Below are 57,671 nucleotides of genomic sequence, written 5' to 3' on the forward strand. Positions count from 1 at the left end.
GCCCCCGGAGCCCTCGCCGTCACCGATCCCGCCCGGCCCGGAGCCGGTACCGAGCCCGGAACCGGGGCCACCGCTCACGTGAACGTGGGTGCGGCCAAATCCCGGCAGGCCCGGGCGCGGTCACCCGACACCCGCGCCACCGGGCCGCCCGGGGGCATCCACCGCCACCGGGCCGCCCGGGGGCATCCACCGCCACCGGGCCGCCCGAGGGCATCCACCGCCCCCGGGCGAACAGCGGCGACTAGGCCGTGACCTCCGAGCGGTCCCCGCCCCACAGCGTGTGGAAGGACCCGTCCCGGTCCACACGCCGGTAGGTGTGCGCACCGAAGAAGTCCCGCTGGCCCTGGGTGAGCGCCGCGGGCAGCCGCTCGGCACGCAGGGCGTCGTAGTAGGCGAGCGCCGCGGCGAAGCCGGGCGTCGGCACGCCCTGCCGGGTCGCCGCGATCAGCACCTCGCGCCAGTCGTCCTGCGCCGCCGCGATCTCCTGCGCGAACGTCTCGTCGGACAGCAGGCTCGGCAGGTCCGCGCGGGCGTCGTACGCGGCGCGGATGCGGTCCAGGAAGGCCGCGCGGATGATGCAGCCGCCGCGCCAGATGGCGGAGACCGCGCCGAGGTCGATGTTCCAGTCGTACTCGTCGCTGCCGGCGGCGATCTCGTGGAAGCCCTGCGTGTAGGACACGATCTTCGAGGCGTACAGCGCCTGCTCCACGCGGTCGGCGAAGGCGGCCGCCTCCGACTCGCTCAGCGGGGCGGGCTTCGGCCCGGCCAGGCCCCGCGAGGCCTCGCGCAGCGCCGCGTGGCCGGACAGGGAGCGGGCGAACACCGCCTCCGCGATGCCCGACACCGGGACGCCGAGGTCGAGGGCGATCTGGACGGTCCAGCGGCCGGTGCCCTTCTGCTCGGCCTGGTCCACCACCACGTCCACGAACGGCTTGCCCGTGGCCGCGTCCACGTGCGACAGCACCTCGGCGGTGATCTCGATCAGGTAGGAGTCGAGCCGGCCCGTGTTCCAGGTGCGGAAGATGTCCGCGATCTGCGCGGGGGAGTACCCGGCCACATCGCGCAGCAGCTGGTACGCCTCGCCGATCAGCTGCATGTCGGCGTACTCGATGCCGTTGTGCACCATCTTCACGAAGTGACCGGCGCCGTCCGGGCCGACGTGCGTGACACACGGGGCGCCGTCCGCGGCCTTGGCGGAGATCTTCTCCAGCATCGGGCCGAGCGAGTCGTAGGACTCCTTCGGGCCGCCGGGCATGATGCTCGGCCCGTGCAGGGCGCCCTCCTCGCCGCCGGAGACGCCCATGCCGACGAAGTGGATGCCCTGCTCGCGCAGCGCCTTCTCCCGGCGGCGGGTGTCCGCGAAGTGCGCGTTGCCACCGTCGATGATCATGTCGCCGGGCTCCAGGAGCGGGGCGAACTCCTCGATCACGGCGTCGGTCGGACCGCCCGCCTTGACCATGATGACGAGCCGGCGCGGCCGCTCCAGCGCCGCCACGAACTCCTTGGCGGTCTCGGCCGCGATGAAGTCGCCCTCGTTCCCGAACTCCTCCACCAGCGCGTGCGTCCGCGACGACGTCCGGTTGTGCACCGCGACCGTGTAGCCGTTGCGGGCGAAATTCCGGGCGAGGTTACGGCCCATGACCGCGAGACCCGTGACGCCGATCTGCGCTGAAGTGCTCATACCGCCTGCTCCTCAGGGATCCCAGCGGATCCCGTAGATCCTGCACAGTAGATGCTGCGAAAAGGTGGTGCCGGTAGTGCTGAGTATTGCCGTACTGCCGCTGCGACCATCCTGACGTGCCGGTACGGCGAGCGCACATCCGACCCGCCAGGCTTGATTACGCACGGAAGACCCCCCACGCCTCAGCTGCTTCGGGTGATCCGGCCAACGAGGGCCGATTCCTGGCCACTTGTGGTATCCGGGCGACCGATTGCCGTCTTGTCATGGCCTGTTCGCAGCGCTTACTTTTGCCCCTCCTGACGCATGTCGAGGGGGCTTTCCATGGCCGCAAGCGGCCGGCACCGCCGGTACCAGCCGAACAGGATCAACCGCGCCTCGCTCACCGTCACGGCGGGCGGCGCCGGCATCGCGATCCCGCTGGTCGCCGCCGGGACCGCCGACGCGGCCGACGCGGCCACCTGGAACAAGGTCGCCGCCTGCGAGTCGAGCGGCAACTGGAGCATCAACACCGGCAACGGCTATTACGGCGGACTCCAGTTCACCCAGTCCACCTGGGAGGCCTACGGCGGCACCAGGTACGCCCCGCGCGCGGACCTGGCCACCCGGGACCAGCAGATCGCCGTCGCCGAGAAGGTGCTCGACGGGCAGGGACCCGGTGCCTGGCCGGTGTGTTCGGTGCGCGCCGGGCTCACCGCGGGCGGCGACACCCCCGGCCTGCACACGGAGAGCACCGCCACGCGCCCCGCCACGCACACGGCCGCGCGTCCGGCCAAGAGCTCCGTACGGGACGTACAGCCGCAGAACACGCCGCAGTCGCGGGCGGGCCGGGCGGAGATGTACACGGTCGTGCACGGCGACACGCTCTCCGGCATCGCCCGGGACGAGCACGTCCAGGGCGGCTGGCAGCGGCTGTACGCCGGCAATCGCACGACGGTCGGGCCGGACCCCGACCTGATCCTGCCGGGGCAGCGGCTGAACCTGCGGGGCGGGGCCGCCCCGGCGGCCGACACGCACGCCCCGGCCGCGCCCTCGAAGTCCGCGAAGTCCTCGAAGTCCTCTACGACGAAGCCGAGGAAGACCCACAAGCCCTCGCCCGGGACCCACACGACCTCCACGCACCACACCCACGCGCCGTCGACGAGCGGCCACTCCATGGTCGCTCCGGTGCACGCCGCCCTGGGCACCCCGTACCGGGTGGCGGGGTCGCACTGGTCGAAGGGCTACCACACCGGGGTCGACTTCCCGGTGCCCACCGGCACCTCCGTCAAGGCCGTCGCGGCCGGCCACGTGGTCGCCGCCGGCTGGGGCGGCTCCTTCGGCTACCAGGTGGTCATCCGGCACGCCGACGGCCGCTACACCCAGTACGCCCACCTGTCGGCCATCTCCGTGCGGGCCGGGCAGAGCGTCACGGCGGGGCAGCGCCTCGGCCGCTCGGGGTCGACCGGAAACGCCACGGGCCCGCATCTGCACTTCGAGGTGCGGACGGGGCCCGGTTTCGGCACGGACATCGACCCGGTGGCGTACCTCCGGGCCGGCGGCGTCAGGATTTGACCCGCGAACGGCGCCGGTCCAGGACGGGGAGCGGCACGTACAGCCCGGTGTAGAAGGCGTTGTAGGGGGCCTGGAGGCCGTAGACGTACGCCGGGTCGGGAACCTCCTCGCGGGCCGTGTCCGGCTCCGAGGCGACCCGCTGGTGGGGCAGGGTGACGAGCGCCTCCCCGACCGGCTCCCCGGCCCGTACGGGGACCGCGACGGTGGTCGCGGGCTCGGCGAGGGCGAGCTCCTGCGGGATGGTGGTCCCGGCGATCCCGGTCCCGGCCTCGGGCAGCGCCTGCGTCCCGGTCGTCTCCGGGGCGCTCTGCAGCCGCTCCGTGGTCAGCAGGATCAGACCGCCCGCCGCCACCACACCGCAGCTCAGCGCGAGCGCGGTGCCCGTGGAGCCGTAGCGGAAGGTCTCGCCGAACATGGTGATGCCGACCGCGGCGGCCAGCACCGGGTTCACCACCGTCAGCGTGGCGAGCGGCGCGGCCAGGCCGCCGCCCCGGTAGGAGGCCTGCGACAGCAGCACGCCGGCGACCGCGAACACGCCGATCACGGCCAGGGACGGCACCTCGGTGAGCGAGACGCCGCCGGTCCAGTCGACCGCGACGGTCTTGGTGAACACCGAGGACATGCCGAAGGCTATGCCGGACGCGGTGGCGAGCAGGACGCTGCGCACCGCCGGGTGCCGGTGCGCGGCCCGGCCTGCGAGCATCAGGGCCACGACCGCGCCGCCGGTGACCAGTGCCACGGCCACGCGCTGCGCCGGATCGAGGGAGTGCCCGTCGGCGGTGCCGACCAAGGACAGCAGGCCGGCCAGGCCGACCGTCGCCATGATCGCGCCCCGCCAGGCGGTCGCCCCGGCCTTGCGGCCGACGAAGAGGGCCGCCATGGGCAGCGCGAACACGATCGTCAGGGCACCCAGCGGCTGCACCAGGCTGAGCGGGCCGTAGGCCAGCGCCACCACGTGCAGGAGTCCGCCGAGCCCGTTCAGCGCCACCGCCGCCCACCAGCTCGGCCTGCGCAGCGGCGCGTACTGCCCGTCGGGGGAGGACACCGCGACCTGCTCCTGCACGATCGCTCCGCCCGCGTACGCGACGGCGGAGACGAACGACAGCACCACGGACAACGCGAGGGCACTCATGCTCTGCTCCTCTGCGTGAGGCCGGGGCCCTGGGCCCGGCGCGGCGAACGGTCGGCTTCCATGGTGAACACTCTGCCCGGTCCTGCTCTTCCCGTCGTCGTACCTGAGCAGGCATTGGGTCCTACTGCCGATGGAGTATCCCCGTGCCTCGCTCATCCCCAGGGTGGGCGACGTCGGGTTGAGACCCACTAAAGAGGGCCTTGTGCGGAGCTGGTACTACTCGACCTCGTGGACCTCGACCCCGATCTCGCCGCCCTCCGCGCTCTCGGCGGATTCTTCGTCCTACGGACGGCAGAAGACAGCGCCCGCGGCCGGATTCCGACCCTGGCGGAAAGCTATGGACAAGCCAAGTCGGATGTTTACGGGAGTCCGCTGACTTTCCGTGTCGAGGTGGTCGGACAGCGTCTGCGCACCCGGGAGCCACGGGTCGCCGCGTCCATCGCCCACCAAGGGCTCGCGGCCCGGCTGTGGTCGGTGGCCCTCGGCTGCGCCGCCCTCCACGGCCGGCTGCCCGACCTCGAACCGGCCCTGCTGCGCTGGGACGCGGCAGCCGCCGCCCCCGACGACCTGTGGCTGACCGAGGTGCGCCCGCTGCCCGGCGACGCGGCCGGCCTCACGGCCGCCGTGCTCGACGGTCACCTGCGGCCCCTGGGGGAGGCGTTGCGGGGCCGCTACGGCGTCGCCACGGGGCTGCTGTGGGGCAACGCGGGCTCGGCGCTGGCCGGAGCGGCTCGCGAACTCGACCGGTGGGCACGGGCCGCCGGCCGCACCGACGTGGCCGACCGCGCCCGTACCCTCACCGCCGAGCTGTTCGAACACCCCTTGCTGAGCGCGACCGGCACCCTCACCGGCACCCCCTTCCGGCGCCGCAGCTGCTGCCTCTACTACCGCGTGCCCGGCGGCGGCCTGTGCGGCGACTGTTGCTTCACACGGCCGCCGCGCTCTTCCCCGGGCGCCGCATCTGGGTGACCATGAGAGAACCGGCCGCTGAGACCAGGGGGTTACGGGTGCGAGTGGGACTGCTGAGCCGGGAGTACCCCCCGGACGTGTACGGCGGCGCGGGCGTCCATGTCGAGTTCCTGGCACGGGAGTTGGTGTCGCTGGTCGACCTGGAGGTGCACTGCTGGGGCGAGGGCCGCGGCGTCGGCGTCGTACGCCACCGTCCCTGGTCCGCCCTCGACACCGCCAACGACGCGCTGCGCACCTTCTCCGTGGACCTCGCCATCGCCGCCGCGCTCGAAGGCCGCGAACTCGTCCACTCCCACACCTGGTACGCCAACCTCGCCGGTCATGTCGCCAAGCTCCTGTACGGCGTCCCGCACGTCATGACCGCCCACTCCCTGGAACCGCTGCGCCCCTGGAAGGCCGAGCAACTGGGCGGCGGATACGCCCTGTCCGGCTGGGCCGAGCGCACCGCGATCGAGGCCGCCGACGCGGTGATCGCCGTCTCGGGCGCCATGCGCGAGGACATCCTCGGCTGCTACCCGGCCCTGGACCCGGCCCGCGTGCACGTCGTCCACAACGGCATCGACACCACGCTCTACCGGCCGGACCGCAGAACCGACGTCCTCGGCCGTGTCGGCCTCGACCCGTCCCGTCCCTACGTCCTGTTCGTCGGCCGTATCACCCGGCAGAAGGGCGTGCCCCATCTGCTGCGCGCGGTACGGGACATCGACCCGGCCGCGCAGGTCGTGCTGTGCGCGGGCGCGCCCGACACCCCCGAGATCGACCAGGAGTTCCGCGATCTGTTCCGGGAGCTGAGCCGGGTCCGCGAGGGCGTGCACTGGATCCCGCAGATGCTCCCGCGCGCGGACGTCATCCAACTCCTCACGCACGCGGCCGTGTTCGTCTGCCCCTCGGTGTACGAGCCGCTCGGCATCGTGAACCTGGAGGCGATGGCCTGCGGAACGCCCGTCGTGGCCTCCCGGGTCGGCGGGATCCCGGAGGTCGTCGAGGACGGCAAGACAGGTCTCCTGGTGACGGTGGACGAGGACGACGACGTCTTCGAGGCGGACCTAGCACGGGCCTTGGACACCGTCCTCGGGGACCGGGAGACGGCCCGGCGGATGGGCGAGGCCGGACGGGAGCGCGCGAGGGGCGAGTTCGGCTGGGACACGGTGGCGCGGCGCACGGTGCGGCTGTACGAGGAGATCCTCAAGCAGGCTTAGTCCGCGGCGGTCCCGGGCAGTGTTGGGGCAACCAGGGTGAGGGGAGCGACCATGCGTCGTGGTGGACCTTCAGTTCTCGGAATCGTGCTGGCGGGCGGGGAGGGCAAGCGGCTGATGCCGCTGACCGCGGACCGGGCCAAACCGGCGGTCACCTTCGGCGGCACCTATCGTCTCGTCGACTTCGTCCTGTCCAACCTCGTCAACGCCGACGTGCTGCGCATCTGTGTGCTGACCCAGTACAAGTCGCACTCGCTGGACCGGCACATCACCACTACGTGGCGGATGTCCAGTCTGCTCGGCAACTACATCACTCCGGTACCGGCGCAGCAGCGGCTCGGACCGCGCTGGTATCTGGGCAGCGCCGACGCGATCCTGCAGTCCCTCAATCTCGTCCACGACGAACAGCCCGACTACGTCGCGGTGTTCGGCGCCGACCACGTGTACCGCATGGACCCCCGGCAGATGCTCAGGCAGCACATCGACGGCGGCGCGGGCGTGACGGTGGCCGGCATCCGGGTGCCGCGCTCGGAGTCCTCGGCCTTCGGGGTGATCACCGCCGGCTCCGACGGGCAGACCGTCGAGCGCTTCCTTGAGAAGCCCGCCGACCCGCCCGGGCTGCCGGACGCGCCCGACTGCGTCTTCGCCTCCATGGGCAACTACATCTTCACCACCAAGGCCCTGATCGAGGCGCTGCACCGGGACGCCGAGGACGAGTCCTCCGTGCACGACATGGGCGGCTCGATCCTGCCCCAACTCACCGGCCGGGGGGAGGCGCAGCTCTACGACTTCGGCGACAACCACGTTCCCGGTGAGACCGCCCGCGACCAGGGCTACTGGCGGGACGTGGGCACGCTCGACGCCTACTACGACGCCCACATGGACCTGATCGCCGAGCGCCCCGCCTTCAACCTCTTCAACCGCAGCTGGCCCATCTACACCCACCAGGGCCAGCTCTCACCGGCCCGCTTCAACGCCGGCGGCATCGCGAGCGAGTCCATCATCAGCGCGGGCTGCCTGATCCGCGGCCAGGTCACCCGCTCGGTACTGTCCCCCGGCGTGGTCGTCGACCCGGGCGCCGTCGTCCAGGGCTCGGTCCTCCACGACAACGTCCACATCGGCCGCGGCGCGGTCGTCCGGGGCGCGGTCCTCGACAAGAACGTCGACGTACCGCCCGGCGCGACCATCGGCGTCAACCCGGTGCGGGACACGGAGCTGTACACGGTCTCGAAGGGCGGCGTGATCGCGCTCGGGAAGGGGCAGCGGGTTTCTTAGGTGGCGCGGGGAGGGGGGCGGTGTGTCTCCTGGGCGCTGAGGGGAGGGAGGGGCGGTGCCCTCCTGGGCCTCGAAGGGAAGAGGCGGCGCATTCCCCGGGCGTTGACGGGGGAGAGGCGGCGCATCTCCCGGGTGCAGACGGGGAGGGCGGCCGACGAGGCGGCGATGCGGTCTGGCCGAGGACGCCGCCCCGGCCCATGTGCCTCCCCGGGCCTGTGTGCCTCTGCCGCGCTATTGCCACCGCGGCCCGTGTGCTCGCGGCACGACACCAGTGCTGCAAGGAGCGGGGTGCGGCAGGCGGGTCGGGCATGCTGCCTCCGCCGATTGCATCGGCCCGACCCGCGCGCCTCCGGCTCAACGCCGCCGCGGCTTGGGTTCCGTCGGCTCGACGCCGTCGCTGCGTGCGGTCGGTGCGTCGGGCATGGCGTCGTCGCCCATGGCGCTGACGCGGCGGGGCTGCCGTCTGCCCGAAGGGATCTGCGCGTCCTGCTTGCCGTCGCCTGGTCACGGCGGCTTCGGCCGACGTGTCCTCGCATCGCGACCGTTGCTGCGGCCTGCCTGCCTTCGCTCGGTACCGATGTCGCAGCCCCCGTGCTCCGCTTCGCCAACGCCGCTGAGGCCGATGCGACTCCACCTCGCCGACGCGACCCCGGCCTGACCGCACCCGCCGACCTCCGCCCCTCCGCTGCTGGCGCACCCCGCATGACACCCCTGCCCGGCGGCCCCGCTCCCCGCAACGCGCCCCCGTGAATCTCGTACGCCTGTCCGGAGGCCGTGAGTTCGGGTGCGACGCGTTTACTGTGATGTGGTCCGGATGCCCGGGTTCTAGATCTTCGGCCCTCACGATGCAGACAGCGATGTCGAACCATCGGAGGTCATCCGACATGAGACGGACCCGGCGTACGAGTCTGTGCCTGGCCGGGGTGATGACAGCGTCCGCGCTGCTCGCCGCCCCCGGCGTACGGGCGGCCGAGCCGACCGACGGTCACCTCACCGACCTGGTCAACCCGTTCATCGGGACCCAGAACGAGGGCAACACCTTCCCCGGCGCGGCCGTGCCCTTCGGCATGGTGCAGCTCTCGCCGGACACCGGGCACAGCACCGGCTACGACCACGCGCAGCACCGCATCCGGGGTTTTTCCCTGGTCCACCTCTCGGGCGTCGGCTGCCGGATCGGCGGCGACCTGCCGGTCCTGCCCACCACCGGGGACGTCACACAGACGGACTACGCCGCCTACGCGGCCGAGTTCAGCCACGACGACGAGCAGGCGAGCCCCGGCTACTACCGCGTGGGCCTCGCCTCCGGCATCCGCGCCGAACTGACCGCGACGCCGCGCACCGGCGTGCAGCGTTACACCTTCCCGGCCACCGAGAAGGCCAACGTCCTGCTCAACGCGGGCCAGTCGCTGCACAAGAAGGTGTCGAGCCAGGTCGAGATCCTCGACGACCGCACCGTACGCACCACCATCACCGGCCGCGGCTTCTGCCGGAACACCCTGCCGTACACCGTGCACACGATCACCCGTTTCGACCGGCCGTTCACCGCGTACGGCACCTGGAACGGCACCACCCTCACCCCCGGCTCGCGGACCGGCGGCGACGGCGCCTACGTCCGCTTCGACACCACCCGCGACCGCACCGTCACGGCGACCACCGCGCTGTCCTACGTCGACCGGCCGGGCGCGGCCGTCAACCTCCGTGCGGAGGGCGGCCGTTCGTTCGACGCCGTCCGCGAGGCGGCCCGCCGGGCCTGGGAGCGACGCCTGCGCACCGTCCGCGTGGCGGGCGGCGACGAGACCCGTCGGCGCACCTTCTACTCGTCCCTGTACCGCTCGTTCCTGGCCCCCAACGTGGGCAGCGACGCGGACGGGCGCTACCGGGGCTGGGACCTGCGGGTCCACCGCGCGCTGGGCTTCACGTACTACCAGAACTGGTCCCTGTGGGACACCTACCGCACCCAGGCCCAGCTCCTCTCCCTGCTCGCTCCCCGCGAGGCCCGCGACATGGCGCTGTCCGTGGTGCGGATCGCCGAGGAGGGCGGCTGGCTGCCCAAGTGGGGCTACGCCACGGCCGAGACGAACATCATGACCGGCGACCCGGTGACCCCGTTCCTGACCACCGCGTACCAACAGGGCCTGCTGCACGGGTTCGAGGAGCGGGCCTACCGAGTGCTGCGGCAGAACGCCGACGGCGTGCCGCCGGCCGGCCTCGCGATGGCCGGCCGGGAGGCCAACGCGGAGTACATCGCGGGCGGTTTCGCCCCGTACGTCAAGGGCCGCCCGCAGACGAAGCTCGGCGACTCGGACTACCACCAGGGCGGTTCGGTCACCCTGGAGTACGCGCTGTCGGACGCCATGCTGGCCCAGATGGCCCGCGGCCTCGGCCACCTCGACGACGCCGCCCGGTACGCGGCCCGCGCACGGAACTACCGCAACGTCTTCGACCCGACGACCGGATTCTTCCGCGCCCGCGACGCGTCCGGCGCCTTCGCCGGACCGGCCGACCCGGCCCGCAGCGTGGGCTTCCACGAGGGCACCGCCTGGCAGTACCAGTGGCTGGTGCCGCAGGACCTGCCCGGCCTGATCGGCCTGATCGGCGGCGCACGCGCGACGAACGACCGCCTCGACGCGTTCTTCGCCTACGACCGGCTGCTCGCCGACCCGGAGCGCACCGCCCGCGAGGTGTGGGTGCACGGCAACGCGTACGACTACTACAACGCGGACAAGTACAACCCGCAGAACGAGCCCGACCTCATCGCCCCGTACACCTACCTGTCGACCGGGCAGCCCTGGAAGACCACGGACGTGGTGCACGCCGCGCTGACGCTCTTCACGGACACCCCGACGGGCATGACCGGGAACGATGACCTCGGCACCATGTCCGCCTGGAACGTGCTGTCGTCGATCGGTCTGTTCCCCGTCCAGCCCGGCTACGGCACCTGGGGCCTGTCCACGCCCGTCTTCGACCGCGTCGACCTCGCCCTGGACCGCCGGTACTGGCCGAGCGGGGGCCTGACGGTGACTGCGCCCGGCACCTCGGACGCCGAGCGCTACGTCCAGTCGGTCCGCACGGACCAAGCGCCGTACGGGCGGACCTATCTGACGACGCGTACGCTCCGCACCCTGCGCTCGCTCGCCTTCACGGTCGGGCCGCGCCCGTCCGAGTGGGGTACGTCACCGAAGGCGGCGCCACCGGTGCTGAAGTGACCCCACGTGCCTCATACGTCCCACCCTTCTCCCGAAGGGTGGGGACTTAATCTGCTGTTAACTGTGCGTAGCTTGATCGTACTTGACCGTAATCGCTTCGCAGAGGTTGACTGCTGACCCACCCACCGTCGATGCGAGGCAAGCCCTTGACTTCCGACCTGCTCGCTCCCCTCGACCTGGCGTTCTGGAACATCGAGTCCGAGGGGCACCCGATGCACCTCGGCGCGCTCGGCGTGTTCTCCGCGCACTCGCCCACCGCCGGCGCCCACGCCGCCGACCTGCTCGCCGCCCGGGCAGCCGCCGTGCCCGGCCTGCGGATGCGCATCCGCGACGTGTGGCAGCCGATCGGCTCCCCGCTGGCGCTCCCGCTCGCCTTCGGCGGCGCGACCCGCGAGGCCGATCCGGACTTCGACCCGATGAACCACGTACGGCTGCACGCCCCGACCGCCGACTTCCACGCCGTCGCGGGCGGGCTCATGGAACGCCCCCTCGGGCGCGGCCGGCCGCCCTGGGAGGCGCACGTGCTGCCCGGCGAGGACGGCGTGTCCTTCGCCGTGCTCTTCAAGTTCCACCACGCGCTCGCCGACGGCCTGCGCGCGCTCAAGCTCGCCGCCGGCGTCCTGGACCCGATCGACCTGCCCCGGCGCGCCCCCCGCGCCGTCGAGCCCCCGCGCGGTCCGCTGCCCGACGTGCGCAAGCTGCCCGGCCTGCTGCGGGGCGCCCTGTCCGACGCGGGCCGGGCCCTGGACATCGGCGCCTCCGTCGCCCTGTCCACCCTGGGCGTACGGTCCTCCGCGGCGCTGACCTCCGAGCCCACCGGCACCCGGAGCACCGCCGGGGTCGTCCTCGACCTCGACGAGGTGCACCGCGTCCGCAAGGCCGTGGGCGGCACCGTCAACGACGTCCTGATCGCCGTCGTCGCCGGTGCCCTGCGCCGCTGGCTCGACGAGCGCGGCGACGGCAGCGAGGGCGTGACGCCCCGCGCCCTGATCCCCGTCTCCAAACGCCGCCCGCGCAGCGCCCACCCGCAGGGCAACCGGCTCTCCGGCTACCTGATACGGCTTCCCGTCGGCGACCCCGACCCGCTCGGGCGCCTCGGTACGGTCCGCACGGCGATGGACCGCAACAAGGACGCCGGGCCCAACCGGGGCGCCGGTGCCGTCGCCCTGCTCGCCGACCACGTGCCCGCGCTCGGCCACCGGCTCGGCGGACCGCTGATGAGCCAGGCCGCCCGGCTCTGGTTCGACATCCTGGTCACCAGCGTGCCCCTGCCCGGCCTCGGCCTGAAGCTGGGCGGCCACCCGCTCACCGAGGTGTATCCGTTCGCGCCGCTCGCCCGCGGCCAGTCCCTGGCGGTGGCGATCTCGACGTACCGCGGCCGGGTGCACTACGGCCTCGTCGCCGACGCACGGGCCGTGCCGGACCTCGACGTGCTGGCGCGGGCCGTGACCGCCGAGCTGGAGACGCTGATCGCGGCCTGCGAGTCCTGATCGCGTGTTCCCCGGCTCGCCGTCCCCCGGCTCGTCCGCCCCCGGAGCGCACCCGCCGGCGTCCAGTGCGCGGGCGGGTTTGGCGGCACGGCCGGACGCTCCGTAAAATTCCCCGTTCGAAAGCGGACGCGAGTCGGAGCGCCGCGGGTGACCAGGGAAACGGCAGCGCGATGACGGTGACACAGGACGGCCCGATGGCCGAGGACGAGGCGGTCTACGGCCCCGGCATCGATCCGGAGCGCCTGGCCGTCTGCCTCGGCGTGCTCGAAGAGCTCGAGAAGCTGGAGGTCGACCACCCCGACGCCATCGCGGTGCGCCGGGCCACGGCCGGGATCTACCGCACGGTCAAGCAGCGCCGCCGCCAGGAGCGCCGGGCCGCCAAGACCGCCCACGACAAGGCGGTCACGGAGGCCACGGCGACCGGCTCCGCCCAGCGCATCGACGACGAGACCGAGGGCATCCTGCCGTCGTCGATCACCGAGGCGGGCCGGATCGCGGGGATACTCCAGCGCCCTCGCTCCTGCTACACCTGCAAGGCCCGCTACATCGAGGTCGACTACTTCTACCACCAGCTCTGTCCGGACTGCGCCCGGATGAACCGGGCCAAGCGCGACGCCCGGGCCGACCTGAGCGGCAAGCGCGCCCTGCTCACCGGCGGCCGCGCCAAGATCGGCATGTACATCGCCCTGCGCCTGCTGCGCGACGGCGCGCACACGACCATCACCACCCGCTTCCCCAAGGACGCCATCCGCCGGTTCAAGGCGATGGAGGACTCGGCGGACTGGATGCACCGGCTGGAGGTCGTCGGTATCGACCTGCGCGACCCGGCGCAGGCCGTGGCCCTGGCCGAGCAGGTGGCCGAGGCGGGCCCGCTGGACATCCTCATCAACAACGCGACGCAGACCGTGCGCCGGCTGCCCTCCGCGTACGCGGCCCTGGTCGAGGGCGAGAGTGCCCCGCTGCCCGCCGGGGAGCTCCCCGCCCACCACGTCATCGGCGCCTTCGGCTCCGGCGCCGTGGACGGCATCGCCGCGCTGCCCCTCGGCACCAGCGGCCTGGACGCGCAGAAGGTGGCCGACCTCGCCCTCGTCGCGGGCAACGCCAGCGTCGCCCGGCACCTCGACGGCACCGCCATCGACGCGGGCGGCCTCGTCCCCGACGTCGTCGACACCAACACCTGGGTGCAGAGCATCGAGCAGATCTCCCCGGTGGAGCTCCTCGAAACGCAGCTGTGCAACTACACGGCTCCGTTCATCCTCATCAGCAAGCTGCGCCCGGCCATGGCCGAGGCCGCGAGGAAGGCGGCCCGCGGACGCTCGTACGTCGTCAACGTCTCGGCGATGGAAGGCGTCTTCGCACGCGGCTACAAGGGCGCCGGCCACCCGAACACCAATGCCGCCAAGGCCGCGATGAACATGGTGACGCGGACCAGCGCCCAGGAGATGTTCGAGACCGACGGCATCCTCATGACCTCGGTCGACACCGGCTGGATCACCGACGAGCGCCCCCACTACGACAAGCTGCGCCTCGCCGAGGCCGGCTTCCACGCCCCGCTCGACCTCGTGGACGGCGCGGCCCGCGTCTACGACCCCGTGGTGCGCGGCGAGGCGGGCGAGGACGTGTACGGCGTCTTCCTGAAGGACTACGAGCCGGGCCGGTGGTGACCCGCGACGCGTGACCCGCGATCCCCGCGCGGAGCGTTCACCGGCCCGCGCGGGGGCCCGGATCATCGGGCAGCCCGCGAAGTCTTTCGTGCACCGCGTACGGTCCCGCGCCGGACGCGGCCCGCACGCGGGTCCCGCCGTCCACCAGCAGATCGGCGCCCGTGATCCAGTCCGCCGCGTCCGAAACCAGCCACAGTACGGCCCGCGCGACGTCCTCGGGCTCCCCGATCCGCCCCAGCGGCAGCCCGGCGGCCACCTCGTCCTCGCCACGCTCCCACACGAACCGCGCCAGCTCGGTGCGGACGAGCCCGGGGGAGACGGAATTGACCCGCACCCGGGGCGCGAGCTCGCCCGCGAGCTGCCGGGTGAGATGGAGCAGCGCGGCCTTGCTGGTCCCATAGGCCCCGACCCGCGGCCCGACGTGCTCGGCACCCTCGGTGCAGATGTTGACCACGGCCCCGCCGTGCTCGCGCATCCACCCCCGCCAGGCGCACCGCACCAGGTTGAGCGGCGCCTCCACATTGACGGCGAACGCCGCGCGCCAGGCCGCCGGATCCACGTCCATCAGCGGTCCGTACGGCTGGTTCGTCGCCGCGTTGTTGATCACGACGTCGATGCGCCCGAACTCGTGCAGGACCAGGTCGGTCACCCGCCGTGCATGATCGGCTTCGGCCACGCTGCCGGCCAGGCCGATCCCACCCAGCTCGGCGGCCGCGCGCCGCACGTCGTCCGCGTCGCGTCCGGTCACGCACACCCGTGCCCCGGCCGCCGCGAGCGCCCCGGCGACGGCACGCCCGATCCCGCGGGTGCCCCCGGTGACGACGGCCGCCCTGCCCTCGATCCCGTACGACGACGTCATCGCCGTACCGTCTCATGACGGACCGTCAGTCAACAGCCCCCAGCGGCGAGTTGCGGGCCGCCACCAGTTCCAGCACTGTGCGCCAGTCCTCCAGGATCCCGGCGTCGAAACCGACGGACCGGCCCTCCTCGTCCGCCTGGCGCAGCCGGACCAGGTCGTCGTCGGCGCGGCCGACCGGCCCGCGCTGGTGGCGTACGAGGCGGGAGACCCGCTCGCCGAGCAGGGGGCGCACCGCCTCGGCGGCGCGGACCACCTGGCCTGTCTCGTCCCCGGGGCGCAGCATCCGGCCGATGTCGTGCACCAGCCCGGCCACCTGGAGCTCCTTGTCGGCGGGACGGCTGCGGCGCAGCAGGGCGGCGGTGCGGAGTGCGTGTTGGTGCGGGCAGGCGTACAACAGATCCATCAGCTCATCGACGCTGCGCAGCTCCATGCGTCAGTCCTCCCGCGAGACGGACGTTGCCGAAAGTCAGCAGATCATGGCGAGCTTTCGACTCGGCCAACGGCACTTGAACTGAGCAACGTGGCCGTCACTGTAAGCCAACTGGGTGATTCCAAACCACCCATCATGTAACAAACAGTCGCAAAATGGTGCTGATGGAGCACGGCCCGGGGCCGGATAGTTACGTCTTGTTTGCATTCCCTATCGAGCGGACCCCCGCTCATTTGGTTAATCTGGGAGGCGACGGACAGCAGCACGGGGTTCCACCCACACCCACGGTCCGTCCCGGGACAAGCCGGATCATCACGGCCTGCTCTCACGAGTGACCGGCGCCACCGCGTCCGAACTGGCCTTCCATCCAGACCCGAGCGGGCGTGCGGCGCCGAAACGCAGACCGGCCGGTATGCCCGAGGGTTACCCGACACATAAGGAGTGCGCGGTGACACCGGAGAAGACGAATCGCGATCAGCGCCCCAAGGAACGCACGGAGCGCGCGGGCCGCCGGCCCGGAGAACTCGGCAGCCTGGACGTGTGGGCCCGGTCCGCCCCGATCCGCCTCGCGGGCTACGAGGACGACCTCGCCGAACCCCACATCCTGCCGAGCGTGGACTGACCCCCGGGTCGGTCCGTCGCGATCGCCGTCGCATGGGCGTGCGAGACTCACGCCCATGCCGATCAGAGACGCCGTTGCCGAGGACTGGCCGCGGATCTGGCCGTTCTGGCACCGGATCGTCGCCGCCGCCGAGACGTACGCCTGGGACCCCGACACCTCCGAGGAGGCCGCCCGCGCCCTGTGGATGAGCCCGGCCAAGAGGGTCTACGTCGCCGAGGACGACACCGGCGCCGTGGTCGGCTCGGCCTACCTCGCCCCGAACTACGGCGGACCCGCCGCGGGCGTGGCGAACGCGGGCTTCATGGTCGACCCCGACCGCACCGGCCAGGGCATCGGCCGGGCCCTGGCCGAGCACGTCCTCAGCGAGGCGAGCACCCACGGCTACCACGCGATGGTCTTCAACGCCGTGGTGGAGACGAACCCCGCGGTCGTCCTGTGGAAGTCCCTGGGTTTCACCGTCCTTGCCACGGTTCCCGACGCGTACGACCATCCCCGCCACGGCAGGGTGGGGCTGCACATCATGTACAAGGCGCTCGACCGGCCGGAGGGCGCAGACGCGTGACGGCCGAAGAGTACAGCGCCGCCGACATCGAGATCATCGAGTTCGACGCACACGTGCGCCGGAGGCCGGCGATGTACTTCGACCTCCCGCGTGATCACCCCGGCCTGGCCACCCGGGTGCTGTGCCGGATCCTGACGCACGCTCTCCACCCGGCGCCCCGACTGGCCCCGGACCACACCTCACGGGTCCTGGCGGAGATCCGCGGGGACCTCGCCTTCGCCGTCACGGACGACCTGGCCGACGCCCTGGACGACGGCCCGGGCCGACCGCGGTTCGGGTACTACGGCACGCTGCTCGGTCCCGACCGCTGGACCAGCGGCGCGGCGGCCGCGCTCGGCGCGCGGACCGTCGTCGAGGTGTGGCGGGACGGCCACGGCGTCCGGCAGGAACTCTCGGGGATCCGCCCGGCGGGGGAACTCCGGAGCTTCGACCCGCCCGCCGGGGCGGGCACGCGCGTCGCCCTCACGCTCGACCCCGGGTACTTCGCCCCGAGGTCGGCGATCACCACCGACCTCGCCGGCCTCGACCTGCACGGCCGGTACTGCGAGGCGCCGCCCGGCCCGGGTTCCGTCACCCTCCGGGACCTGCGCGACGGGCGTGAGTTCCGCTACCGCTGATCCGCCGGCGGCGCCGTCCGCTGCCACGGGTGCAGCCGCTCCAGCTGCTCGGCCAGGGTCAGCAGGTCCTCCTCCGTGCCCGGGCGGCCGACCAGCTGTACGGCGCAGGGGGCGCCGGAGGGCAGGGTGCCGAAGGGGACCGCCATGGCGGGCCAGCCGGTGAGGTTCCACGGGGGCGTCATCGGCGAGTAGTTCGTGTTGACGAGGAGGTTGGGCAGCCAGCCCCGCTCGTGCCACGGGACGGCCTTGGGCGAGCGGCGGGCCAGGGCCGGGGTGAGCAGCACGTCGTGCTCGGCGAAGAAGGGCGTCAGCCGGCGGCGCAGGCGCTCGCGCCGGTCGCCGGTGCGGACGCCGGGCAGGAAGCGACGGCCCACGGCCGCGTGGATCCGGGTCCGGCGGGCCAGCCGCGCCGGGTCCAGACCGGCCGCGTCCACCGCCGTGCCCGCCGTCCAGTGCTGGAGCGAGGTCACCCCCAGGGAGAGCGGGAACGGCGGATCCGCCCGCCGCACCTCGTGGCCGGCCCCGCCCAGCAGCCGGGCCGCCTCCTTGACCGCGGTCGTATACGGTCCGGAGACGGTGACGCCGACCAGCGGGCTGCGCAGTGAGACCGCGATCCGGCGCGGGGCGGGCTCGTCGGCACGGACGAACTCCGTGTCCGCCAGCACCGAGAGCACCAGGCGCAGATCCTCGACCGTGGTGGCCAGCGGCCCGTTCTCGGACATGCCGAACCAGTCGCCGTTGCCGATCCCCGCCGGCACCACCCCGTGCCCCGGCTTCAGGGTGACGAGGCCGCAGTTGGCCGCCGGGATGCGCAGCGAGCCCATGCCGTCGTTGCCGAGCGCGACCGGCACCAGGCCGGCGGCCACCGCGGCCGCGCTGCCGCCCGACGAACCGCCCGCCGTGCGCGAGGTGTCCCAGGGGTTGCGTGACGTGCCGTGCACGCCCTCCGTCGTACCGAAGACGCACAGCTCGGGCACATTGGTCAGCCCCACGACCACCGCGCCCGCCGCCCGCAGCCGGGCCACCGTGACATGGTCCTCGTCGACGGGCGTGTCGGGGGTCGCCGCGGAGCCGATTCGGGTCGACTCGCCGCGTACGGCCAGGTTGTCCTTGACCGCCACGGGCACTCCGGCGAGGGGGAGTTCGCCCAAGTCGGAGCGGGCCGCCAGTTCGTCGGCCTCCGCCAGTGCCGCCTTCGCCCGGACCGCGCGAAACGCGCCGATCCGCCCGTCGAGCCGCTCGATCCGGGTGAGATGGTCGGCCACCACCTCGCGGGGCGTGGCCCGCTTCTCGCGTACGGCGGCGGCGATCTCGGCGGCGGTCCGGCCGACCCAGCTGGTCACGGGCGCTCCTAGGGGTACTCGGCAGTACACGTACTCGTCGGTACGTAGGGAGAACTGTGCACGGTCGCACCCGCCGCGTCGAGAGGCTGCCGATCGGCCACCAGGTCATCCGATCAATCTCTCAACTGCCTTCTTTTGACGCCCGATTGACAGTGCTCCGAGCCCCGCCAATCATCAGACATCCGATGAATGGGAGCCGCTCATGAGTACGTACCCCAGACGCCAGGTCCTGGGTGCCGCGGCGGGTGTCGCCGCCTCGGCCGCCCTTCCGCTCACCGCGGCGACGAGCGCGCGGGCCGCCGACAGCGCCGGGGAGGGGGACGGGCCCTGGGCCCCCGTCCCCGACCCGGTGCCGGTCCCGCTCGACGCCTACTTCGACAACGACGGCATCGACACCGCCGCCGCGCGCGGCGGCGACTTCGACGGCTCGGGCTACACCTTCCCCGGCGAGGAACTGCCCACGGGCCGCGTCGAGGTCGACGGCGTGCCGTTCCTGTTCCCGTCCTCGACGGTGGGCGCCGGGAGCGCCGGCCACGCCGGCAACGCCGGCAACAACGTCGTCGCGCTCGGCCAGCGCCTCGCCCTGCCCCCGGGCCACTACCTCTCCGCCTTCTTCCTCACCGCCGGCAGCTACGGCGACGCCTCCGGCAGCGCCACCGTGCACTACGCGGACGGCACGACCACCACGGCCGGTCTGGGCGGCGCCGACTGGTACGCGGCGGGCGGCCCCCTGGCGGCGCCCTACCGCTACCGGCCGGACGGCGGCAAGGACGAGCACCCGGTCGGCATGGGCGTCGGCGAGGTGTGGATCGACCCGCGGCGCGAGGCGGTCGCGGTCACCCTCCCGGTCACCAACCCCGCCGAGGCGAACAAGACCGCGCTGCACGTCTTCGCCCTCACCCTGCAACCGGTCGCCCAGGGACGCGCGTTGGCCCTGCGCGGCCTTCGCTCGACGAACTCGCTGCTGGAGCCGGCCGGCGCCCAGAGCGTGGAGGCGGTCGTCGTCAACGCGGGCACGGTCGCCGTCCTCCCGGCCGACGAGGTGTCCGTACGGGTCGACGCGCCCGGCGCCCGTACCGTCGCCCCCGCCCGCGTCCGCCGCCTCGACCCCGGCGAGCAGGCCCGCGTGCGCGTCGGTGTCCGCAACCGCCCGGGCACCCCGCAGGGCACCGACCGGGACGGCACGGTGACGGTCACCGGACGCGGCGCCCGCGCGGCGGCCGGGACGGCCCGGCTGACCCTCGGCGTCGCCGACTACGACCCCACCGAAGCGTCCCTCTCCGGCCACCGGGCGCCGTACTGGTTCCAGGGCGCCAAGTTCGGCATCTTCATCCACTGGGGCGTCTACTCCGTGCCGGCCTGGTCGCCGGTCGGCAAGCAGTACGCCGAGTGGTACTGGAACCACATGCAGGACCCGGCCAACGCCGTGTACGCCTACCACCGGGACACCTACGGCGCGGACTTCGCCTACGACGACTTCATCCCGCGCTTCACGGCTGAGCGGTTCGACCCGCGCGCGTGGGTGGAGCTGTTCCGGGACGCAGGCGCCCAATACCACGTCCTGACCTCCAAGCACCACGAGGGATTCGCCCTGTGGGACACCAAGGTCAGCGACCGCAACGCGGTGCGGATGGGCCCGAAACGCGACCTGGTCAAGGAACTCTTCGAGGCGTCCCGGCGGTACACCCCGGAGCTCCACCGGGGCCTCTACTTCTCGATGCCCGAGTGGTTCAACCCCGACAACCCGTGGATGGGCCACGCCCCGCGCAACCCGTACACCCTCCAGCCGGTCCCGTACACCGGATACACGGCCGGCAAGGACTTCGTGAAGGACTACCAGGCCCCGCAGATGCTGGAGCTGATCCACGGCTACGACCCGGAGCTCATCTGGTGCGACATCGGCGGCGCGAACGACAGCCTCCATGTCCTCGCCGAGTACTTCAACCACGCCAAGAACCGCGCGCGGCCCATCGACGTGACCGTCAACAACCGCTCCGGCATCGGCTTCCACGACTTCACGACCCCCGAGTACACGACGTACGACAACACGGTCGTCGCCAAGTGGGAGTCCAGCCGCGGCCTCGACCCGTTCAGCTACGGCTACAACCGGGCGACTCCCGACGCGGCCTACATGACCGCCGAGGAGGTCGTGCGCAGCCTCGTCGACATCGTCTCCAAGAACGGCAACTTCCTCCTCGACGTCGGCCCGCGCGCCGACGGCACCATCCCCGAGATCATGCAGACCCGGCTGCGTGAGACGGGCCGCTGGCTCCGCGTCAACGGCGAGGCGATCCACGACACGACGTACTGGTCACGCATGGCCCAGCTCGGCACGGACCTGCGCTTCACCGTCCGCCCCGACCGGGCCTTCTACATCCACTCCCTGACCCGGCCGGGCCCGAAACTCACCGTCGAGGCCCCCGTCCCCGTACGCCCTTCCGACCGGGTGACCATGCTCGGCCACGACCGCCCCCTGACCTGGACCCTGCGCAACGGCGCCCTGGTCGTCGACGTTCCCGAGGCGGCCCGGAAGGCGGGCCGGTACGTGTGGGTCTTCAAGGTGGAGTGGCACGACTGACGCCGGACGGCGTACGCCGCCGAGGCGGAGCCCGGTGTGTGGGCAGCACGGTTCAGGCAACGCCCGTGCTGCCCCGCCCGATCAGCCGCGGTACCGGTACCCGGACCGTTCGGGCCGGGCCGCCGTCCAGGAGTGCGGTCAGTTCGGTCGCGGCCGTGCGGCCGAACTCCACGCTGTCCCGGGACAGGGCCGACAGCCAGGGCTGGACCATGCGGCACAGGGCCGAGTCCTCCCAGGAGATCACGGAGACATCCGCCGGTACGGAGAAGCCGAGTTCGGACGCGGCGGCGAGGCCGGCGACGGCCATCACGTCGTTGTCGTAGATGAGGGCGGTCGGGGCGGGGGAGCGGCGCAGGACGCGGCGGGTGACGGCCGCGCCCTCCGTGTCGGAGTAGTCGGTGGTCACGGAGGTCACCTCGGTGAGGCCGCGCCGCTCGGCCTCCGCGCGCAGGGTGCGGATGCGGCGCTGGGTGTGCGCGAGGTGGGGCAGGCCCGCGATGTGCACGATCCGGCGATGCCCGAGAGCGGTCAACTCGTCGACCACGGAGGCCATCGCGCCCGCGTCGTCCGCCCACACCGTCGACAGGCCCGGGTGGCGCTCGTCCGGCGCGCCGCCGATCACCACGGCGGGCAGGCCGAGTTCGTCGAGCAGGTCGGGGCGCGGGTCGTCGGCGCGCGGGTCCACCACCAGGACGCCGTCCACCCGGTGCTCGGCCCACCAGCGCCGGTAGACCGCGCACTCGTCGTCGAGGTCCTGGGCGATCTGGAACAGCAGACCGAGATGGCGCTCTGCCAGCACCTCCTGTATGCCCGAGACGAGTTGGAGGAAGAAGGAGTCCACGCCCAGCGTGCCCGCCGGGCGCGCCAGGACGAAGCCGACCGTGGCCGCGCCCTCCCCGGACAGGGCGCGGGCCGCCGTACTGGGGCGCCAGCCGAGCTGCTCGGCGACCCGGCGCACCCGGTCCCGGGTGGCCTCGGAGACCCCGGGCCGATCGTTGAGCGCGAAGGAGACCGCGCTCTCGGAGACCCCGGCGCGGCGCGCGATGTCCTTCATCGTCGGCCGGCGCGCGGGCGATCGTCTGCCCGACACCCTGTCCCCTTTCGTGATCCACTAATGCGCTTGAGTTCAACCAACCTAAAGCGCATTAGCGATCGAGGCAATAGTCCGTACGCAGACCTGTGACCAGGGGAGTTGACGGAAAGGTGGCCAACTAATGCATTTAGCTGGGGCGAATCCATTGACGGGCCCCGGAAACGGCGTGCAAGGTCTGGCCCGGCACCTTCGACCACCTTCCTCGCAAAGGAGCCGTCCACCGTGCACCTGACTCGCAGAACGTTCGCCGCCGTCGCGGCCGCCGCCCTCCTGCTGCCGCTGAGCGCGTGCGGCTCCGGGGACGACGACGGCGGATCGACCGACGCCTCGGGCAAGGTCGAAGGTGACATCACCTTCCAGACCTGGAACCTGCGCGCCAACTTCAAGGACTACTTCGAGGGGGTGATCGCCGGCTTCGAGAAGAAGTACCCGGGCACCCACGTGAAGTGGATCGACCAGCCCGCCGAGGGCTACGCCGACAAGCTCAGCGCCGACGCCGCCGGCGGCACCCTGCCCGACGTCGTCAACGTCTCGCCCGACCTCCTCGCCCCGCTCGCCAAGGCCGGTCTCGCCCTCGACCTGGACAAGGCGGCCGGAAAGTACAAGTCCGAATATCTTCAAGGGGCTTGGACCGGCCACCAGGTACCGGGGATGAGCGGGACGTACGCCTTCCCCTGGTACCTGAACACCGGGCCGCTCTTCTACAACAAGTCCCTGTTCGAGAAGGCGGGACTCAACCCCGACCAGCCCCCGAAGACCTACGACGAACTCTTCGCCGACGCCCTGCGGATGGCGAAGCAGAGCGGCGGCAAGGTCGCCACCCTCGCCAACGTGCCCACCGTCGAGGACTTCGGGCGCTACGGCGTACCGCTCATGAACGACCAGGGCACCGGCTTCGCCTTCAACGACCCGAAGGGCGTCCGACTCCTCACCAAGTACAAGGAGTTGTTCGACGCCAAGGCGCTCGACACGCAGGCCCTGACCGCGACCCCGGAGTCCTCCGGGAAGAAGTTCCTCACCGAGGCCGTCGCCATGAACCCCGGCAGCGCCCTCGACCTCGGCAACTTCAAGAAGAACGCGCCGAACCTGTACAAGAACATCGGCATCACCGACCAGATCACCAGCACCGGCCACGTCAACATGTACGTGATGGGCGTGATGGTCAACTCCCGCACCGAGCACACCCCGGCCGCCGTCGCCTTCGCGCACTACGTCACCGACGCGGAGAACCAGATGTCCTTCGCCAAGAAGGTCGCCATCTTCCCGAGCACCGCCGGCTCCCTCGACGACCCGTACTTCACCAAGGAGGACGGCACCGACGAGACACGGGTGCGCATCGCCGCCGCCAAGTCCCTGAAGAACGCGGTCAACTACACGCCCGTGCTGTTCAGCGAGCAGATGAAGACCGCGCTGCGCAACGAGGTCGCCCGGGCGTTGCAGGGCAAGGAGAGTCCCGAGGCGGCTCTTGACAACGCTGTCAAGGCCTGCGACCGGCTCCTTCAGCAGCAGGGCTGAGACCGGCATGGCGAATCCCGCGATGTCCCGCGTCACCCGGGTGCGGCGCCACCTGCCCACCAGCCCCTGGCTGTTCGCCGCCCCGGGGCTGCTGATCACCGGCGTGTTCGTGCTCTACCCGTTCGTCTCCACACTGGTCAACTCGCTCACCGACCGCCGCACCCTGATCCCGGGTCACTTCGTGGGCCTCGCCAACTTCCGTGAGCTGCTCCACGACGACATGTTCTGGACCGGGCTGCGCAACAGCTCGCTGTACGTCGTCGGCGTCGTCCCGGCGCTGGTGATCCTGCCCCTGCTGCTCGCCCTCCTGGTCCAGAAGAACATCCCCGGCATCACCTTCTTCCGGTCCGCCTTCTACACCCCGGTCGTCGCCTCGATCGTCGTGGTCGGCCTCATCTGGGTGTGGCTGCTAGACGAACGCGGCCTGGTCAACTCCCTGCTGGAGGCCGTCGGGATCGGCCGGGTCGGCTTCCTCAGCGACCAGTGGCTGCTCCTGCTGAGCGCCATGGCCGTCACGGTCTGGAAGGGCCTCGGCTACTACATGATCATTTACCTGGCCGCGCTGGCGAACGTGCCCCGCGAACTGCACGAGGCCGCCGCGGTGGACGGCGCGGGCCCGGTGCGCCGCTTCCTCACCGTCACCGTGCCCGCCGTGCGCTCCACCATGGTCCTGGTCGCCGCGCTCTCCTCGGTGGCCGCCTTCAAGGTGTTCTCCGAGGTGTACCTGATGGCCGGCCCCAGCGGCGGCCCGGCCGGCGAGGACACCACCCTCGTCATGCTGGTGCAGCGCACCGGCACCGGCCTGACCGGCCGCGTCGGCTACGCCTCCGCCCTGTCCGTCGTCGTCTTCGTCGTGACCGTCGCGCTCATGCTGCTCGTCCTGCGCACCGACCGGAGGGAGGAGTCATGAGCGTCGTCGAGAAGGTACGACCCGCCCCGGCACCCTCCGTCCCGGGCGAGGCGCGCGTCACCGACGAGCACGGTCGCCGGATACGCGTCTGGGAGCTGGTCCTGCGCTACGCGCTGCTCCTCGTCGTACTGGCCCTCACCGTCGGCCCGTTCCTGTGGCAGCTGTCCACCTCGCTCAAGGGCCCCACCGAGGACATCTTCAGCTCCCCGCCCTCGTTCCTGCCGAGCCGTCCCACCCTGCACAACTACGAACGGGTCGCGGACACCATCCCGGTGTGGGACTACGCCCTCAACTCGCTCAAGGTCGCCACCGCCAACGTCGTGACGAACTGCGTGGGTTCGGCGCTCGCCGGGTACGCCCTGGCCCGGCTGCGCTACCGGGGCCGCCGCGCGGCCACGCTCGCCTTCATCCTCGCGATGCTCGTGCCCGTCGAGGGCATCGTCATCGCCCAGTTCACGACGATGCGCGAACTCGGCCTGAACAACACGCTCATCGGCGTCGTCCTGCCCGGCTCGATCGGCGCCATGAACGTCCTGCTGATGCGCAACGCCTTCGCCAACCTCCCCTACGAGATCGAGGAGGCGGCCTTCGTCGACGGCGCCAACACCTGGCAGCGTTTCCTGCGGATCGCCCTGCCCTCGGTGAAGGGGACCCTCGCCGTGGTCGCCATCTTCGCCTTCATGGGTGCCTGGGACGACTTCCTGTGGCCGCTCATCGTGCTCAGCGACCCGTCCCGGTTCACGCTCACCATCGGCCTCAACTACCTGCACGGCACCTTCGCCAATGACGAACGGCTCGTCGCCGCCGGCACGGTCATCGCCGTCGCGCCGCTCATCGCCCTCTTCGCCTGCCTCCAGCGGTACTTCTTCCGCGGCGTGGGCGAGGGCGCCGTCAAGGGCTGAACCCACCCAGCGTCACCAAGGACACCGCATGCCTGCTGCCGTCCGCTTCGGCGTCAACTACACCCCCAGCGAAGGGTGGTTCCACCACTGGCTCGACTTCGACCTCGACGCCGTACGCGCCGACCTCGACTCCATCGCCGCACTCGGCCTGGACCACATCCGGGTCTTCCCGCTGTGGCCGTACTTCCAGCCCAACCGCGCCCTGATCCGCCCGCGCGCCGTCGAGGACCTCGTCCGGCTCGTCGACGCCGCCGCCGAGCGCGGGCTCGACGTCGGCGTGGACGCGCTCCAGGGGCATCTGTCGAGCTTCGACTTCCTGCCGGCCTGGACCCGCACCTGGCACAGGCGCAACCTGTTCACCGACCCGGAGGTCCTCGACGGCCAGGCCGCCTATCTGCACGCCCTCGCCGGCGCCCTCGCGGACCGGCCCGGCTTCCTCGGCCTGACCCTCGGCAACGAGGTCAACCAGTTCTCGGCCGGCCCGCACCCCGACCCCGACCGGGCCACCGCCGACCAGATCGACGCCTGGCTGGGGCGGATGCTCGCGGCCTGCGAGAAGGGCGCCCCCGGCAAGCTGCACCTGCACGCCGAGTACGACGCGACCTGGTACCAGGACGACATGCCGTTCACCCCGGCCCAGGCCGCCCGGCACGGCGCCGTCACGGCCGTCCACTCCTGGGTCTTCAACGGCACCGCGCAGCGCTACGGCCGTACCTCCGTGCCCACCGAACACCACGCCGCGTACCTCGTCGAACTCAGCAAGGCCTGGGCCGACGACCCGCGCCGGCCGGTCTGGCTGCAGGAGGTCGGCGCCCCCGCCCCGCTGATCCCCGCCGAGCACGCGGCCGCGTTCACCGAGGCGACCGTCGCCCACGCCCTGGACTGCCCCGGGCTGTGGGGCATCACCTGGTGGTGCTCCCACGACGTCTCCCGCGCCCTCGCCGACTTCCCCGAACTGGAGTACACGCTCGGCCTGCTGACCAACGACCGGCGGCCCAAGGACCTCGCCCGGGTCCTCGCCGACGCGGCCCGCACGAGCGTGTACGCCCCCGCGCCGCGCACCACCGCGCTCGTCGTCCCCGCCGATCCGGCCCACCGCTCCCGCTGCGCCCCCGGCGGCCCCGTCTTCGACGCCTTCTTCCGGCTCACCGCCGACGGCGCCCGCCCCACCACCGTCCTCGACACGCGCGCGGCCGACCGGGACCACCTCGCCGCACGCGGCATCACCGAAGTCGTCACTCCCGACCAGGTACTCCCCACCCCACAAGGAGGCACCCGCTCGTGAACCCCAGCAGACGAACCGTCCTGATCGCCGGCACCACCGCCGCCCTGGCACCGGCCCTGCCGGCCGTCGCGGCCCCACGGGCCGCCGCCGCGAACCCGCCGTATGCGTCCTACTGGTACCCGGACTCGTTCCCCGCGGGCAGCCCGGACACCGGTATCACCTGGCGCAGTCTGAAGGCCTGGCGGGCGGCCGACGACGCCGACCTCGCCCTCAACGCCGCCACCGTGCCCCTCGCGGCCCGCTTCACCCCGACCCCGGCCAACACCACGGCCCGCTCCGGGCAGGCCCGCATCCAGGCCCTGGTCTCCTTCGGGCCCACGTCCGCCAACCCCTCCCAGGGTTCGGGCACCGCCGACTACTACGCGCTCACCCACTGGGCGTACCTCGACGAACTGGTCTTCTGGGGCGGCTCGGCGGGCGAGGGGCTGATCCTCGCCCCCAACGCGCCGATCGTGGACGCGGCCCACCGGCACGGCGTACCCGTGCTCGGCAACATCTTCCTGCCGCCCGTCGCGTACGGCGGGCAGCTCCAGTGGACCCGCGACCTCGTCCAGAAGGACTCCGCCGGTCACTACCCGCTCGCCGACCGGCTCGTCGCCGTCGCCGCCGCCTACGGCTTCGACGGGTGGTTCGTGAACGCCGAGACGAGCGGCGGCAACACCGCGCTCGGCACCGCCATGCGCGGCTTCCTCAAGGAGCTGAAATCTCTCGCGGCCGCCAAGGGGCAGCGGGTGACCTGGTACGACGCGATGACCGTGAACGGGTCGGTGAGCTGGCAGGGCGCGCTCAACTCCCAGAACCAGGCGTTCTTCCAGACCGCGGACGACATGTTCGTGGACTTCCGGTGGAGCGCGGGCACCCTCGCCTCCTCGGGCCAGAAGGCCGTCCAACTGGGGCGCAGCCGGTACGAGTTGTGGGCGGGCGTCGACGTCGAGTCGAACGGCTCGGACACCTACGTGAACTGGGACGCCATCGTGCCGACCGGAAAGGCGCACGTCACCTCGATCGGCTTCTACCGGCCCGAGTGGACACGCAACCATCTGCCGGCGGGGCGCACGCCGGGCGACTTCCACGCCGCCGACGACCGGTTCTGGACGGGACGGTCGCTGGACCCGTCGCGGCCGGACGGCACGGACGGCTGGCGGGCGCCGGCCGTGTCGGTCGCGGACCGGTCGACGCTGACGCGCGTGCCGTTCGCGAGCGTCTTCAACACCGGTCACGGGCTGCGCTGGTACGAGGACGGGGCGGTGACCTCGGACCTGCCGTGGAACCACCTCGGACTCCAGGACCGGCTGCCGTCGCGGCGATGGGCGGTGCGGACGGCGGGGGAGCGGCCGGCGGTCACGTTCGACTTCGCGGACGCGTGGCGGGGCGGCAGCAGCGTGCTCGTCGAGGGTGAACTGGATCAACCAGCGGTCCTGGACGTGTATGCGACACGGCTGCCGATCACCGCCGACACGGTTGTCGAGCTGACGCATCGCACCGACGCTGGAGGTGTGAACGTCGAGCTCGCCGTCGCCACCGCCGAGCCGAGCGGCGCCGGTGCGACACCGCCGTACATGTATCTGCCTGTGAGCTCGGTCAACACCTGGCAGACGTCGACCGTACGGCTCACAGGGCTGTCCGGCACCGTCCACGCCCTCGGCGTCCGGCTCACCGCGACCGACGGTCCCGTGCGCTGGCGGCTGGGCGGGCTCGCCGTCCGCGACACCGCCCCGGCCCCGGCCGCTCCCTCCGACCCGAGGATCACCGCCGCCTCCGGGGGCGACCTGCGCTTCGCCTGGAGCGCCGCTCCCGGTGACGTGCGCCATTACGAGTTGCACCGCGTCCTGCCCGACGGCACCCGGCGCTTCCTCGGCGGCACCTGCCAGCGGGCGTACTTCGTCGCCGGACTCCGGCCCGAGCAGGGCGAGTCGGCGGCACGGTTCGAAGTGCGGGCGGTGGGGGAGCTCTACACCGCGTCGGCCCCCGTGACCGTCACGCACACCTGGTAACCACCCTCGACCCAGCAACGGAGCACCCCGCATGCATGACGACCGCAGCCTGGTCGAAGCCCGCCTCCGCCGTGTCCTCGACGAACGCGTCCGCCCCGCCGTGTACCCCGAGTCCGTGCCGCTGGACGTGGCCGTGTGGCACGCGCCCGGCGAACCCGTGCCGGTCGAGGAGGGGCTCGCGGCCGAACCCGAGCCGATCGAGGTGGGCGCCCGGTGGGGTGCTCCCTGGGGCACCAGCTGGTTCCGGGTGACCGGGACCGTCCCCGAGGCCTGGGCCGGGAAGACCGTCGAGGCCCTCCTGGACCTCGGCTTCGACGAGAACATGCCCGGCTTCCAGTGCGAGGGCCTGGTCTACCGGCCCGACGGCACCCCGGTGAAGGGCCTCAACCCGCGCAACCAGTGGGTCCGCGTCGGCGCCCCCGTCGAGGGCGGCGAGCGAGTGCGGCTGCACATCGAGGCCGCCTCCAACCCGGTCATCCTCGACTACCACCCCTTCCGGCCCACACGGCTGGGCGACAAGGAGACCGCGGGCACCGAGCCCCAGTACACGCTCACCCGTATGGACCTCGCGGTCTTCGACGAGACCGTGTGGCAGCTGGTGATCGACCTGGAGGTGCTCGGCGAGCTGATGGCCGAGCTGCCGGTGGACTCGGCCCGCCGCTGGGACCTGCTGCGCGCGCTGGAGCGGGCGCTGGACGCGATCGACCTCCAGGACGTGGGCGGGACGGCGGCGCGGGCCCGGTCCTGCCTCACCGACGTCCTGTCCGCGCCCGCCGTCCCCTCCGCCCACCGCGTCAGCGCCGTCGGGCACGCGCACATCGACTCGGCGTGGCTGTGGCCGCTGCGCGAGACCGTGCGCAAGGTGGCCCGCACGACCGCCAACATGACCGCGCTCCTGGAGGACGAGCCCGAGTTCGTCTTCGCCATGTCCCAGGCCCAGCAGTGGGCGTGGGTGAAGGAACACCGGCCCGAGGTGTGGGCGCGGGTGAAGAAGGCGGTGGCGGACGGTCGGTTCGTGCCGGCCGGCGGCATGTGGGTGGAGTCGGACACCAACATGCCGGGCTCGGAGGCGATGGCCCGTCAGTTCGTGCACGGCAAGCGGTTCTTCCTCGACGAGTTCGGCGTCGACAACCAGGAGGCCTGGCTGCCCGACACCTTCGGCTTCGCCGCGGGCCTGCCGCAGATCATCCGGGCCGCGGGCGCCAAGTGGCTGCTCACGCAGAAGATCTCCTGGTCCCAGACCAACAAGTTCCCGCACCACACCTTCCAGTGGGAGGGCATCGACGGCACGCGGATCTTCACCCACTTCCCGCCGGTCGACACCTACAACTGCTCCATGCGCGGCTCGGAAATCGCCCACGCGGCCCGCAACTTCAAGGACAAGGGGTCCGCCCGCCACTCCCTCGCGCCGACCGGCTGGGGCGACGGGGGCGGCGGCACGACCCGCGAGATGATCGCCAAGGCGGCCCGGCTGCGGGACCTGGAGGGCTCGGCCACCGTCCGCTGGGAGACCCCCGAGGCGTTCTTCGAGAAGGCCGAGGCCGAATACCCCCACCCGCCGGTCTGGGTCGGCGAGCTCTACCTCGAACTCCACCGCGCCACCCTCACCAGCCAGGCGAGGACCAAGCAGGGCAACCGCCGCAGCGAACACCTCCTGCGCGAGGCCGAACTGTGGGCGGCCACCGCCGCCGTACGCAGCGGATTCCCTTATCCCTACGAGGAGTTGGACCGCATCTGGAAGACGGTCCTGCTGCACCAGTTCCACGACATCCTGCCCGGCTCGTCCATCGCCTGGGTGCACCGCGAGGCCCGCGCCACCTACGACCGCCTCGCCGCCGAACTGGGCACGATCATCGACGCCGCCCAGCGTGCCCTGGCCGGTGAGGGCGAGACCGCTCTCGTCTTCAACGCGGCCCCGCACCCGCGCGCGGGTGTACCGGCGGGCGGCGCGGCCGCACCCGTGGCACAGGGCGCGACGACCGTGTCGCCCCGCCCGGACGGCGGACACGTCCTCGACAACGGCCTGCTGCGGATCGCCGTCGACGCCCGGGGCCTGGTCGTCTCGGCGTACGACATCGAGGCCGGCCGCGAGACCGTCGCCCCGGGCCGGGCCGCGAACCTCCTCCAACTCCACCCCGACTTCCCGAACATGTGGGACGCCTGGGACGTCGACGCCTTCTACCGCAACAGCGTCACGGACCTCACGGACCTCGACGAGCTGGGCGTCGGCGAGGACGGCGGCTCGGTCCGGATCGTCCGCTCCTTCGGCTCCTCGCGCGTCACCCAGGTGCTGTCGCTGCCGCCGGGCGAGCGGCGGCTGGTGCTCGACACGGAGGTCGACTGGCACGAGACCGAGAAGTTCCTCAAGCTGGCCTTCCCGCTCGACCTGCACGCCGAACGGTACGCGTCCGAGACCCAGTTCGGGCACTTCCACCGCCCCACCCACACCAACACCTCGTGGGAGGCGGCCAAGTTCGAGGCCTGCAACCACCGCTTCGTCCATCTGGAGGAACCCGGCTGGGGCGTGTCGATCGTCAACGACTCCACCTACGGCCACGACGTCACCCGCACCGTCCGCACCGACGGTGACCGTGGTACGACCACCACGGTCCGCGTCTCCCTGCTGCGTGCCCCGCGCTTCCCCGACCCCGAGACCGACCAGGGCGTCCATCGTTTCCGGCACGCCCTGGTCCCCGGGGCGGGTATCGGGGACGCGGTCCGCGAGGGCTGGCGGATCAACCTGCCGGAACGCCGGCTGACCGGGGCCCGCGAGGTCGCCCCGCTGGTCACCGTGGACAACGAGGCGGTCGTGATCACGGCGGTGAAACTGGCCGACGACGGCAGCGGCGACGTGGTGGTCCGCTTCCACGAGGCCCACGGCGGACGGGCCGTTGCCACGCTCACGGCGGGCTTCCCGATCGCGGACGTCACGACTACGGACCTGCTGGAGCGACCGGAAGAACGGGCGGCTACGCCGGCGTGGGCCGGGGACCACATCCCCGTAAGCCTACGCCCGTTCGAGCTCATGACCCTGCGCCTGCAGCGGGGGTGAGCCTGTCCCGCGTCTGCGTCGGGGGTGGGTCCGTCCCGCGTCCGCGTCGGGGTTGGACCCGCCTCGCGTCCGCGTCGGGGTTGGACCCGCCTCGCGTCCGCGTCGGGGGTGGGCCCGTCTCGCGCCCGTGCCGGGGGTGGGCCCGTCCCGCGCCTGCGGCCAGGGTTGGGCCCGCCTCCCGCCCGCGTCGGGGTTGAGTCCGTCCCGCGCCCGTGCCGGAGTTGAGCTGGCCCCGCACCCGTGCCGGAGTTGACCCCGCCCCGCTCCCGCGCCCGCGCTTTGCCCGGTGTCGGTGTGGGCACCATGATGTGGCGATGAGACGAAGAAGGGTCCCCGACCAGTCCTGGGCCGCGGAGCCTGATCCTCTGCTGGCGCTCGCGCGGCGGGAGTTGAGGTTCTACGCGATGGCCTGCGAGCGGGCCAGGCGGCTGCACTACGTCACCGAGATCGGCGCGCTCGCCACCACCTCGGTGACGGTCGTGGCCGCCGGTCTGCGGGCTCCCGCCTGGCTGACCGCCCTGATCGCGGGCGGCGCCGTCTTCTTCACGGGCATGCGGCAGCTGTTCGGGGCCGGCTCACGCTGGGTGCTGGCCGCGCAGGCGCGCGAGACGCTGCGCCAGGCGGTCGACCGCTACCTCCTGCTGCCCGAGGAGGGACGGGACGCGGCAGCGCGGCAGGCGCTCCAGACGGTGATCGAGGAGGTGCACACCAACGAGCTGCGGGCCTGGTCCGAGTCGCAGGCGCAGCGCCCGGAACCGCCCGTGCCCGCGGCGGGAGGCTGACCGGCCGGCTCAGGAACCCAGCTGCGCCCTGAGCCACTCCTCCACCTCGCCCACGTGCGCGGCCGCCGCCGCCCGTGCCGCCTCCGGGTCGCGGGCCGCCAACGCCCGGTGGATGGCGGCGTGTTCGCGACGGGTACGGGCGAAGGCGCCCTCCTCCTGGTAGCCGCGCCACACTCGGGCGCGGAAGGTGCGGGAGGACAGTCCGTCCAGGATGGCCGCCATGGTCTCATTGCCCGCGGCGTTCGCGATCTCGCGGTGGAAGGCCAGATCGTGGGCGAGGATCTCCTCGGGGTCGTCGGTGGCGTTCATGGCCGTCAGATGCTTCTCCACTTCGGCCAGTTGTTCCGGGGTGATGCGCGCGGCGGCCAGCGCGGTCGCCGTGGACTCCAGGACCCGGCGCACCTCCAGCAGCTCCACCAGACGGGGGCCCCGGGACAGATCGGCGACGACGCCGAAGGTCTCCAGCAGATCACCCGCTTCGAGCGCCGTGACGTAGATCCCGGACCCGTGCCGGGCCTCCAGCACGCCCAGGACCGTCAGCGCGCGGATCGCCTCGCGCATCGAGCTGCGGGAGATGCCCAGCTGGGCGGCCAGATCGCGCTCGGTGGGCAGCCGCTCGCCGGGCTCCAGCCGGCCCTCGGCGATCATCGCCTTGATCCGCTCGATGGCGCGCTGCGTCACCGTGCCCTTCTGCGGGGCTGCTTCGTCCACGCCACTCCTCCAGTCAGCGGGTGCGTCGCAGTCTAGTCATGAAGGTGGTCGGACCACTACGTGCGAGAAGCGGGGAAATTCCGGTTCGGAGGCTGTTGTTTCGAGAGAGTGGTCTGATAAGTATGCGGGCAACTGCTCGACCACGCTCGATGAGGAGCTGCCAGATGCCCGGCAGAACAGTGCGGAAACCGAGTAACCCGAGTAACCCGAGTAATCCGAGTAATCCCAGCAACCCGAGGCACCCGTGGAAGCAGAACCGGTCCAGGACGATCGCCATGGCGGCCCTGGCCGTCGGCACCTCGCTCGTGCTCGCCGCCTGCGGCAGCACCAAGGACAGCGCGAGCGCGGGAAGCGGCGGCACCGGGAAGGTCGGGGTGGTCCTGCCCCTGCTGACCTCGCCGTTCTGGCAGTCGTACAACGACTACGTACCCAAGATGGCCAAGTCCGAGGGCGTCGACGCGCTGAAGACGGTCAACTCCAACAGCGACCCCTCGCAGCAGATCACCGACATCAACAACGAGCTCAACCAGGGCGTCAAGGGCCTGGTCGTCGCCCCGCTGGACAGCGCCGCCATCGAGGCCGGCCTCGACCAGGCCGAGCGCAAGGGCGTGCCGGTCGTCGCCGTCGACGTCGCCCCCGACAAGGGCAAGGTCGCCATGGTCGTCCGCGCCGACAACGTCGCCTACGGCGAGAAGGCCTGCGACTACCTCGGCAAGCACATCACCAGCGGCAAGGTCGTGCAGATCATGGGCGACCTCGCCTCGGTCAACGGCCGGGACCGCTCCGAGGCCTTCCGGGCCTGCGTGAAGAAGAACTACCCGCAGCTCAAGGTGCTGGAGATCCCCGCCAAGTGGGAGTCCGACACCGCCGCCTCCAAGCTCGACACGCTGCTCAACGCCAACCCCGACATCAAGGGCATCTATATGCAGGCCGGCGGCGTGTACCTGGCGCCCACCCTGCAGACCCTCAAGTCGAAGAACATGCTCAAGGCGGCCGGGCAGAAGGGCCACATCGCCATCGTCTCCAACGACGGCATCCCGCAGGAGTTCGACGCCATCCGCAAGGGCGAGATCGACGCCACCGTCTCCCAGCCCGCCGACGCCTACGCCCGGTACGGCATGTACTACATCAAGGCGGCCATGGCCGGGAAGACGTTCGAGCCCGGTCCCACCGACCACGGCTCGACGATCGTCAAGCTGCCCAGCGGCATCCTGGAGGACCAGCTGCCGGCGCCGCTGGTCACCAAGGAGAACGTCGACGACCCGAAGCTGTGGGGCAACACGGTCCAATGAGCGCACCCCGGATCACGCCTCTGGTGGAAGCGCGGGGCATCGTCAAGCGGTACGGCCCCACGGTCGCCCTCGCCGACGGCCGGCTCACCGTGCTGCCCGGCGAGTCGCACGCGCTCGTCGGCCGCAACGGCGCCGGCAAGTCCACCCTCGTCAACGTCCTCACCGGCCTCCAGGCACCGGACGAGGGCACGGTCCGCTTCGACGGCGAGCCCGCGCCCGCGCTCGCCGACCGCGACGCCTGGCGCCGCAAGGTCGCCTGCGTCTACCAGAAGCCCACCGTCGTCCCGGAGTTGACGGTCGCCGAGAACCTCTTCATCAACCGGCAGCCCCTGCACCGGGGGTTCATCAGCTGGCGCCGGCTGAGGAGCGAGGCGGCCGCGCTCCTCGACACCTGGGACGTCCGTGTCGACCCCGAGGCGCGCACCGCCGACCTCAAGGTCGAGGACCGCCAAATGGTCGAGATCGCCCGGGCGTTGAGCTTCGGCGCCCGGTTCATCGTCCTCGACGAGCCGACCGCCCAGCTCGACAACCGCGAGATCGAGCGGCTGTTCACCCGCATGCGGACCCTGCAGGACTCCGGCGTCACCTTCCTGTTCATCTCGCACCACCTCCAGGAGGTGTACGAGGTCTGCCAGACCGTCACCGTGCTGCGCGACGCCCGCTGGATCACCACCGCTCCGGTCGCCGACCTGCCCAGGTCGGCCCTGGTGGAGGCGATGGCGGGCGAGTCCGTCGAGGACCGGGCGTACACCCGGGACGCGGTGGCCGCCGATGCCCCGGTCGTGCTCGACGTGCGCGGTCTGACCTCCGCCGCGTACCGGGACGTCGACCTCACCGTCCGCCGTGGTGAGGTCGTCGGACTCGCCGGCATCAGCGGCAGCGGCAAGACCGAGCTGGCCGAGTCCCTCGCCGGACTGCACACCCCGAGCGGGGGCAGTGCCGAACTCGACGGCGCGAGGCTCCCGTTCGGCGACGTACGGGCCGCGCTGGCGGCGGGTGTCGGCTGTGTGCCCCGTGACCGGCACGAGCAGGGCCTCGTCCCGGGCATGACCGTCGGGGACAACACCACGATGACCGTCCTGGACCGGCTCGGCCGCTTCGGTTTCGTCGGTACCGACCGCAGACGCGGCGTCGCCACCGGGCTGATCGAACGCCTCGACATCCACACCGAGGGCCCCGAACAGCCCGTCTCCGACCTTTCCGGCGGCAACGCGCAGAAGGTCGTCATGGCCCGCGCCCTCGCCTGTGACCCGCGGCTGCTCGTCCTGATCAACCCCACCGCGGGCGTCGACGTGAAGTCCAAGGAGTCCCTGCTGGCCCGGGTGGACAACGCCCGCGAGGACGGCACCGCCGTCCTCGTCGTCTCCGACGAACTCGACGACCTGCGCCGCTGCGACCGCGTCCTCGTCCTCTTCCACGGCCGCATCGTCGCCGAGCACCCGGCGGGCTGGCGCGACCACGAGCTGATCGCCTCCATCGAAGGAGTGGACCATGGCTGACACCAAGGCCCCGCCGCTCACCCCGCCGCTCGCCCGCGACCCCCGTGCGGCCCGGACGGTGCTGCTCCGCCGCGCTCGCGAACTCGCCCTGGTCCCGGCCCTGTTGCTGCTCATGGTGCTCGGCGCGGTGGTCAACGACTCCTTCCTGACCGAGCGCAACCTGATCTCGATCCTCGGCGCCTGTGCCGCGCTCGCGATGGTCGTGCTCGCCGAGTCCCTGGTGCTCATCACCGGCAGGTTCGACCTGTCCCTGGAGTCGGTCGTCGGTATCGCGCCCGCCGTGGGCGCGCTCCTCGTCCTGCCGTCCGCCCAGTCCGGCTGGGGCACCGAACTCCCGGCGCCGCTCGCGCTGTTCGCGGTCCTCCTCGTCGGGGCGGCCGTCGGCGCGTTCAACGGCGTCCTCGTCGTCACCTTCCGGCTCAACGCGTTCATCGTGACGCTGGCCATGCTGATCGTGCTGCGCGGACTGCTGGTCGGCGCGACCAAGGGCAAGACCCTCTTCGGCATGCCCGACAGCTTCTACTCCCTGGCCACCACCACCTTCCTGTCCGTCCCGCTGTCGGTGTGGCTGGCCGCGATCGCCTTCGCGGTCGCCGGGCTCGTCCTGCGCTACCACCGCGTCGGCCGTGCCCTGTACGCCATCGGCGGCAACGCGGACGCGGCCCGCGCGGCCGGCATCCGGGTCGAACGCGTGATGCTCGGGGTGTTCGTCGTCGCGGGCGTGCTCGCCTCGGTCGGCGGCATCATGCAGACCGGCTACGTCGGCGCGATCAGCGCCAACCAGGGCAACAACATGATCTTCACCGTGTTCGCGGCCGCGGTGATCGGCGGCATCAGCCTGGACGGCGGCAAGGGCACCATGTTCGGCGCCCTGACCGGCGTACTCCTGCTCGGAGTCGTACAGAACCTGCTCACCCTCGCCCAGGTGCCCTCGTTCTGGATCCAGGCCATCTACGGCGGAATCATCCTGGTCGCCCTCATGATCGCCCGCGTGACGACGGGCCGGGCACAGGACTGACCCGCTCCGCCACCTCCTCACCGACCGAAAGGCCTTCCGTGTCCCCGACCCCCGCCCGCGTGACCGCGGTCGACACCTACGACATCCGCTTCCCGACCTCGCGCGAGCTGGACGGCTCCGACGCGATGAACCCGGACCCGGACTACTCGGCGGCCTATGTGGTGCTGCGCACCGACGCGGCCGACGGGCACGAGGGGCACGGGTTCACGTTCACCATCGGGCGGGGCAACGATGTCCAGGTCGCGGCGATCCACGCGCTGCGGGACCACGTCCTCGGCCGTACGGTCGAGGAGCTGTGCGACGACCCCGGGACGCTGTTCCGGGACCTGATCGGCGACAGCCAGCTGCGCTGGCTCGGCCCGGAGAAGGGCGTGATGCACATGGCCATCGGCGCCCTGGTCAACGCGGTCTGGGACCTCGCCGCCAAACGGGCCGCCAAGCCGCTGTGGCGGCTGCTCGCCGACGCCGAACCGGAGTGGCTCGTCCGGCAGATCGACTTCCGGTACATCACGGACGCGCTCACCCCCGAGGAGGCCCTGGAGCTCCTGCGCCACGGCCGGCCGGGCGCGCCCGAGCGGCGGGCCCGGCTGCTGGAACGCGGCTACCCCGCCTACACCACGTCCGCCGGCTGGCTCGGCTACGACGACGAGAAGCTGACCCGGCTGGCCGCCCAGGCCGTCGCCGACGGCTTCGGGCAGATCAAGCTCAAGGTGGGCGCCGACCTCGACGACGACGTGCGCCGCTGCCGCGTCGCCCGCTCCGTGGTCGGCCCCGGCATCCGCATGGCCATCGACGCCAACCAGCGCTGGGACGTCGAGGAGGCGATCCGCTGGACCAGGGCCCTCGCCGAGTTCGACCCGTACTGGATCGAGGAGCCCACCAGCCCCGACGACGTCCTCGGCCACGCGGTGATCCGCAAGGCGGTCGCGCCCGTCAAGGTGGCCACCGGCGAGCACGTGCACAACCGCATCGTCTTCAAGCAGATGCTCCAGGCCGGTGCCCTCGACGTGGTGCAGATCGACGCGGCCCGGGTCGGCGGCGTCAACGAGAACCTCGCCATCCTGCTGCTCGCGGCCAAGTTCGGCGTCCCCGTCTGCCCGCACGCGGGCGGCGTCGGCCTGTGCGAACTCGTCCAGCACCTCTCGATGTTCGACTACCTGGCGGTCTCCGGCACCACCGACGACCGGGTCATCGAATACGTCGACCACCTGCACGACCACTTCCTCGACCCGGTGGTGATCCGCCAGGGTCACTACACGGCACCCACCGCGCCGGGCTTCTCGGCCGCCATGCGGCCCGAGTCCATCGCGCGCTACACGTTCCCCGGCGGCACCTTCTGGGCCGCCGACCCCGAGACGCGGAAGGGACAGGCGGCATGAGCGACTTCGAGGGCCTGACGGCCCTGGTGACCGGCGGCGCCGGCGGGATCGGCCGGGCCACCGCGGAACTCCTCGCCGAGCGCGGCGCCCGGGTCGCCGTCCTCGACCTGGACCCGTCGACGGTGGACAAGCCCCTTTTGGGCCTGCGCGCCGACGTCGGCGACGACGCGTCGGTGCGCGCCGCCGTCGCGCGGGCGGCCGAGGACCTCGGCGGCCTCGACGTCCTGGTCAACAACGCGGGCATCGGCGCCCAGGGCACCGTCGAGGACAACGACGACGCGGAATGGCGCCGGGTCTTCGACGTCAACGTCCTCGGCATGGTCCGCGCCGCCCGCGCCGCCCTGCCCCACCTGCGCCGCTCCCGGCACGCGGCGATCGTCAACACTTGCTCGATCGCCGCCACCGCGGGACTTCCGCAGCGCGCCCTCTACAGCGCCACCAAGGGCGCCGTGTACTCCCTGACCCTGGCCATGGCCGCCGACCACGTCCGCGAGGGCATCCGCGTCAACTGCGTCAACCCCGGTACGGCGGACACCCCGTGGATCGGCCGTCTGCTGGACGCCGCCCCCGACCCGGCCGCCGAACGGGCCGCCCTCAAGGCCCGGCAGCCCACCGGACGGCTCGTGTCCGCGGCCGAGGTCGCGGGCGCCATCGCCTACCTGGCGAGCCCCCTCTCCGGCGCCACCACCGGCACCGCCCTCGCTGTCGACGGCGGCATGCAGGGCCTCAGGCTCCGCCCGGCGGGCCGGTGAACACCCTGGGCCGCAGCGGCGTCCGGGTGAGCCCGCTGGCCTTCGGCGCGGCCGGGATCGGCAACCTGTACACCGAGGTCGGCGAGGAACAGGCGTACGAGGCGGTCACGGCCGCCTGGCGCAGCGGCATCCGCTTCTTCGACACCGCCCCGCACTACGGCCTCGGGCTGTCCGAACGGCGCCTGGGCGCCGCCCTGCGGGCCTTCCCCCGCTCCGAGTACGCCGTCGCCACGAAGGTGGGCCGCCGCCTGGAGCCGTCGTCCGAGGGCGGCGACGACCTGGCCAACGGCTTCGCCGTGCCCGCCGCACAGCGCCGGGTGTGGGACTTCAGCGCCGACGGCATCCGCCGCACCCTGGAGGCCAGTCTGGACCGGCTCGGCCTCGACCACGTCGACGTCGTGCACCTCCACGACCCGGACGACCACGCCGAGCAGGCCTTCCGCGAGGGCTACCCCGCCCTGGAGCGGCTGCGCTCGGAGGGGGTCGTGGGCGCGATCGGCGCGGGCATGAACCAGGCCGGGATGCTCACCCGGTTCGTCCGCGACACCGATGTCGACGTAGTGCTCTGCGCGGGCCGCTACACCCTGCTGGACCAGCGCGCCCGGACCGAACTGCTGCCCGCGGCCGAAGAACGGGGCGTGTCCGTCGTCGTCGGCGGTGCCTTCAACTCCGGGCTGCTCGCGGACCCGAGACCCGGCGCGACGTACGACTACACACAAGCGCCCGCCGACCTGCTGGAGCGGGCCCTGCGCATGAAGGAGGTCGCCGACCGGCACGGCATCACCCTGCGCGCCGCCGCCCTGGCCTTCTGCGCCGCGCCCCCGGCCGTCGCGAGCGTGCTGGTGGGGGCCCGCTCGGCCGCCGAAGTCCGCGACTGCGCCGAGCAGTTCACCACACCGATCCCCGCGGCGCTCTGGCAGGAACTGCGGGACACCGGCCTGCTGCCCCCCGAGGAGCCGTCATGAGAGTGGCCCTGCACACCAAGGTCCGCGCGGACCGCGTCGCCGCGTACGAGGCCGCCCACCGCGAGGTCCCGAAGGAACTCACCGACGCGATCCGCGCCGCAGGCGCCACCTCCTGGACGATCTGGCGCAGCGGCACCGACCTCTTCCACCTCCTGGAGTGCGCCGACTACGCCCGCCTCCTGGCCGAGTTGGAGGGACTGCCGGTCAACATCGCCTGGCAGGCCCGGATGGCGGAACTCCTCGACGTGGTGCACGACTACTCCGGCGAGGGCGCGGGCGTCGTGCTGCCCGTCGTGTGGGAGCTGCCGTGACCGTCGACGCCCACCACCACGTCTGGGACCTCTCCGTCCGCGACCAGGACTGGATCACCGGCCCCGAACTCCGGCCGCTCCGGCGGAACTTCACCGTCGCCGACCTGGAGGCCGAGGCCCGCCCGGCCGGAGTCCGGCGCACGGTCCTCGTACAGACGGTCACCGTGGCGGAGGAGACCCCGGAGTTCCTGGCCCTGGCGGAGAAGCACGAGCTGATCGGCGGGGTCGTGGGCTGGACCGACCTCACCCGCCCCGACGTGTCCGACGAGCTGGCCCGGCTGCGCGAACTCCCCGGCGGCCGCTACCTGAAGGGCATCCGCCACCAGGTCCAGGGCGAGCCCGATCCTCGGTGGCTGCTGCGCCCGGACGTACGCCGGGGACTGGCCGCCGTGGCCGACGCGGGGCTGGTGTACGACCTCGTCGTCCTGCCCCACCAGCTGCCGGCCTGCGCCGCGGCGGCCGCGTCCCTGCCCGGGCTCACGTTCGTCCTCGACCACCTGGGCAAGCCGCCCGTCGCCTCGGGCGCGCGGGAACCCTGGGCGCGTGCCGTCCGCACCCTGGCCGCGCTCCCCAACACCGTCTGCAAGCTCTCCGGCCTGGTGACCGAGGCGGACCTCGCCTCCTGGACGGTGGCAGACCTGCGCCCGTACGCCGAGGTGGTGCTGGACGCGTTCGGCCCCGCGCGGCTGATGTTCGGCTCGGACTGGCCGGTGTGCACGCTCGCGGCGACCTACGCGGACGTGCTGGCCGCCGCGCACGAGCTGACGGCCGGTCTCGGTGAGGCCGAACGCACCCAGGTCTTCGAGGGCACCGCCACCCGCGTCTACCTCTGACCGGACCACTGCCCGGAACCCGGGCGGGGCTCACAGCCGCCGCACCCGCGTCGCCAGCCGGGTCGGCGGCAGGTACTCCCGTACGAACGTCCGCTGCCAGCACGCGCCCGTCTCCCGCAGCTCCCGCCAGGTCGTGTAGCGGTAGCGGAAGAGACGGGCACGGACGAACCGCGGCGGCTCCTCGGCCGGGAACGGGGAGCGGCGCAGCAGCCGCAGCGTGTCGCGGTCGTTCTCCAGCAGGCGCTCCACCAGGCCGCCGAACCAGGACTCGGCGTACATGGGCGACAGCGCGGCGAACCACATCAGCCAGTCCAGGCGCAGATGGTAGGGGGCGAACTGGCGCGGCCAGTACCGGGGATCGCCGGGCTTGCCCTTGAACTCGTACTCCCGCCAGTCCGCGTCCTCGCGCGGTACGTCGTCGAGCGTGCCCTCGACCACCACCTCGTACCGGACGCGGCTGACACTGCCGAACGCGCCGTAGGTGTTCACCAGGTGCAGGGGGTCGAAGGAGCGGTTCATCACCTGGCGGTGGGAGATCATGTTCCGCACCGGGTGGTAGCTCAGGAAGAGCAGCAGCGCGGCGACGGCGCACACCACGATCTCGTACCAGAGCGGCGCCGCGGGCGCGGACGGCGCGGCGGCCGGGATCCGCAGCGCCGACAGGGCCAGCACGATGGCGATCCAGTTCAGCCAGGAGAAGTTGCCGGACAGCACCAGCCACAGCTGGGTGACGATCATCAGGGCGGCGGCGGCCGTGGCGATCGGCTGCGGAGTGAACAGCAGGACGGGCACCACGAGTTGGGTGAAGTGGTTCGCCGCCACCTCCACCCGGTGCAGCGGCTGCGGCAGATGGTGGAAGAACCAGCTCAGCGGGCCCGGCATCGGCTGGGTCTCGTGGTGGTAGTACAGGCAGGTCAGCTTCCGCCAGCAGGCGTCGCCCCGCATCTTGATCAGACCGGCCCCGAACTCGACCCGGAACAGGATCCAGCGCAGCAGGAAGAGCACCAGCACCGGGGGCGCGACCGCGTCGTTGCCCAGGAAGGCGCCGAGGAAGCCGACCTCCAGCAGCAGCGACTCCCAGCCGAACGAGTACCAGGTCTGGCCGACGTTGACGACCGACAGGTACAGCGCCCAGGGGACCAGCCACAGCAGGATCCCGCCCCACAGCGGGAGTTGGCCGTCCAGACCCGCCAGCAGGGCCGCCGACACGGCACAACCCGCCCAGGAGCAGGCCGCGAAGAAGCGGTCCGAGTAGTGCAGGTGGAACAGGCTCGGCGCACTCCGGAACGACACCCGCGCCAGGAAGCGGGGGATCGGCAGCATGCCGCGCTCACCGAGCAGGGCACGGAACTGGAGGGCCGCCGCCAGGAACGCGACGAGATACACGCCGGCCAGGGCCCGCTGGAAGATCAGCCGGCTCCACCAGTAGTCGGGTGCGGTGAACCAGTCCACGGTCGTGCGCTCCTTTCTCCATTGTGGCGCCGGTGGCGCGGGCCGCCGAAGGGACGCCGAAGGGGCCCGTCACTCTGTGTACCCCTCCCTTCCGCTTGCGTGACCCGAGAAAGCCAAGCAGACAATAGTGACGAACGTGCCCGAGATGGATCGGTCGAGACGATGTCGGAGAACGCGGTGCGGAGACCCACCGGAACCATCGTCGCGGCCGGCGCGCTCTCGGCGGCGCTCCTCGTCGCCGGATGCGCCGCCGGCGGCGACCAGGACAGCGAGACCAGCGAGGAACTCCTCCTGCAGCCGGTCGGAGCCCAAGGCCCCGACCCATTCACCGGCTCCACGGCCACCACCGCGGACAACCGGACGCCGCGGTCCGAGGACGCCACGGGGGACACCTCCGTGCCGGTGACCGGGATGCGGACCCTGTCCGGCGGCACCCCCGGCCTGTACAGCGGCATCGCACGGGTCGGCAGCTGCGACGTGCAACGGCAGATCGGCTATCTGACCGCCGACCGGTCCAAGCGCCGCGCCTTCGCCGAGGCCGAGGGCATCTCGGAGGAGACCATCCCCGCCTACCTGCGGGGGCTGACCCCGGTCGTGCTGCGGGCCGACACCCGCGTCACCAGCCACGGCTACCGGGACGGGCGGGCGGCCTCGTTCCAGTCGGTGCTGCAGGCCGGCACCGCCGTCCTCGTCGACGACCGGGGCATGCCCCGTGTCCGCTGCACCTGCGGCAACCCGCTGAAGGCGCCGGAGGCGACCGGGGGCGGCGCCCGCACCGGCGGGAGCTCCTGGGCCGGCTACCGGCCCGCCGACGTGGTCGAGGTGACACCGGCGCCGCAGGTCATGACCAGCCTCACGCTCATCGACCTCGGCAGCCGCACCTGGATCGAACGCCGGACGGGCCACGACGTCGCCCGCGACCAGGTCGTACCGCCGCCGGACACACAGTCCACCGAGGAACCGGACCCCTACGAGACCGGCTCCGACGCGACCCCGGACGTCGGCCCCTCGGCCGCCCCGGCGGGCTGCACCGCCCCGAGGACCACCAAGCCGGAGATCGGCGGCGTCGCGGCCCCCGCGCTCCCGGCGGGCACCACGGACTGCGCTCCCTCCGCGGCCCCCACGGCCCGCCCCGGCAACCATCCGACCCCTACGGCCGCGGCCATCGCCCCTGGGACCAACACGGGCACCGGCACGGGAGCCGGCTCCGGCACCGGGGCCGGGAAGACCGGCGGGGCCGACTCGGGCGGCGTGGTCCCTCCGGGGAGCGGGCTGACCGGGCAGGGCAGCGGCTTGACCGGGCAGGGCAACGGCTTGACCGGGCAGGGGAGCGGGCTGACGGGACAGGGCAGCGGCTTGACCGGCCAGGGGAACGGCTTGACCGGGCAGGGCAGCGGTCTCACCGGCCAGGGGAACGGGTTGACCGGCCAAGGGAACAGCCTTACCGGCCAGGGCAGCAGTGGCCTGACCTACCAGGGGAGCGGCGCGCTCGACCCGGGATTCGGTGCACTCGACCCGGGCAACGGCTTTCCCGGCCAGGGCAGCGTCCTGCCCGACCAGTTCGGCGGAGTCTTTGGCCAGTTCAGCGGTGTCCCCTACCGGATCGGCGGAGTCCCGGACCAGTTCGGTGGTCTCTCCGGCCGGAACGGCGAAGTCCTGGACCAGTTCGGCGGTGTCCCGGGCCGGACCAGCGGAGCTTTGGACCAGTTCCGCGGCGTCCCCGACCCGAACAGCGAAGTCCCTGGCCAGCTGGACGGTGTCCCCGGCCGGAACGGCGAAGTCCTGGACCAGTTCGGCGGTGTCCCGGGCCGGATCGCCGGCGCCCCCGAGCCGTACACCGGTCTGCCCGATGCCGTCGTGGGCACCGGCCCGGCCGAGGGAACGTTCCCGGCGCTGCCCGTCGACCCCGGCATCGTCCCCGACGCCCCCACCGTCCCCAACGCTCCCGACGCCACCGGCGACGGCGGCGGCCTCGTCCCGGAGGGCGACGCGGCGCGCCGCCTGGGCGGCCCCAGCGGCGACATCGGCGGTTGAGTGCGAACGTGCCGTCAACACCGGTCGAAGAATCGGGCGAATCCTGGCAAGGTGGCCCCATGACTGATCGGGGAGTGACCGCCCTGTCAGTCCAGGAGGACTGGCCGGCGCACCCGGATCCGATCCTGGCGCTCAATCGCATGGGCACCTTCGACTGGGATCTGGACTCCGGTCTCTTCCACATGGACGCCCAGGCGCACGAGGTGTTCGACATCCTCCCCGAGGAGTACGACGGACGCCCCGAGAGCCTGTCTCTGCGGGTGCCCCAGCCGGAGAGCAGCAGGCTCGACGCCGTGGTCTCCCAGGCCATCAAGGACGGCAGCGAGAACTACGGCGCGTACTTCCGCATCCGCTGCCGCGACGGCACCATGCGCTGGACGCACACCCAGGGCTACATCCGGCGCGACGAGACGGGCCGGCCCCGCCGGGTCATCGGCATCGTCCGGGACGCCACCCAGGAGCTGAAGGACATCGAGGCGAGCAGCCTCAGGGCCGCCCAGGAGGCGGGCGTCCGCCGGCAGACGAACGTCGTGCAGGTCATCACCGCCGCCCTCTCCCACGCCCGCAGCGTGCAGGACGTCATCGACGTCCTCAAGGACACCCACGGCGTACGGCACCTCGGCGCGACCAGCCTGGTCATGGGCCTGGTGGAGGCCGGCCGGATCCGGCTGGTCGCCGAGGGACCCGAGGGCAGCTTCGTCCCCGGCACCCGGGTCACCCGGATCGAAGAGCCCTACCCGATGGGCGAGGTCGTCCGCACGCTCACCCCGCGCTTCATCCAGTCCCCGGAGGAGTTCGCGGAGGGCTATCCGATCCTCTGGCCGCACATCACCGACCTCAACATCACCTCCGCCGCCTACCTGCCCCTCATCGCGCAGGCCCGTCCGATCGGCGCGATGGGCCTGCTCTACGGCGACCGGCGCGGCTTCTCGGACGAGGAGCGCACCGTCCTGGTCGCGCTCGGCAGCAGCATCGCGCAGAGCCTGCAGCGGGCCATGCTCTACGAGCAGGAGAAGGACCTCGCCCAGGGCCTCCAGCAGGCGATGCTGCCGCGCACCATCCCCAGCGTCCCCGGCGCCGACGTCGCCGTCCGCTACCGCTCCGCCTCCGCCGGGGGCGGCTCGCCCGGCCGGGACATCGGGGGCGACTGGTACGACCTGATCCCCCTGCCGGGCGGCCGGGTGGGCGCCGTGATCGGCGACGTCCAGGGCCACGACACGCACGCGGCGGCCGTCATGGGCCAGCTGCGCATCGTGCTGCGCGCCTACGCCGCCGAGGGACACACCCCGGCCACCGTGATGGCCCGCGCCTCCGTCTTCCTGCACGAACTCGACACCGACCGGTTCGCCACCTGCCTGTACGCCGAGGCCGACCTGTCCACCGGCGTGGTCCAGGTCGTGCGCGCCGGTCACATCGACCCGCTGATCCGGGCGACCGACGGGAGCTGCCGCCGCGTCCCCGTGGACGGCGGACTGCCGCTCGGCCTGTCCGCGGAGTTCGGTCGGCTGGAGTACCCGGTCGCCACCCTCGAACTGGACCCCGGCCAGACCCTGCTGCTGTGCACCGACGGCCTCGTCGAACAGCCCGGCGTCGACCTCGACGACGGCGTGCTGGCCCTCACGCACGTGATCGCCGAGGGCCCGGACGACGTGCGCGGACTCGCCAACCGCCTCATCGAGGTGGCCGAGGCACGCGGCGGCGACGACGACGTCGCGCTGCTCCTGCTGCGCCGCCGGGTCCTGGACACCGTACGGACCGGCGGCCGGCTCCAGCAGCACGTGACCCCCGGCGACCCGGAGGCCCTGACGCTGGCCCGGCACATGATCCGCGCCGCGGTCCGCGCCTGGGGCGCCCGGGACCGTGCCGACGAGATCGAGCTGGTCGCCGACGAGCTGATCACCAACGCCCTGATGCACACCGAGGGCTCCGCGATCGTCACCCTCAGGGTGCTCACCGGCACCGAGCACCGGATACGCGTGGAGGTCGAGGACTCCTCCAGCGCCCTGCCGCGCCGCCGGGAGGCGGGGGAGTCCGGCGTCTCCGGGCGGGGCCTGCTGCTCGTCGACCGGCTCACCGACGTGTGGGGGGTCGAGGCGCGGGGCGGCGGCAAGTGCGTGTGGTGCGAGTTCCTGATGACCGAGCGCCGCTGACCCCAGGGGCCCCGGATGGCACTCTGGACCCATGCCGGAACTGCCCGAGGTCGAAGCGCTCAAGGACTTCCTCACCGAGAACCTCGTCGGCCACGAGGTCGTTCGGGTGCTGCCCGTGGCGATCAGCGTCCTGAAGACGTACGACCCCCCGGTCGGCGCCTTCGAGGGCAGCGCGGTCACCGGTGTGCGCCGGCACGGGAAGTTCCTCGACATCGAGGGCGACTCCGGTCTGCACTTCGTCACCCATCTGGCCCGCGCGGGCTGGCTGCAGTGGAAGGACCGGCTGCCCGACGGCCCGCCGCGCCCCGGCAAGGGCCCGCTCGCGCTCAGGGTCGCCCTGGAGACCGGCGCGGGCTTCGACCTGACGGAGGCCGGCACGCAGAAGCGGCTCGCGGTGTACCTCGTACGGGATCCCCAGGAGGTGCCGGGCGTGGCCCGGCTGGGTCCGGATCCGCTCGCCGACGACTTCGACGAGGAGCGGTTCGCGGCGCTGCTGAAGGACGAACGGCGTCAGCTCAAGGGAGCCATGCGCGACCAGAGCCTGATCGCCGGGGTGGGCAACGCCTACAGCGACGAGATCCTGCACGCGGCGCGGATGTCCCCCTTCAAGCTCGCCGCCTCCCTCACCCCGGAAGAGGTACGGAGCCTCTACGCGGCGCTGCGCACCACTCTCACCGAGGCGGTCGAGCGCTCCCGCGGTCTCGCCGCCGGACGCCTCAAGGCGGAGAAGAAGAGCGGCCTGCGCGTCCACGGCCGCACCGGCGAGCCCTGCCCGGTCTGCGGCGACACCGTCCGCGAGGTGTCCTTCAGCGACTCCTCGCTGCAGTACTGCCCGACCTGTCAGACGGGCGGCAAACCGCTGGCGGACCGCAGGATGTCGCGGCTGCTGAAGTAGCCCGAGTGCTCACCACTGCCTGCTCACGATGTTGTAGGCGATGCTCCAGAGCACGGCCAGGACGAGGACCGGGACCGCGCAGCGCCTCGCCACCGAGGTCATGGAACGCGTGGTGGTCTTCGCCCACTGGGTGGAGCGCGTGCGCTGCGCGCTCAGCCGCGCCGGGCGAGAGCCCCGAGGGGGAGGGCCGCCGCCGCGGTGACCAGGGCGGTGATGAGGAGTGGGAGCACTCCGTGGCCTTTGACGGACTGCGCGAACTCGCCCGGGGCCGTGGGGTGGCAAATCTGGCAAGTCCGTTGCCGGGCAACGTGATTGACGTTTCAACGGCGTGATCCACGCTTCAACCGCCGGCTCCCGTCGGCCGGTGTCGTCAGTCGGTGTCCAGCGTCACCAGGTGATCCCCGTCCGTGGTGCGCACCTCGAACCGGTCGATCTCGTCGGAGTGCATCGCGGAGCCGCCCCGCACGGTGATCGCCCCGGAACCGTGTCCGGTCTCGGCCCAGCTGGCCACGATCTGCTCCGAGCCGTCGTCGCCGACGGCGACGAGGTTGCAGGAGTGCGGGCCCTTCGCGTCCTTCACCCGCAGCTCCAGCTGGCTGCCCCAGTCCGCGTCCAGCGTTCTGACCTGCGCCCATACGCCCGACTTCGGGTCGGTCGCCGCCGTGACGGAGCCGGGCGCGCCGCTCGTGCCGGCGGTCTGCACGGCGATCCCGGCACCGGCCACGGCGAGCACCACGCAGGCCGCCAGGCCGTACAGGAAGCGTCGGCCGCGGGCCCGGTGCCGCGTCGCCACCTCGCCCATCAGACTGTCCAGCAGCCGGGGACCGGGCTGGGTCATGGGGTGCACGAAGCGCGGCGTGGCCCGCCGGTACAGCATCAACTGCCGTGTCGTGGGGCCGAATTCGGTCACGTGCGCCGCGCAGCGAGGGCACTCCATGAGGTGGTCCTCGAAACGGAACGCCTCCGCTTCGTCCAGCACGCCGAGCGCATATGCGCCGACGTCGCCATGCCTTTCCAGGGACCTCATGCCGAATCCTCGTGCCGAAGGGTGTGGGTGTTGTTACTCCTTGCTCCCACCCGTACGCACCAGACAGCCGAATCACTCAAGCCACGTACAGAATCGTAATCAAGGGATTCGGAGCGGCCGGGGCAGCGGATTGGTCCCTCTTCGAAGAACCTCAAAAAAGATGGATGGCCAGGTGTCCGAGGGGCAGCCCGAGCTGCCAGGCGGGGGTCCAGACCTTCGGCCCGTCCTCTTCCCCGACCACGGATCCACCCCCCGGCACCGCGTCCAGGTCCGGGGCGAGCAGCTCGGTCTCCTGGAGCCAGCGCCAGGCCTCCGCCGCCAGCTCCAGGTCCGGTGAGGGGGATCCCGTCGCGGCCGCCTCGGCGCCGAGCTGTGCCATGCGCTCGCGCACCCAGTCCTGCCACGGCTGGTCGTACGCCGTCAGCGACAGCCAGGTCTCCAGCTGGGTGACGACCCGGATCCCGGAGAGTTCGCCGTCGGTGTCGGAGAGGAAGATGGTCAGGGCCAGCGCGTCGCGGCCGGCGCGGAACTCGAAGGACGTGGGCGGCATCAGGTCGCCGGTGCGCAGCAGTTCGTCGGCGATGTACTCCGCGTACAACCACGCCATGGGGACGACCAGTTCACCGCCGCCGGTGCCGTCCGTGCTCTCTTGACCTCTGTGCAGCATCCCTTCCTGCCTTCCTCCGGTGCGTACGCGTCGCCCGAACCCGGGCCGGGGCTCCGGTCGCCGGGCTCCTTCCGGAACACGGATGAAGACAGCTGATTGCTCAAACGTGGTCCTCAGCAAGGCACTTTGCGAAGGCTTTGCATGGACGTGGGTTTCATCGCAGGTCGGCCGCGTATCCCGGAAGCACCCTGCGCAGGGCGCGCAGCGCGTAGTAAGCGCGCGACTTCACCGTACCGGGCGGGATTCCCAGGGACTGCGCGGCCTCCGCAACACTCGCCCCTCGGAAATACACGAGCACCAGGACTTCACGGTGCTCCGGAGTGAGAGTCTTCACAGCCTCGCGGACATCCAGCGCGGCGGCCGAGCGTTCGGCGTGGTCGGCGATCACCCGGGCGTTCTCCAGGATCGCGTCGCCGACCTCCGGCGGGCGCGCCTGCCGGGCCCGGCGCGCGTCGATGGCGAGCCGCCGACCCACGGTCAGCAGCCAGGGCCGTACGGATTCGAAGGCGTCGGCGCGCAGCGCCTCGGGGTGCTGCCAGGCGCGTACGAAGGTCTCCTGGACGAGGTCCTCGGCCCGTTGCCGGTCCCCGTCGCACAGCCGCAGCAGCAGCGCGAAGAGGGGTCGGCCGTGCTCGCGCTGGAGCGCGGCGAGCTCGTGCTCGGCGGTCGTCGTCCCGTCGGGAAGGGTGGTTCCGGCCGTCATGGCCGTATGCCACCGCAGGGGCTGTCGCGTGGACAGGGTGCGCACACGGGTCTGCGGCGGACGGTCGATCGCGTCGACGAACGGTGCGACGAACGGTCCGTCAGACCCCTTTGGCGGACACCGGACGGGTTAATGAGGGTGCCCGGGCCGTTTGCCGGGGCGGCCAGATTCGTACCCATAGAGCAGTAAATACGGTTATCCGGCATTCGGCATCTCTGGGGTGAACCGATGATCACGCGCAGACGAACCGCGGCGCTGGCCCTGACCGCCCTCCTCGCGGCGGGCGCCGCCTGCCAGGCCCACGAGCGGCAGGACCCCACCCAGCCCGCCCAGCCCGGCCGGGCGGCCCCGCCCGTCGCCCGCGGTTTCACGCTCGTCGCCTCCGGCGACGTTCTGCCGCAGGCCTCCGTCATGGAGCGGGCCCAGTTCGACGCGGGTGGCCAGGGTTTCGACTTCCGCCCGATGCTGTCGGGTGTGCAACCGGTCGTGGCCGGCGCCGATCTGGCGCTGTGTCACATGGAGAGCGTCTACGGCGCGAACGGCGACTACTCCGGCTACCCGTTGCTGAAGTCCCCGCCGGAGGTGGCCCTCGGCCTCGTCGCCACCGGCTACGACGGCTGCTCCACCGCCTCCAGCCACTCCCTGGACGACGGCGCCGCCGGCATCGGGCGCACCCTGGACGCCATGGACCGGGCGGGCCTCAGGCACGCCGGGACCGCGCGCAGCGAGGGCGAGGCCCGCACCGCCACGCTCCTGCCGGCGGGGCCCGCGAAGGTGGCGCACCTGTCGTACACGTACGGCACGAACGGTCTCGCGCTGCCGCAGGGCCAGCCCTGGGCCGTCAACCTGATCGACGAGCAGCGCATCGTCGCCGACGCCCGCGCGGCCCGGGCCGCCGGTGCCGACGTGGTGGTCCTCTCCCTGCACTGGGGCACCGAGTGGCGGGACGACCCCGACGAGCAGCAACTCGCCCTCGCCAAGCGGCTCACCGCCTCGCGCTCGGGCGGCCGCCCCGACATCGACCTCATCCTCGGCACGCACACGCACGTCCCACAGGCGTACGAGAAGATCAACGGCACCTGGGTGGTCTACGGCCTGGGCGACCAGATCGCCGGCGAGATGACCGACCAGCAGGGCAACCGGGACCCGCGCGCCAACGAGTCCACCCTCGGCCGCTTCACCTTCGCCCCGCCCGCCAAGCCCGGCGGCCGCTGGGAGGTGACCAGGGCCGAGTTCGTCCCGCAGATGTTCGACCTCGACGCCGGCCGCGTGGTGGACCTGAACGCGGCCATCGCCCAGGGCGCCGACTTCACGTTCGTGCGCGACCGGATCCGGGACGTGGTCCTCGGCCGGGGCGCCGCCAAGGACGGTCTGGTCATGGGCGGCTGACGCCCTGTCCGCGGGGCGTTCAGGCCCGCGGGGCAGCCGCCAGCTTGGAGTTCCGGTACGAGTAGCCGAAGTAGATCACCACACCGACCACGAACCACACGGCGAACCGCACCCACGTCTGCCACTGCAGGAACGTGATCAGCCAGAGCGAGAAGACGACGCCGAGGGCGGGCACGAACGGCATCCACGGGGTGCGGAAGGTGCGCGGCAGATCGGGCTGCCGGTAGCGCAGCACGATCACCGCCGTGCACACCACCACGAACGCCAGCAGGATGCCGATGTTGGTGAGTTCGGCCGCCTCGCCGATCGGGACGAACCCGGCGAGGGCGGCCGACGCGACCCCGACGATCCAGGTGACGCGCGTCGGTACGTGCCGCGTCGGGTGCGTCTTCGCGAACCACGCGGGCAGCAGTCCGTCGCGGCTCATGCTGAACCACACCCGGGTCACGCCCAGCATGAACGTGAACATCACGGTGAGGATGCCGATGATCGCGCCCACCGCGATCACGTTCGCGAGCCCGCTCAGCCCCACCGACTCGAACGCCGTCGAGAAGCCGCTCTCCGGGTCGATCTCCGTGTAGTGCTGCATGCCCGTCAGCACCAGGCACGCCGCCACATACAGCACCATCGAGATCGCGAGCGAGTAGATGATCGCCCTCGGCATGTGGCGCTGCGCGTCCTTGGACTCCTCGGCCGCCGTCGACATGGCGTCGTACCCGAAGACCGCGAAGAACACGGTCGCCGCACCGGTGAACGCCCCGCTGACGTGATAGGGGAAGAACGGGTGGTAGTTCGCGGCGTCGATGTGGAAGACGCCGACGCCGATCACCAGCAGCACCACCAGCACCTTGATCACGACGATCGTCGTCTCGAAGCGGGCCGCGCTGCGGATGCCCTGGTTCAGCAGCCAGGCGATGAGCAGGCACAGGACCGCGGCGAACAGGTCGATCCGGTGCCCGTGCCCGGTGCCCGGCGCGCCCAGCATCCAGGCCGGCAGGTTCGCGCCCAGCTGCTCGACGAGGAAGCCGAAGTACCCGGAGATGCCGATCGCGACCACCGCCACGATCGCCGTGTACTCCAGCAGCAGGTCCCAGCCGATGAACCAGCCCGCGAACTCGCCGAGCACCGCGTACCCGTAGGTGTAGGCCGAGCCCGCCTTCGGGATGAGCCCCGCGAACTCGGCGTACGACAGCGCCGCCGCCGCGCTCGCGAGACCGGCGATCAGGAAGGAGACGACCACCGCGGGCCCCGCCACCTGGTTGGCCACCGTGCCCGCGAGGGTGAAGATGCCCGCGCCGATGATGCCGCCGACGCCGATCGCGGTCAGCTGCCAGAGGCCGAGCGTCCGTTCGAGCCGGGCGCCCTCGGTGATCTCCGTGTCCTCGATGTGTTCGATGGGTTTGCGACGGAGAATGCCTTCGCCCATGTGGAGCCTGGGCATGTGCCTCACCTCTTCGCCGGCGGGAAACGGCTGACGGCCGATCATGATGGCTCAGGGCCGCGCCCCACGAAAGGCGCCACGCACGGTCTCGGCCCACGGGGGTGTCCAGGGCCGTGCGACGGTCGCGGGCCACGCCGCCGTGCCGGTCGTACAACGGATGGTTGTGGCCCTGGCCGTGCCGGTTGTTTGATGCGCACGCCGCCCGCCCGCTTTGATGGCCGGGGTCAACGGGAGGTTGTGCATGGGGCGGCGGTTCGGGTGGCTGTGGGCCGCGTACGGAGTCAGCTCCCTCGGCACCTGGCTGGCCTTCGACGCCTTCCCGATGATCGCGGTCCTCGTCCTGCACGCCGGGGCGGCCGAGGTGTCGGCGCTCGCCGCCACCGGCCTCGCGGCGGGGGCGGCGGTGGCGGTGCCGCTCGGGCCCTGGGTGGAGTTCCGCCGCAAACGGCCGGTGATGATCGCGATGGACCTGGTGCGGTGCGCCGCGCTGCTGAGCGTGCCCGCCGCCTTCGCGCTCGGCGGGCTCGGCCTCACCCAGCTCCTGGTCGTCTCCGTCGTCGTCTCGGCGGCCGACCTCACCTTCAACGCGGCCTCCGGAGCGTTCCTGAAGGGCCTCGTACCGCCGGAGGACCTGCTCGCCGCCAACGCCCGGTTCGAGTCCACGACCTGGACCGCCACCGTGCTCGGCCCACCGCTCGGCGGCGCCGCGATCGGGCTCTTCGGACCGGTGACGACCGTGGCCGCCGACGCGCTCAGCTACCTCCTGTCGGCCGCCGGCCTCCGCGCCGTCGGCGGACCCGAGCCACGTCCGGCCCGCCCGGACACCCCACGCACCACCGCGGCGGACCTCCTCGCGGGCTGGCGGTACATCCTGACCAGCCCCGCCCTGCGCCCGCTCTTCCTCAACACGGTCCTGGTCAACGGCCTGATCATGGTCTCCGCGCCGCTGCTCGCCGTCCTCATGCTCGGCCCGCTCGGCTTCCCGCCCTGGCAGTACGGCCTGGCCTTCGCCGTGCCCTGCCTGGGCGGCCTGCTCGGCTCCCGGCTGGCCCGCCCGCTCGTCACCCGCTACGGGCGGCGCCGGGTCCTGCGCACCGCCGGGACCCTGCGCGCCTGCTGGCCGGTCGGACTGGCCTTCGTCCGCCCGGGAATCCCCGGCCTGCTCCTCGTCATGGCCGTCGAATTCGGCCTGATCACCTGCTGCGCGGTGTTCAACCCGGTGCTGGCCACCCACCGCCTGGACCGGACCCCGGCCGACCGGATCACCCGCACCCTCTCCGCCTGGTCCGTCACCAGCAAGGCCACCATCGCCGCCCTGACCGCCCTGTGGGGCCCGCTCGCCGCGCTGACCGGCCCGCGCACCGCGATCGCCGTGGCCGGGGTGCTGCTCCTCGCGACCCCGCTCCTGCTGGGCAGGCCCGAACGGGAGGCGCCCGCTACGGCACCACCGTCACCGGCCACCGCCCCGCCTTCACCAGCCGGATCGCCACCGAGCCGATGATCCGGTGGCCCGCCTGCTCCGAGGCGCCCACCACCACCGCGTCCGCCTTGAGCTCGTCCGCGGCCTTGACCAGACCGTTGTAGGGGTCGCCGCGGAACGTGTGGAACTCCCAGCGCATGTCGAAGATCCCCTTGACCCGCTCGGCCGCCGCCCGGATCTGCGCGATCAGGTCCTCGGCGATCTCGTCGGTCGTCTCCGCGACCGGCGCCCCGAGCGCCGCGCCGGCCGTGAGCACCGGCTGCACGTACACGACGGCGAGCAGCGCGCGCTGCCGGCGCGCCAGGCCGCCCGCGTAGGCCGCGGCCCGCAGCGAGGAATCGGAGCCGTCGACGCCGACCACGATGACCTTGGGACCGTCGGTGCCCCGCTCGAACCCTTGCGCGTGCTGCTCGTGCCCGTGCTGTTCCCTCACGGCTGTGAGGCTATCGGAATCCCCTGGTCCGCGGACCGCCGCGGGCCGCTCGACGGGCGCGCTGCCCGCGGCCTTCCTACAGTCGGAACATGAGTGCCACCGTGGCGGCCGCCCCCCGCAAGGACACCGCGGGCCGCCGGCCCGCGAGCGGCTTCCTCAGCCGGGTGCCGGAAGGCTTCGCCACCTTCTTCGGCGCCCTCGGACTGCTGTGCGGCCTGCTCGCGTTCATCGCCCCGCTGCGCGTCCTGCTGCGCCCGGTCGTGCGCACCCTCGACCTGCTCATCGTCCCCGTCAGCGCCAACCTCGCCTACGCCGTCTTCCTGTTCCTGCTGGCCGCCGCGACCGGCGCGCGCAAGAAGGTCGCCTGGTGGCTGGTCGTCGTCTACCTGGGCCTGCTGGTCCTCTCCGACGTCCTCGGCCTCGCCCTCGGCCTGTACGCCCAGTCGCTCCCGTCCCTGGTGGTGTGCGGGCTCGCGCTCCTCCTGCTGGTCGTGGCCCGCGGGGAGTTCTACGCCGCCTCCCGCCGCGGCGCCGTGTGGCGAGCCCTCGCCGTGCTGCTGGCCGGGCTCGCCGTGGCCATCCTGATCGGCTGGGGCCTGGTCGCGCTGTTCCCCGGCACGCTGCCACCGACCCAGCATCTGGGCTGGGCCGCCGACCGGGTGTGCGGCGGACTGGTCTCGGCCCGCTCCTTCGGCGGCCGCCCGCCCCGCTTCGTCACCTTCCTGCTCGGCCTGTTCGGCGCCCTCGCCCTGCTGAACGCGGCGGCCACGCTGTTCCGTTCGCAGCGCCTGGAGGCCGCCCTGCACGACGACGAGGAGGCCCGTATCCGCGCCCTCCTTCGGACGTACGGCGAGGACGACTCCCTCGGCTACTTCGCCACCCGGCGCGACAAGGCCGTCGTCTTCTCGCCCAGCGGCAAGGCCGCGGTCACCTACCGCGTCGAGGCCGGTGTCTGCCTGGCCAGCGGCGACCCCGTCGGCGACCGCGAGGCCTGGCCGCACGCCATCGCCGCATGGCTGGGCATCGCCCGCCGGCACGCCTGGGCGCCCGCCGTGATGGGCGCCTCCGAGGACGGCGCCACCGCCTACGCCCGCGCCGGGCTCGGCGCCCTCCAACTCGGCGACGAGGCGATCCTGCACGTGCCCGGCTTCGACCTGGAGGGCCGGGACATGCGCGTCACCCGGCAGGCCGTGCACCGCGTGCGGCGCACCGGCGCCACCTGCCGCGTCCGCCGCCACCGCGACCTCACCGACGCCGAGACGGAGCAGGTCGTCGACAAGGCCGACGCCTGGCGCGACACCGAGACCGAACGCGGCTTCTCCATGGCGCTCGACCGGCTCGGCGACCCGGCCGACGGCGACTGCCTCCTGGTGGAGGCGCTGGGCGCGGACGGCCGGCTCCTGGCCCTGCTCTCCTTCGTGCCCTGGGGCCGCGACGGCATCTCCCTCGACCTGATGCGCCGTGACCGCACCGCCCCCAACGGCGTCATGGAGTTCATGGTCGCCGACCTGTGCGCGGCCGCCCCGAAAGTGGGCGTGCACCGCATCTCACTCAACTTCGCGGTGTTCCGCTCGGTGTTCGAGGAGGGCGCCCGCATCGGCGCCGGACCCGTCCTCAGACTGTGGCGCCGCCTGCTGCTGTTCTTCTCCCGGTGGTGGCAACTGGAGGCCCTGTACCGCTCCAACGCCAAGTACCACCCCGACTGGTACCCGCGCTTCATCTGCTACGGCGAGACCGCCTCCCTCGCCCGCATCGGCCTCGCCTCCGCCATCGCCGAAGGCTTCGTCTCCGTACCGTCACTGCGCAAACTCCGGGAAAAGGGGCACCCGAAGGCCGGGCAGCGGCCCGCGACCACCGAAGGCCTGCCGCCCCTGGCGGAGCTCGGCCTCGACGGAGGGGGCGAGACCGGGCCCGCCGCCCCGGACACGGGCCTGCCCGAGCAGGTCCGCGTCCGGCACCACACCCTCGACCGGCTCCGCGCGGACGGCATCGACCCCTACCCCGTGGGTGTCCCCCCGCCCACCCACAGCCTCGCCGAGGTCGCCCAGATCGTCGAGGCCGCCGAGGGAGCGGAGGTCACCGTCGCCGGCCGCGTCATGCTGGTCCGTGACTTCGGCGGCATCGTCTTCGTGGTGCTGCGCGACTGGTCCGACGACCGTCAACTCGCCCTCACCCGCGCCGCGCTCGGACCCGACCTCCGCCGGTTCACCGCCGACACCGACATCGGCGACCACCTCACCGCGACCGGTCGCGCGGGCCGCAGCGACAAGGGCGAGCCGACCGTCTTCGTCGCCTCCTGGCGGCTGACCGGCAAATGCCTGCGCCCGCTGCCCGACAAGCGCCGCGGCCTCGCCGACCCCGAGACCAAGGTCCGCATGCGCTACCTCGACCTGGTCACCAGCCCCGACGCCCGCGCCGTGGTCCGCGCCCGCTCCACCGCCGTACAGGCCCTGCGTCAGGGGCTGCTGGAGCGCGGCTTCCTGGAGGTCGAGACCCCGATGCTCCAGCAGATCCACGGCGGCGCCAACGCCC

45 protein-coding genes (1 of these 45 running past the window's edge) are annotated in these 57,671 nt (G+C 72.3%); 32 read left to right on the forward strand and 13 right to left on the reverse strand.

The window, feature by feature from the left end; genetic code table 11:
• Positions 1-241: 241 nt before the first annotated feature.
• Positions 242-1,681 carry an NADP-dependent phosphogluconate dehydrogenase gene (gene gndA, locus IPZ69_RS25420; RefSeq protein WP_235456767.1) on the reverse strand — a complete coding sequence of 480 codons (1,440 nt, stop codon included), beginning with the start codon at positions 1,679-1,681 and terminating at the stop codon, positions 242-244.
• A gap of 321 nt (positions 1,682-2,002) precedes the next feature.
• On the opposite strand from gndA, the gene IPZ69_RS25425 reads away from it, so the two are divergent.
• Positions 2,003-3,232 carry a transglycosylase family protein gene (locus IPZ69_RS25425; protein WP_235456769.1) on the forward strand — a complete coding sequence of 410 codons (1,230 nt, stop codon included), beginning with the start codon at positions 2,003-2,005 and terminating at the stop codon, positions 3,230-3,232.
• On the opposite strand, the gene IPZ69_RS25430 is transcribed toward IPZ69_RS25425, so the two are convergent.
• Positions 3,222-4,364 carry a DMT family transporter gene (locus IPZ69_RS25430; protein ID WP_235456771.1) on the reverse strand — a complete coding sequence of 381 codons (1,143 nt, stop codon included), beginning with the start codon at positions 4,362-4,364 and terminating at the stop codon, positions 3,222-3,224. The two genes, IPZ69_RS25425 and IPZ69_RS25430, sit on opposite strands and share 11 nt — an antisense overlap.
• Before the next feature lie 228 nt (positions 4,365-4,592).
• Between IPZ69_RS25430 and IPZ69_RS25435 the strand changes: the two genes are divergently transcribed.
• From IPZ69_RS25435 to IPZ69_RS25460, 6 genes are all read left to right on the forward strand, one after another.
• On the forward strand, positions 4,593-5,333 hold the full coding sequence (locus IPZ69_RS25435; protein WP_235456772.1) for a (2Fe-2S)-binding protein: 741 nt from the start codon (positions 4,593-4,595) through the stop codon (positions 5,331-5,333).
• Between the two features lie 38 nt (positions 5,334-5,371).
• Positions 5,372-6,532 carry a glycogen synthase gene (gene glgA, locus IPZ69_RS25440; RefSeq protein ID WP_235456773.1) on the forward strand — a complete coding sequence of 387 codons (1,161 nt, stop codon included), beginning with the start codon at positions 5,372-5,374 and terminating at the stop codon, positions 6,530-6,532.
• A gap of 51 nt (positions 6,533-6,583) precedes the next feature.
• The gene (gene glgC / locus IPZ69_RS25445) at positions 6,584-7,804 is read left to right on the forward strand and encodes a glucose-1-phosphate adenylyltransferase (protein WP_235456774.1); all 1,221 of its coding nucleotides are present in this window, start codon (positions 6,584-6,586) and stop codon (positions 7,802-7,804) included.
• Between the two features lie 884 nt (positions 7,805-8,688).
• A complete protein-coding gene (locus tag IPZ69_RS25450; RefSeq protein ID WP_235456775.1) occupies positions 8,689-11,010 on the forward strand; it encodes a GH92 family glycosyl hydrolase in 2,322 nt (773 codons plus the stop codon).
• Positions 11,011-11,156: 146 nt separating this feature from the next.
• Positions 11,157-12,500, forward strand: coding sequence for a wax ester/triacylglycerol synthase family O-acyltransferase (locus IPZ69_RS25455; RefSeq protein ID WP_235456823.1), 1,344 nt, complete (start codon positions 11,157-11,159; stop codon positions 12,498-12,500).
• 170 nt (positions 12,501-12,670) lie between these two features.
• Positions 12,671-14,164, forward strand: coding sequence for an SDR family NAD(P)-dependent oxidoreductase (locus tag IPZ69_RS25460; RefSeq protein ID WP_235456776.1), 1,494 nt, complete (start codon positions 12,671-12,673; stop codon positions 14,162-14,164).
• A gap of 37 nt (positions 14,165-14,201) precedes the next feature.
• Here the strand turns inward: IPZ69_RS25460 and IPZ69_RS25465 are convergent, their stop codons facing one another.
• Both IPZ69_RS25465 and IPZ69_RS25470 read right to left on the reverse strand, forming a co-directional pair.
• On the reverse strand, positions 14,202-15,023 hold the full coding sequence (locus IPZ69_RS25465) for an SDR family oxidoreductase (protein WP_235456777.1): 822 nt from the start codon (positions 15,021-15,023) through the stop codon (positions 14,202-14,204).
• Positions 15,024-15,048: 25 nt separating this feature from the next.
• On the reverse strand, positions 15,049-15,453 hold the full coding sequence (locus tag IPZ69_RS25470) for an HD domain-containing protein (RefSeq protein WP_235456778.1): 405 nt from the start codon (positions 15,451-15,453) through the stop codon (positions 15,049-15,051).
• 448 nt (positions 15,454-15,901) lie between these two features.
• Here IPZ69_RS25470 and IPZ69_RS25475 point away from each other — a divergent pair, with 448 nt between their 5' ends.
• From IPZ69_RS25475 to IPZ69_RS25485, 3 genes are read left to right on the forward strand one after another with little or no spacing between them, the layout of a single operon-like run.
• A complete protein-coding gene (locus IPZ69_RS25475; protein ID WP_110633937.1) occupies positions 15,902-16,075 on the forward strand; it encodes a hypothetical protein in 174 nt (57 codons plus the stop codon).
• Between the two features lie 55 nt (positions 16,076-16,130).
• Positions 16,131-16,637, forward strand: coding sequence for a GNAT family N-acetyltransferase (locus tag IPZ69_RS25480; RefSeq protein ID WP_235456779.1), 507 nt, complete (start codon positions 16,131-16,133; stop codon positions 16,635-16,637).
• Positions 16,634-17,254: a hypothetical protein gene (locus IPZ69_RS25485; protein WP_235456781.1), complete on the forward strand. Its 621-nt coding sequence runs from the start codon at positions 16,634-16,636 to the stop codon at positions 17,252-17,254. Before IPZ69_RS25480 ends, IPZ69_RS25485 begins: the two co-directional genes overlap by 4 nt.
• Here IPZ69_RS25485 and IPZ69_RS25490 read toward each other — a convergent pair.
• The gene (locus tag IPZ69_RS25490) at positions 17,245-18,597 is read right to left on the reverse strand and encodes an amidase (RefSeq protein WP_235456782.1); all 1,353 of its coding nucleotides are present in this window, start codon (positions 18,595-18,597) and stop codon (positions 17,245-17,247) included. The two genes, IPZ69_RS25485 and IPZ69_RS25490, sit on opposite strands and share 10 nt — an antisense overlap.
• Positions 18,598-18,799: 202 nt before the next feature.
• Between IPZ69_RS25490 and IPZ69_RS25495 the strand changes: the two genes are divergently transcribed.
• Positions 18,800-21,175, forward strand: a complete 2,376-nt coding sequence (locus IPZ69_RS25495) for an alpha-L-fucosidase (RefSeq protein ID WP_235456783.1) — start codon at positions 18,800-18,802, stop codon at positions 21,173-21,175.
• 52 nt (positions 21,176-21,227) lie between these two features.
• On the opposite strand, the gene IPZ69_RS25500 is transcribed toward IPZ69_RS25495, so the two are convergent.
• Positions 21,228-22,229 carry a LacI family DNA-binding transcriptional regulator gene (locus IPZ69_RS25500; protein ID WP_235456824.1) on the reverse strand — a complete coding sequence of 334 codons (1,002 nt, stop codon included), beginning with the start codon at positions 22,227-22,229 and terminating at the stop codon, positions 21,228-21,230.
• Positions 22,230-22,490: 261 nt separating this feature from the next.
• On the opposite strand from IPZ69_RS25500, the gene IPZ69_RS25505 reads away from it, so the two are divergent.
• The 7 genes from IPZ69_RS25505 to IPZ69_RS25535 all read left to right on the forward strand — a co-directional run bounded on the left by IPZ69_RS25505 (position 22,491) and on the right by IPZ69_RS25535 (position 32,708).
• Complete coding sequence (locus tag IPZ69_RS25505) at positions 22,491-23,783, forward strand: ABC transporter substrate-binding protein (RefSeq protein WP_235456784.1); 1,293 nt, start codon at positions 22,491-22,493, stop codon at positions 23,781-23,783.
• A 7-nt stretch (positions 23,784-23,790) separates the two neighbouring features.
• Positions 23,791-24,693, forward strand: coding sequence for a carbohydrate ABC transporter permease (locus IPZ69_RS25510; RefSeq protein WP_235456786.1), 903 nt, complete (start codon positions 23,791-23,793; stop codon positions 24,691-24,693).
• A complete protein-coding gene (locus IPZ69_RS25515) occupies positions 24,690-25,595 on the forward strand; it encodes a carbohydrate ABC transporter permease (RefSeq protein ID WP_235456787.1) in 906 nt (301 codons plus the stop codon). The genes IPZ69_RS25510 and IPZ69_RS25515 overlap by 4 nt, the downstream gene beginning before the upstream one ends.
• 28 nt (positions 25,596-25,623) lie before the next feature.
• Positions 25,624-26,880 carry a glycoside hydrolase 5 family protein gene (locus IPZ69_RS25520; protein ID WP_235456789.1) on the forward strand — a complete coding sequence of 419 codons (1,257 nt, stop codon included), beginning with the start codon at positions 25,624-25,626 and terminating at the stop codon, positions 26,878-26,880.
• Positions 26,877-28,874 carry an endo-beta-N-acetylglucosaminidase gene (locus tag IPZ69_RS25525; protein WP_235456792.1) on the forward strand — a complete coding sequence of 666 codons (1,998 nt, stop codon included), beginning with the start codon at positions 26,877-26,879 and terminating at the stop codon, positions 28,872-28,874. Before IPZ69_RS25520 ends, IPZ69_RS25525 begins: the two co-directional genes overlap by 4 nt.
• A gap of 31 nt (positions 28,875-28,905) precedes the next feature.
• Positions 28,906-31,926 carry an alpha-mannosidase gene (locus tag IPZ69_RS25530; RefSeq protein WP_235456795.1) on the forward strand — a complete coding sequence of 1,007 codons (3,021 nt, stop codon included), beginning with the start codon at positions 28,906-28,908 and terminating at the stop codon, positions 31,924-31,926.
• 314 nt (positions 31,927-32,240) lie between these two features.
• Entirely contained in the window at positions 32,241-32,708 is a 468-nt protein-coding gene (locus IPZ69_RS25535; RefSeq protein WP_235456797.1) for a DUF4231 domain-containing protein, read from the forward strand.
• A gap of 9 nt (positions 32,709-32,717) precedes the next feature.
• Here the strand turns inward: IPZ69_RS25535 and IPZ69_RS25540 are convergent, their stop codons facing one another.
• Entirely contained in the window at positions 32,718-33,419 is a 702-nt protein-coding gene (locus IPZ69_RS25540) for a FadR/GntR family transcriptional regulator (RefSeq protein ID WP_235456798.1), read from the reverse strand.
• 275 nt (positions 33,420-33,694) lie between these two features.
• Here IPZ69_RS25540 and IPZ69_RS25545 point away from each other — a divergent pair, with 275 nt between their 5' ends.
• Genes IPZ69_RS25545 through IPZ69_RS25580 form a run of 8 tightly spaced genes read left to right on the forward strand, consistent with a single transcriptional unit; the run spans position 33,695 to position 41,468 of the window.
• Positions 33,695-34,711, forward strand: coding sequence for a sugar ABC transporter substrate-binding protein (locus IPZ69_RS25545; RefSeq protein ID WP_235456800.1), 1,017 nt, complete (start codon positions 33,695-33,697; stop codon positions 34,709-34,711).
• Positions 34,708-36,210 carry a sugar ABC transporter ATP-binding protein gene (locus IPZ69_RS25550; RefSeq protein ID WP_235456802.1) on the forward strand — a complete coding sequence of 501 codons (1,503 nt, stop codon included), beginning with the start codon at positions 34,708-34,710 and terminating at the stop codon, positions 36,208-36,210. The genes IPZ69_RS25545 and IPZ69_RS25550 overlap by 4 nt, the downstream gene beginning before the upstream one ends.
• Positions 36,203-37,228: an ABC transporter permease gene (locus tag IPZ69_RS25555; RefSeq protein ID WP_235456803.1), complete on the forward strand. Its 1,026-nt coding sequence runs from the start codon at positions 36,203-36,205 to the stop codon at positions 37,226-37,228. Before IPZ69_RS25550 ends, IPZ69_RS25555 begins: the two co-directional genes overlap by 8 nt.
• 38 nt (positions 37,229-37,266) lie before the next feature.
• Positions 37,267-38,607 carry an L-fuconate dehydratase gene (locus IPZ69_RS25560; protein WP_235456804.1) on the forward strand — a complete coding sequence of 447 codons (1,341 nt, stop codon included), beginning with the start codon at positions 37,267-37,269 and terminating at the stop codon, positions 38,605-38,607.
• A complete protein-coding gene (locus tag IPZ69_RS25565) occupies positions 38,604-39,359 on the forward strand; it encodes an SDR family NAD(P)-dependent oxidoreductase (protein WP_235456805.1) in 756 nt (251 codons plus the stop codon). Before IPZ69_RS25560 ends, IPZ69_RS25565 begins: the two co-directional genes overlap by 4 nt.
• On the forward strand, positions 39,356-40,324 hold the full coding sequence (locus tag IPZ69_RS25570; RefSeq protein WP_235456806.1) for an aldo/keto reductase: 969 nt from the start codon (positions 39,356-39,358) through the stop codon (positions 40,322-40,324). Before IPZ69_RS25565 ends, IPZ69_RS25570 begins: the two co-directional genes overlap by 4 nt.
• Positions 40,321-40,635, forward strand: coding sequence for an L-rhamnose mutarotase (locus IPZ69_RS25575; protein ID WP_235456807.1), 315 nt, complete (start codon positions 40,321-40,323; stop codon positions 40,633-40,635). The genes IPZ69_RS25570 and IPZ69_RS25575 overlap by 4 nt, the downstream gene beginning before the upstream one ends.
• Positions 40,632-41,468: an amidohydrolase family protein gene (locus tag IPZ69_RS25580; protein WP_235456808.1), complete on the forward strand. Its 837-nt coding sequence runs from the start codon at positions 40,632-40,634 to the stop codon at positions 41,466-41,468. Before IPZ69_RS25575 ends, IPZ69_RS25580 begins: the two co-directional genes overlap by 4 nt.
• 30 nt (positions 41,469-41,498) lie before the next feature.
• On the opposite strand, the gene IPZ69_RS25585 is transcribed toward IPZ69_RS25580, so the two are convergent.
• Positions 41,499-42,920 carry a lipase maturation factor family protein gene (locus IPZ69_RS25585; protein WP_235456809.1) on the reverse strand — a complete coding sequence of 474 codons (1,422 nt, stop codon included), beginning with the start codon at positions 42,918-42,920 and terminating at the stop codon, positions 41,499-41,501.
• 162 nt (positions 42,921-43,082) lie between these two features.
• Here IPZ69_RS25585 and IPZ69_RS25590 point away from each other — a divergent pair, with 162 nt between their 5' ends.
• From IPZ69_RS25590 to IPZ69_RS25600, 3 genes are read left to right on the forward strand one after another with little or no spacing between them, the layout of a single operon-like run.
• On the forward strand, positions 43,083-44,954 hold the full coding sequence (locus IPZ69_RS25590; RefSeq protein ID WP_235456810.1) for a DUF6777 domain-containing protein: 1,872 nt from the start codon (positions 43,083-43,085) through the stop codon (positions 44,952-44,954).
• Positions 44,955-45,013: 59 nt separating this feature from the next.
• On the forward strand, positions 45,014-47,104 hold the full coding sequence (locus tag IPZ69_RS25595; RefSeq protein ID WP_235456811.1) for a SpoIIE family protein phosphatase: 2,091 nt from the start codon (positions 45,014-45,016) through the stop codon (positions 47,102-47,104).
• A gap of 31 nt (positions 47,105-47,135) precedes the next feature.
• Complete coding sequence (locus IPZ69_RS25600) at positions 47,136-47,999, forward strand: Fpg/Nei family DNA glycosylase (protein ID WP_235456812.1); 864 nt, start codon at positions 47,136-47,138, stop codon at positions 47,997-47,999.
• Between the two features lie 370 nt (positions 48,000-48,369).
• Here IPZ69_RS25600 and IPZ69_RS25605 read toward each other — a convergent pair whose 3' ends face one another.
• From IPZ69_RS25605 to IPZ69_RS25615, 3 genes are all read right to left on the reverse strand, one after another.
• Positions 48,370-49,026 (reverse strand): zf-HC2 domain-containing protein, encoded by a 657-nt coding sequence (locus IPZ69_RS25605; RefSeq protein WP_235456813.1) that lies wholly within the window; start codon positions 49,024-49,026, stop codon positions 48,370-48,372.
• 151 nt (positions 49,027-49,177) lie between these two features.
• Positions 49,178-49,693 (reverse strand): hypothetical protein, encoded by a 516-nt coding sequence (locus IPZ69_RS25610; protein ID WP_235456814.1) that lies wholly within the window; start codon positions 49,691-49,693, stop codon positions 49,178-49,180.
• Positions 49,694-49,847: 154 nt separating this feature from the next.
• Positions 49,848-50,396: a sigma-70 family RNA polymerase sigma factor gene (locus IPZ69_RS25615; protein ID WP_235456815.1), complete on the reverse strand. Its 549-nt coding sequence runs from the start codon at positions 50,394-50,396 to the stop codon at positions 49,848-49,850.
• Positions 50,397-50,624: 228 nt separating this feature from the next.
• Between IPZ69_RS25615 and IPZ69_RS25620 the strand changes: the two genes are divergently transcribed.
• The gene (locus IPZ69_RS25620; protein ID WP_235456816.1) at positions 50,625-51,785 is read left to right on the forward strand and encodes a CapA family protein; all 1,161 of its coding nucleotides are present in this window, start codon (positions 50,625-50,627) and stop codon (positions 51,783-51,785) included.
• 19 nt (positions 51,786-51,804) lie between these two features.
• On the opposite strand, the gene IPZ69_RS25625 is transcribed toward IPZ69_RS25620, so the two are convergent.
• Positions 51,805-53,226: an amino acid permease gene (locus tag IPZ69_RS25625; RefSeq protein ID WP_235456817.1), complete on the reverse strand. Its 1,422-nt coding sequence runs from the start codon at positions 53,224-53,226 to the stop codon at positions 51,805-51,807.
• A 241-nt stretch (positions 53,227-53,467) separates the two neighbouring features.
• Here IPZ69_RS25625 and IPZ69_RS25630 point away from each other — a divergent pair, with 241 nt between their 5' ends.
• Complete coding sequence (locus IPZ69_RS25630) at positions 53,468-54,727, forward strand: MFS transporter (protein ID WP_235456818.1); 1,260 nt, start codon at positions 53,468-53,470, stop codon at positions 54,725-54,727.
• Here the strand turns inward: IPZ69_RS25630 and IPZ69_RS25635 are convergent.
• Complete coding sequence (locus IPZ69_RS25635) at positions 54,663-55,139, reverse strand: universal stress protein (protein WP_235456819.1); 477 nt, start codon at positions 55,137-55,139, stop codon at positions 54,663-54,665. The genes IPZ69_RS25630 and IPZ69_RS25635 overlap by 65 nt on opposite strands.
• Before the next feature lie 89 nt (positions 55,140-55,228).
• Between IPZ69_RS25635 and lysX the strand changes: the two genes are divergently transcribed.
• Positions 55,229-57,671: the 5' portion of a bifunctional lysylphosphatidylglycerol synthetase/lysine--tRNA ligase LysX gene (gene lysX / locus IPZ69_RS25640; RefSeq protein WP_235456820.1), read on the forward strand. Its footprint extends 848 nt past the window's final position; the window shows 2,443 of its 3,291 coding nt (coding positions 1-2,443); its start codon is at positions 55,229-55,231; its stop codon lies beyond the right edge, outside the window.

Origin of the sequence: Streptomyces olivochromogenes (genome assembly GCF_021538895.1) — a bacterium.
Lineage (GTDB): Bacteria > Actinomycetota > Actinomycetes > Streptomycetales > Streptomycetaceae > Streptomyces > Streptomyces olivochromogenes_A.

Bases quoted from the DNA above. Each gene is read 5' to 3' on its own strand.
- IPZ69_RS25495 (WP_235456783.1), top strand. From the start codon at position 18,800: ATGAGTACGTACCCCAGACGCCAGGTCCTGGGTGCCGCGGCGGGTGTC.
- IPZ69_RS25465 (WP_235456777.1), bottom strand. From the start codon at position 15,023: ATGACGTCGTCGTACGGGATCGAGGGCAGGGCGGCCGTCGTCACCGGG.
- glgC (WP_235456774.1), top strand. From the start codon at position 6,584: ATGCGTCGTGGTGGACCTTCAGTTCTCGGAATCGTGCTGGCGGGCGGG.
- IPZ69_RS25565 (WP_235456805.1), top strand. From the start codon at position 38,604: ATGAGCGACTTCGAGGGCCTGACGGCCCTGGTGACCGGCGGCGCCGGC.
- IPZ69_RS25595 (WP_235456811.1), top strand. From the start codon at position 45,014: ATGACTGATCGGGGAGTGACCGCCCTGTCAGTCCAGGAGGACTGGCCG.
- IPZ69_RS25470 (WP_235456778.1), bottom strand. From the start codon at position 15,453: ATGGAGCTGCGCAGCGTCGATGAGCTGATGGATCTGTTGTACGCCTGC.
- IPZ69_RS25625 (WP_235456817.1), bottom strand. From the start codon at position 53,226: ATGCCCAGGCTCCACATGGGCGAAGGCATTCTCCGTCGCAAACCCATC.
- IPZ69_RS25545 (WP_235456800.1), top strand. From the start codon at position 33,695: ATGGCGGCCCTGGCCGTCGGCACCTCGCTCGTGCTCGCCGCCTGCGGC.
- IPZ69_RS25610 (WP_235456814.1), bottom strand. From the start codon at position 49,693: ATGCTGCACAGAGGTCAAGAGAGCACGGACGGCACCGGCGGCGGTGAA.
- IPZ69_RS25450 (WP_235456775.1), top strand. From the start codon at position 8,689: ATGAGACGGACCCGGCGTACGAGTCTGTGCCTGGCCGGGGTGATGACA.
- IPZ69_RS25515 (WP_235456787.1), top strand. From the start codon at position 24,690: ATGAGCGTCGTCGAGAAGGTACGACCCGCCCCGGCACCCTCCGTCCCG.
- IPZ69_RS25630 (WP_235456818.1), top strand. From the start codon at position 53,468: ATGGGGCGGCGGTTCGGGTGGCTGTGGGCCGCGTACGGAGTCAGCTCC.
- IPZ69_RS25510 (WP_235456786.1), top strand. From the start codon at position 23,791: ATGGCGAATCCCGCGATGTCCCGCGTCACCCGGGTGCGGCGCCACCTG.
- IPZ69_RS25480 (WP_235456779.1), top strand. From the start codon at position 16,131: ATGCCGATCAGAGACGCCGTTGCCGAGGACTGGCCGCGGATCTGGCCG.
- IPZ69_RS25605 (WP_235456813.1), bottom strand. From the start codon at position 49,026: ATGAGGTCCCTGGAAAGGCATGGCGACGTCGGCGCATATGCGCTCGGC.
- IPZ69_RS25520 (WP_235456789.1), top strand. From the start codon at position 25,624: ATGCCTGCTGCCGTCCGCTTCGGCGTCAACTACACCCCCAGCGAAGGG.
- IPZ69_RS25500 (WP_235456824.1), bottom strand. From the start codon at position 22,229: ATGAAGGACATCGCGCGCCGCGCCGGGGTCTCCGAGAGCGCGGTCTCC.
- IPZ69_RS25425 (WP_235456769.1), top strand. From the start codon at position 2,003: ATGGCCGCAAGCGGCCGGCACCGCCGGTACCAGCCGAACAGGATCAAC.
- IPZ69_RS25430 (WP_235456771.1), bottom strand. From the start codon at position 4,364: ATGAGTGCCCTCGCGTTGTCCGTGGTGCTGTCGTTCGTCTCCGCCGTC.
- IPZ69_RS25600 (WP_235456812.1), top strand. From the start codon at position 47,136: ATGCCGGAACTGCCCGAGGTCGAAGCGCTCAAGGACTTCCTCACCGAG.
- IPZ69_RS25460 (WP_235456776.1), top strand. From the start codon at position 12,671: ATGACGGTGACACAGGACGGCCCGATGGCCGAGGACGAGGCGGTCTAC.
- IPZ69_RS25550 (WP_235456802.1), top strand. From the start codon at position 34,708: ATGAGCGCACCCCGGATCACGCCTCTGGTGGAAGCGCGGGGCATCGTC.
- IPZ69_RS25535 (WP_235456797.1), top strand. From the start codon at position 32,241: ATGAGACGAAGAAGGGTCCCCGACCAGTCCTGGGCCGCGGAGCCTGAT.
- gndA (WP_235456767.1), bottom strand. From the start codon at position 1,681: ATGAGCACTTCAGCGCAGATCGGCGTCACGGGTCTCGCGGTCATGGGC.
- IPZ69_RS25590 (WP_235456810.1), top strand. From the start codon at position 43,083: ATGTCGGAGAACGCGGTGCGGAGACCCACCGGAACCATCGTCGCGGCC.
- IPZ69_RS25575 (WP_235456807.1), top strand. From the start codon at position 40,321: ATGAGAGTGGCCCTGCACACCAAGGTCCGCGCGGACCGCGTCGCCGCG.
- IPZ69_RS25530 (WP_235456795.1), top strand. From the start codon at position 28,906: ATGCATGACGACCGCAGCCTGGTCGAAGCCCGCCTCCGCCGTGTCCTC.
- IPZ69_RS25615 (WP_235456815.1), bottom strand. From the start codon at position 50,396: ATGACGGCCGGAACCACCCTTCCCGACGGGACGACGACCGCCGAGCAC.
- IPZ69_RS25555 (WP_235456803.1), top strand. From the start codon at position 36,203: ATGGCTGACACCAAGGCCCCGCCGCTCACCCCGCCGCTCGCCCGCGAC.
- IPZ69_RS25620 (WP_235456816.1), top strand. From the start codon at position 50,625: ATGATCACGCGCAGACGAACCGCGGCGCTGGCCCTGACCGCCCTCCTC.